Raw genomic sequence first — 57,671 nt, forward strand, 5'->3', positions numbered from 1 at the left:
CCGCTACCTCTGCCAGTGGTCGCGTCTGGCGAAGACCGTCGGACGCCAAATGCAGGCGAAGCAGTCCGAAATGAAGTCGGGCGGCAAGTATGTAATTTTCGACAATTCCTCGCGCAAGGAACAGGGGCTGTTTGTCTACACGAACGCCGCCACGGGCATGCACTTGCATTTGCCGCTCATCGCCCCCGGAGAAAAGAACATTTCGTCGTCGCTTGCGTTCCCGCACATGCCGGGAGTTTTCGACTGGCCGGCTGACAGATACCTGCCCGTGCTCGTGCCCGAACTCACTTTCGGCGACAAAATTACGACGCCGTCGTACTACGGCAAGCGCTGCACGACGGGCTTGGGGCTGCGCAATTCGTTCTTCTTCCGCTACGAACAGCCGGAGCTGATTACCGCCGACGGCGAAATCGTAAAGGGCTTGGGTTCGTGCAAAGTTTCGTGGTCGTTTAGCGGCAACAAAATTACGGGCGATTTCATCTACACGGTGCACAACCAAATCACGCTCGACAAGTTCAGGCTCGTCGTGGCAATCGGCTCGCCGCACACGGAATACCACGTCCCGATGACCTACGCAATCGGCGAAAAAGGCTTGGGCGTCGGAATAGAAAAGGACGATTTTCAGGCGAATTGGCTCGACACGGAAGTCGTAAGCGAAGACCCGCAGTACCGCTCCTATTGGGGGAATATCCACTACTTGCAGGTTTACGCGCGCGACAGGGCAATGGTCATGCGTCCCGGAGTGCAGTACCGCATTACGCTGTCGCTCGACCCCGACATCGCGTTTGCCGAGTAGGACTTGTTTCAAAACAGAAAAAAGCGAAGCCGCAAACGGCTTCGCTTTTTTGTTTGTGGGCGGCGGGTTTTCGGCGTCCGCCGAGGCGCGGATTGCGCGTTTATTTTTTCATCATTTTCAGAACGTCTTTGAGAGACGAGTGCGATTGCGCCCCCGCTTTCGTGATTTTGAGCGCAGCGGCGGCGGACGCGAATTTTACGGCGGAGTCGATGTCGTCGAAAAGCTTGAAGCCCGCAAGCAGCGAACCCGTAAAGCAGTCGCCCGCGCCCACGGTGTCAATCGGGCGCACGGAATACGCCGCGTAGCGTCTTTCGCCGTCTGCGTTGAAGAGAGCGCAGCCGCGTTCGCCGAGCGTTATCAGCACGTTTTTGACGCCCTTTTTCAGCAGAGACTTCGCCGCTTTCTGCATGCTCGTGAAGCCGCGCTGAACCTGCAAAATCTCGATTTCGTTCGGAACGAGAAAATCGACGTTTTTGAGAATTTCGTCGTCGAGCAGCTTTGCGGGCGCGGGGGTAAGAACCGTCGTGCACCCCGCCGCCTTTGCGAGTTTCAGCCCCTCCGCGACGGTTTCGAGCGGATTTTCAAGCTGGAAAGCAATGTGCGAGAATTTCGAGAAGTCGATTTTCTTCATGTCCTCTGGCGTAAGCAGCGAGTTTGCGCCGGGGGCTACGGTGATGATATTCTGCCCCTCTTTTGCGACGGTAATCAGGGCAACCCCCGTGTGCGCTCCCTTGCAGATTTTCACGAGCGACACGTCCATGCCGCGCTCGACAAGGTATTCGAGGTACGAGCGTCCGATGTCGTCGTCGCCAAGCCCCGCGCAGAACGCGGTATTTTCGAAAAGCGTTTTTGCGGCGACCGCCTGATTCGCGCCCTTGCCGCCCTCGTGTTTCGAGAAAACCCCGCCGAGCACGGTCTCTCCCGTTCGGGGAATTTTCGCCGACTTAACGACCATATCGACATTTGCGCTTCCGACCACGAGTATTTTTCTATCGTCCTTCATAAAAATTTTTCTCCTATTGTTTCATTTTATCGGCTTACGACATCAGAGTCAAAGACGCTCAAAGTCAATAGCAAAAGAAAAAATTTTTGCGGACGCGCAAAAAAAACGGACGCCCCTCAGTGGAGGCGTCCGCCGAAAGCGTTTGCGCGGCGCGGGCTATCCGTCGATTTTTTCGGAGAGGAACGCCACGAGCTCCGATTCGCTCATGCGAACCTGTTTTGTGGAGTCGCGGTCTCTCAGCGTTACCGTACCGTCGCCCTCGATTGTCTGGAAGTCTACGGTGATTCCGAACGGCGTGCCGATTTCGTCCTGACGGCGGTAGCGGCGGCCGATTGCCCCCGACGCGTCGAAGAAGATGTTCCAGCGGCGGCGGAGCTTTTTGTAGAGGGCTTCCGCGTGCGCGTAGAGTTCGGGCTTGTTCTTGACCAGCGGGAAAACCGCCGCCTTGAACGGCGCGACGCGCGGGCTGAATTTAAGCAGAATGCGCTTTTCGGGCTGACCCTTGTCGTTGGGAACTTCGTCCTCTTCGTAGGCGGCGGACATTACCGCAAGGAATGTGCGGTCTACGCCGAGCGACGGCTCGATGACGTGCGGCAGGTACTTTTCCTTGCGGGCTTCGTCGAAGTATTCAAGGTTCTTGCCCGACGCGTTTTGGTGCTGGGTAAGGTCGAAGTTTCCGCGAACGGCAATGCCCTGCAATTCCTGCAAGCCGTGCGGGAAGTGGAAAGTGATGTCGGTGCACGCCTTCGCGTAGTGCGCAAGCTTTTCCTGCGGGTGGACGTCCTCCGCGAGAGCGTCGGCGGGAAGCCCGATGGATACGAACCACGCCTTGCATGCGTCAATCCACTGGCGGTGGAGCGTCTTCCAGTCGTCGTAGGGCGAGATGAAGTATTCTATTTCCATCTGCTCGAACTCCCTGCTGCGGAAGATGAAGTTGCGCGGCGTGATTTCGTTTCTGAAAGCCTTGCCGATTTGCGCGATGCCGAAGGGCACTTTTACGCGCGTGGTGTCGCAGATGTTTTTGAAGTCGGCAAAAATGCCCTGCGCGGTTTCGGGGCGGAGGTAGGCGATTGCCGTTTCGTCGCGCATTGCGCCGACGTATGTCTGGAACATGAGGTTGAAGTCGCGCGGCGGCGTGAGCGTGCCGGCGTTGCCCGTTGCGGGCGAGGGAATGAGGTCGTACTCAAATGGCTTTGCGTCCATGTAGTTTTTGAGGACGACTTCGCCGAGTTCGCCCTGGCGCGCGAGCTTGCGTTTGAGTTCCGCCGCCTTTTTCTCGGCGTCCTTTTGCATGTTCTCGTCTTCGAGGACGCTGACGTAGCCGATTGTCTCGCCGTCAACCTTGACTTCCGCGAAGAAAATCTGGTCGGCGCGGAAGCGGAGCTTCGACTCCTTGCAGTCAACCATCGGGTCGGAAAAGCCCGCGACGTGTCCCGACGCGCGCCAAACGTCGGGGTGCATGATTATAGACGCGTCGAGACCCACGATGTCGTCGCGCCCGTGTACAAAGTCGTTCCACCATGCGCGTTTAATGTTGTTTTTGAGTTCAACGCCGAGCGGACCGTAGTCGAAAAATCCGTTAAACCCGCCGTAGATTTCGGAGGAGCGGTAAATGAACCCCCTGCGCTTGCAGAGACCCTCGATTGTTGCCATATCGACCATGTTAGTTTCCTTTTCTGTATAAATAAAGAGTCGCCTTTTCGGACTTCCGAAATTCGGCTGAATATTCGACAATGAAACAGTATGTGTTTTTCGCAAGAAAATTTTAGCGTTTGGCAAAATATCCACCCGCGATTCCCTCCCATTTTTTCCCGACTTCGTCGAAACTTCCGCCCTCCCCTCCCGCGCCTTTTTACGCAAGTTTTTATTTGACGCAAGACGGCGCGACTATAATTTCGTCTTTTCTATGAGGAAAACATTATTCATTCTTTTATCTTCGATTTTAACACTGTCGGCATTCGCGCAGTCGCAAAAAGACGCGTTCGCCGGCTTCTATAAGGGCAAAATTACGCTCGCCGACGGCAGCGAACTCAAACGCGGATACCCCGTTTCGATGTATCCCGAAATCTACGCCGAAGTGTACAGAGGCCCGCAGGCAAAATACCGCGTCAAGATTCTCACGGGCATTCTCTCCCGCGCGGAAACGACTTCTTTTGCCGACGGGCTGACCGCCTCCGACGGAAAAATCGAATTCAAGACCTCCGAACCGCTCGCGCTCAAAGGCACGGCGACCCCGTCGGAAATCGTCGCAAGCGGCAAATACAACGGTCAGGACGTTAAAATCGACCTCAAACGCTTCGAATTTAAATCTCCCACACTCGGAGCAAAAGCCCCCAAGGGCGCAGTCGTGCTCTTCGACGGCACAGACCCCTCGAAGGAATGGGAACTCGTTTCCGCCCGCCAAACCCCCGTTAACTGGACTCTCAAAGACGGCGCAATGACCGTCAAAACCGACGCCAAAAAGCCCGACGGCAAAAAGCTCAACACCACAATCGAATCGAAACGCGCGTTCGGCAAGTGCAAGCTCCACATCGAATTCAACATTCCCCCGATGTACGACTGCCTCGGTCAGGCGCGCGCAAATTCGGGCGTGTTCTTCGGCCCGTACGAAATTCAGGTGCTCGACTCGTTCGGCGCGGAAGCCTCGTGGGACCACTGCGGCTCGGTCTACCGCCAGACGGCGTCGCAGTACAACGCCTCGCTCGAACCCGGCGCGTGGCAGACATACGACATCATCTACACCCCCGCAAAATTCGAAGGCGACAAGTGCGTGGCGTTCCCGACATTCACGGTCTACCACAACGGCAAACGCGTCCAGTACGAAACGCCCGTTCCGTACTCCACAAGCATGCCTCTTAAAAAGATTGCGGAATTCAAACACCCCAAAGAACCCGTCAAGCTCAGGCTCCAAGACCACACGAACCCCGTTTCGTTCAGAAACATCTGGGTTCAGGAGCTGTAATTTAGGCGGCATAGCGAAATGCGCGGCGGATTCCCCCGCGCATTTTTTTTGCCTTTTTGCTTAAACTCCGCCGGAAAAATCCGAATTTATGTCATTGACAATATTATTACGCGCGTAAAATTACACACAATATCGGACGAAAAAAACGCCCGACGGAAATTTCTGCAAAGGAATAAAAATGAAAAAAACACTCGTATCAATGCTCGCCGCCTGCGCAATCGTTCTCTGCGGCTGCGGCGCAAACGTAGACGAAAACAAAACGCCCCAACAAGCGAAAACCGAAGCCGCGTCGATGGACGCAACCTCACTGCAAAAGCAAATCGACGAATTGAAGGCGTTTATCGCCAAGAAGGAAGTCGAAGCAAAAGCGGTTGCCGAAAAGATCTCGAAAATCCCGCTCGCCAAACAAATGGGCAACGACGCAAAAGCGTTGAGGGAGGAAGCTTCGAAAATCGCCGACTCCGTCAAGAAAATCCAAGCCCAGCTCAGCGTGTACGCCGAAGAGCTGAAAGCAAAAGCCGCCGCTCAGACAAAATAAAGCTTTTACAAAAAACAAAAAAGACCGCTTCGGCGGTCTTTTTTTGCGGACTTTCAGCTACGCGGCAGCATGCGCACTGCACCCGCCGCTGCCCGCGGCGCGGCAAATTTCGGGAATCGCCGCCCTACCCTCGCCGCTTCAACACGGCAGCCGACAAGACACAAATTCCGAACGCAAACGCAAACGCCGCAGGCTCTGGAATGCTCGAAGCGTAGGAAAAATCGACAAGCAGCGGATTGTCCTTGTCCATCTCGAAATTCTGACCGATTGCGCTTATGAAAAACTCGCCGTTCGCAAAATCGACAAGCGAAATGCTGCCAAGCTCGAAAGTCTCGTCGAGAGTGGAAAGCGTCGCCCTGTAAAATCCGTCGGCACTCTTTTCGAGCGAAAACGAAAGCCCGAAACTCTGCTCGACAGGGGAAAGCACGGGGAAATCGCGCTCTATCGGAGAACCCGCGCCGGAAGAGGAAATCGAAACGGAAACATTGTCCGCATAGAACTCGACACTCCAACTCACCCATTCGCCGCCGTCCGCGCCGCGCAGCGTAGCTCCGAACGACGACCCGCCGTCGGCAAAAAGCGACGGCAATTCAAATTCCGCGGAAAATCCGCCGCCGAGCCGCCAGACCTTTCCCGAATCGAAATAGAGCGCGGAATGCGAAGTTTCGTCGCCGACAAAACGCGCAGTTCCGCCGTCGTACACAACCCCGTAAGAGGGATACGAAAACCGCCAATCGTTCTCGTCCAAAGCGGCGGCAAACGCATCGGCCGCAACAAAACAAAAGAGCGCCGTCAAAAATTTTTTCATAACAACACCCTAAAATATACCGCCCCGCCGTCAACTTTCAAAATTCCCCAAAATCGCGCCGCAATCCGAACACAAAAAAAACGCGCCCGCTGGCGCGTTTTTTTGTGTTCGGGAAGTGTCCTGCGGTTAGACGTTTGCCTTGTGCATGTCGCCTTCCGCAAGGAACGCTTCGTGGAATGCGTATGCGCGGGCGAGCGTCTGCGGAGTGTGTCCCATCGGATCGTCTTTGAGGAACTTACGCAGCAGGTCGCGGTAGCTGGGGTGTGCGCATTTCTCGATGATGATTTCCGCGCGTTCGTACGGAGTCTTGCAACGAAGGTCGGCGACGCCGTATTCGGTCACGATGATGTTCACGCTGTGTTCGTTGTGATCGCAATGCGAGACATTCGGAACGATTGCGCTTATCATGCCGCCCTTTGCTACCGACGGGCATGTGTAAATCGACGTGTATGCCGCGCGGGTGAAGTCGCCGCTGCCGCCGATGCCGTTCATGAGGTTTTTGCCCATGATGTGCGAACTGTTCACGTTGCCCGAAAGGTCTACTTCAATTGCCGTGTTAATCGAAATAATGCCTATGCGGCGCGCGACTTCGGGGCTGTTCGAAATTTCCTGCGGGCGCAGAACGAGTCTTTCGCGGAAGAATTTGGGGTTTGCGTAGATTTCCTGAATCTTTGCGGGAGTTACCGTAAGCGACGTCGCGCTTGCGTTCTTGATTCTGCCGTGTTCGATAAGCTCGATTACCGAGTCCTGCAAAACTTCCGAGTACATCGAGAATGCGGGAATGTCGGGGTTGTTGCCGAGTGCGCCGAGAACCGCGTTTGCGATGTTGCCGACGCCGCTTTGAATGGGCAGGAACGAGTCGGGAATTCTGCCTGCCTTCATTTCGCTTGCGAGGAAGTCGGCAACGTTTTGTCCGATTTTTTCGGTAATCGGATCGCTGGGTTTGAAGGGCTTTACTTCGTCGGCCTTGTTCGTGAGCACAATGCCCGCGATTTTGCTCGGGTCGATTTTAACGACCTTCGAGCCGATTCTGTCGCCCGCCGAGTAAATCGGAATTTCGCGGCGGTGCGGCGGATTCGCCGTTTCGTAGATGTCGTGAAAGCCGCAAAGCTCCTTCGAGTGGTACGAGTTCAGTTCGATGAGAACCTTTTCGGCGAGTTTCAAGCCCGTAGGGGCAATGCCGACCGACGTCGTAAGAAGGATTTGGCCGTCGTCGGAAACGTCCGCCGCTTCGACAATCGCCCAGTCGAACTTGCCCATGAAGCCGTAGTTCATGTACTGGGGAGTCATCGACAGGTGGAGGTCGGTATATTTAAGCTCGTTTTTGTTTGCCCCGCCCCTGAGGTCGGCATTCGACTGGTAGGGGGCGCGGTAGTTGATTGCGTGCGCGCGCGCGAGAACGCCGTCGCACGAGTCGCCCGTGGACGCGCCCGTGATTATATTGATTTTGAAAGGTCTGCCCGCCGCGTGTTCGGCTTCGGCGCGGCGCGCAATCGCGCCGGGGATTTCCTTCGTCGCGCCCGCGGGGGTGAAGCCGCTGAACGCAATTTGTTGACCGTTTTGGATAAGGCTCGCAGCCTCGTCCGCTGACATTATGGTATATTTCATTTTAATTTTGCGTTGAAGTGTTTTGCGGTTGTCGGGCAGACGCCCGAATAATAAAAAAGACGGCGCGGATTCCGCGCCATCTACCGATGAATTTTAGTGCGCAAGCGTCGCGATAAAGAAGCCCGCGACCATTGCCGTTCCGATGACGCCCGCTACGTTCGGACCCATTGCGTGCATGAGAAGGAAGTTCGACGGGTCGGCTTTCTGACCCTCAACCTGTGAGACTCTCGCCGCCATCGGCACGGCCGAAACGCCCGCCGAGCCGATAAGCGGATTGATTTTTTCCTTCAAGAACAAATTCATGAACTTTGCAATTACCACGCCCGCCGCCGTCGAGAAGCCAAACGCAACCACGCCCAGCGCGAGAATCGAAAGCGTATCCACGCGAATGAACCTGTCGCCAGTCATCGTTATGCCGACCGACGTTCCGAGGAACACCGTTACGATGTTGATTGTCTCGTTTTGCGCCGCCTTGCTGAGGCGTTCGCAGACGCCGCACTCGCGAATGAAGTTGCCGAGCATGAGCATGCCGATAAGCGCGGAAACGTCGGGCACAAGCAGAATGCAGAAAATCGTTACGACCAGCGCGAACACGAGCTTTTCCAAGCGCGACACTTTGCGCAGGCTTTTCATGCGGATTTTGCGTTCGGCCTCCGTCGTGAGCGCGCGCATAATCGGCGGCTGGATAATCGGCACAAGCGCCATGTAGCTGTACGCCGCGACCGCAATCGGGGCGAGAATGTGGGGCGCGAGTTTGTTCGAGATGAAAATCGAAGTCGGGCCGTCCGCGCCGCCGATAATGCCGATTGACGCCGCCTCGCGGGCGTTGAAGCCGCACAGGCAGATTGCGCCGATGAACGTGATGAACACGCCGAACTGCGCCGCGCCGCCGAGCAAAAGCATTTTCGGGTTTGCGATAAGCGGGCCGAAGTCAGTCAACGCGCCGACGCCGAGGAAAATGAGGGGCGGGAAGATTTCGAGCAGAACGCCCTTTTGAATGTAGTAGTACAGACCGCCAACGCGCGGGCTGTAAACGTCGGCGACGGTTTCGCCGTAGACGGCTTTCGAGCCTGCCGCGAGCGAAACTTCCGTTATCGTGCCCGATGTCGAAGCCCAGACAAAGAGGTCGCTCCCCTTTATTTCGACAAGTCTGCCTTTATAGGACACAGTAAACGACATTGCCGCTTCCGACGCCTCTTTTCCCGAAGACGCCTTGGCGGAGTCGGGGCGGATTATCGCGACCAAATCGGGAATTCCCTTTGCCTTTTCGAAAACGTCCGAGCGTCCCTCTGCGGAGGTCGCCTTTGCGAGAGCCGCGAAAAACGCGTCTACGTCCGACTTCGCCGTGGCGTCGCTTTTGATGACGTCCGACACCCTAACGGGCGTCTGGCGGACGACGCGCGGCACATAAACCGAGTCTCCCTTTTGTACGAAAACCGAACGCACCGTTCCCGCCGCGGGAGCGACGAGCGGTTCGGCGGGCTTGTTCAGCACGCCCTCTGTCGGCAGGTTGGCGAGCAATGCGCCGAACGCAATCGGGACAAGCAACAGCGGCTCGAACTGCTTGAATACCGCAAGGTAAAGCAAAACGAAAACCACAAGCCACATCACGACCATGCGCCAATCGACGTAGAAAAACCCCGTATCGAAGGCCAAATCTATTAAACTTTGTAGCATTTGATTATAAATTAAGGATTGTCGTTGCACAAAAACGGAATCGCGCAGGATTCCGCGAACGATAACAAATCCGCCGAAAATCGGCTCGCAAATTATGCGGCGCGCCGCCAAAACGGCGGCGCAACTTCGTTATGCGATTGCGACCAAAGGCTGGCCTTCCTGTACGCTCTGTCCTGCGGCGACGTAGATTTTGGAAACCGTACCCGCCCTGTCGGAATTGATGGGGGTGCTCATCTTCATGGCTTCGAGCGTTACGAGCAGGTCGCCCGCCTTTACCGTCTGGCCTTCCTTAACGTTGACTGCAACGACCGTCGCCGCGAGGGGGCATGCAACGTCGCCTGCGCCTGCCGCCGCGGGCGCGGGAGCAGCCGCTTTTGGAGCGGGAGCGGGCGCGGGAGCTACGGGAGCCGCCGCAACGGGTGCGGGAGTAGCGGGGGCTACCGCCGCAGGGGCAGCGGGTGCCGCGTTCGACGAGCCGAGAACTTCGACTTCTACTTCGTATACTTTGCCTTCAACTGTGATGCGTAATTTTTTCATAAATTATTTTTCTTATCCGTTTTTATTGTTATTTTGCCCTTATGGGGGTGAAAGATTTTGACGCAAAAAGCTGCGCCCTGCCCTGATGCGCGTATGACATGTCGGGCACGAGTTTTACCGAAACGACCCTGCATTCGTCGTCGAGAGCCGCCGTTGCCGCCGCCGAGAGAACCGCCACGAGTTCGGAGTTGTCGGCTTTAAGCTGGGGCATCATCGCCGCGACAGCCGCCGCTACAACAAACGCGTGTTCGGGATTTTCGATTTCAGAGACGTCGCGCACTTTCTGGACTTTCGGGGCTTCCGCCTTTTTTGCCGCGGATTTGTCGAAAGCCGAAAAGAAGCGTCCCGCGGTGGAAGTCAATATCGACAAAACCGCGAGAACAAACATCACGACGCCGAAACCGAGTGCCGAAAATATCAACATTTCCGACATCGTAGGTTTCAGACCAATTAATGCTGCAATAAACATATTCGTTTTGGGTTGTGCGGCGGCTTGCGCCGCCGCGCGTTATTACATCGGAATGTTGCCGTGTTTCTTTGGCAGGCGCGTTTCGCGTTTTCCGATTGTCGCCCTCAACGCCATTGCGATTGCCCCGCGGGTTTCGGCGGGTTCGATTACCGAGGTAATCATGCCCTTGCTCGCCGCCTGATAGGGGCTTTCAAACTTTTCGCTGTATTCGGCGCGGTATTTCGCCGCCAATTCCTCGCGCTTTGCGGGGTCTTCGATGGCTTTAAGCTCCTTGCCGTACAGAACGTTGACTGCGCCCTTTGCGCCCATGACCGCAATTTCGGCGGTCGGCCACGCAAGAACCATGTCCGCGCCCATGTCTACGCAGCACATTGCAAGATACGCGCCGCCGTAAGCCTTGCGCATAATGAGAGTGATTTTGGGGACTGTCGCCGAAGCGTACGCAAAGAGCATTTTCGCGCCGTGGCGGATAATGCCGCCGCGTTCCTGCGCCAAGCCCGGCATGAATCCGGGGACGTCCACGAGGTTTACAATCGGAACGTTGAAGACGTTGCAGGTGCGGATAAAGCGCGATGCCTTGTCGGAGGCGTCGATATCGAGGCAGCCCGCCTTGAAATTGGGCTGGTTTGCGATGATTCCGACGACTATCCCTTCGATTCTCGCGAAGCCCACGACGATGTTGCGGGCGAAATTCGCCTGAATTTCGAAGAAGTCTCCGCCGTCTACAATGCGGTTGATGACCGACTTGACGTCGTAGCCCTGAGCGGAAGTTTCGGGAACGATGTTGTTAAGCTCTGGGTCGTAGGTTTTTTCGAGCGGCACGGAGAAATCGTGCGGCGGTTCCTGCATGTTATTTGAGGGCAGGAACGAAAGGAGTTTTTCGGCGAGTTCGAGCGCGTGCTTGTCGTCTTCGGCGACAAGGTGGATATTGCCCGAAACCGAAGCGTGCGCGTTCGCCGTGGCGAACATGTCAACCGACGCCTCTTCGCCCGTCGCCGCCTTGATGACCTGCGGCCCGCAGATGAAGAGGTTGGAGTTCTGCTTCGTCATGATGATGAAGTCCATGAGGGCGGGGCTGTAAGCCGCGCCGCCCGCGCAGGGGCCGGCGATGATTGAAATCTGCGGAACCACGCCCGAAGCCGCCACGTTCTGGTAGAAAATCTGCCCGTAGCCGGAGAGCGATTCGACGCCCTCCTGAATGCGCGCGCCGCCGCTGTCGTTGACGCCCACAACGGGCATGCCGTTCTTGGCGGCGAATTTGAGAAGGTCTACGATTTTCTTTGCGTGGTTTGCGCCGAGCGAGCCGCCGAACACCGTGAAGTCTTGGCTGAACGCCGCCACGGGGCGACCCTTTACCAGACCGACGCCCGTAATGACGCCGTCGGTGGGCAGTTCCTTTTTTTCCATTCCGAAATTGTGGCAGCTGTGTTGCACGAACATGCCGAATTCCTGAAACGAACCCGCGTCGAAGAGCGATTCTATTCTTTGTCGGGCGGTGAGCAGCCCCTTTGCGTTGCGAGCCTCCAATTTAGCCTTGCCGCCCGCATTGATCGCGGCGTCGCGGCGTTTGATGAGGTCGTCCATCAATTTTTTTGCGATTGCCATAAATTAGACGTAATAAGTTGAAGCCGTTATTCGCCGTCCTGACAAAATTCCGTGAGGACGCCCTTTGTGAACTTGGGGTGGAGGAACGCGATTTTCTTGGAATGCGCGCCGATTTTCGGCTCTTCGTTGATAAGCCCCACGCCCGCGGCTTTCGCTTTTGCGAGGTCGTCGAGAATGGAGTCGCTATTGAAGGCGACATGGTGTACGCCGCCGTGGGGATTTTTTTCGAGAAATTTTGCTATCGGGCTGTCGGGCGAAGTGGGTTCGAGCAGTTCGATATGGACGCCGCCCACGCTGAAAAACGCAGTCTTAACTTTTTGTTCCGCAACTTCTTCCACTCCTTCGCACTTAAATCCGAGTGCATTTTCATAGTATGGAACGGCATCGTCAATCGATTTCACGGCGATACCGATATGGTCTATTTTTTTCAACATGCTAAGCCTTTCGTTTTTTAACTGTAGCCAAAAGTTATGTTCGGCGGCGTTAATGTCAATAAATTTTGAAAAATAAATCGGCGGACGGGGTGGCAAATAAACAAAAAAGCCCCGATGGGGAATCGGGGCTTGCAATCGATAAACGGCTTATTTTAGCGGAACGGTTTTCGAGAACACTACCTCCGCCGCGCCGATTATACCAGACGGTATCGCCCCCTGTTTCCACGACCTGTCGATTCCCCTTGCGGGAACGGGCTTTTTGCCTTTTTCCGGAAAGTGGTAGCCCATCGAGTTAGACCACGTTATGCGTTGGTCTGCGGGCAGAGTCGCGTCGTACAAACAGCGGTTCACCCAAGTGTTGCCGACTTCCACTTCTATTTTGTTGCTACCTGACTTTGCAAACTTTGTGATGTCGAGCACAAACGGCCTTTTCCAGAGCGTGCCAGCAAACTTTCCGTTCACTTTTACCCGCCCTATTTCCATGACGTTTCCGAAACGCAGATACGCGCGTTCGTCCTTGCCGAGCTTGGGAAGATTTACACTCAGTTTATATACGCCCTTGCCAGAATAGTTCGCAATGCGCGGGTCGGAGTTTTCAGTCCACGAGGCGAACTTTTCGAACTCCGCGCTCTTCGGCGCGCCGTAGTTCTCTTCGAACTCCACCGTAAACGGCGTTTTTATATTTACGCTCTTGCGCACTTTTTCGGCCTTTGCCGAAACCTTTGCGCCGTCCGAAAGCGTTGCGGCAACTTCGCCCGCGTTGAAAAATTCCGCCACGACGCCGTTTTCTTCCGAAATCAGGCGCGTTTGGACGTCGGCTACGTCAAAGCTTTCCCGCGTTTTCGGGAATGTCTGCCTGTCGTCGATTTTGGATTCGACAACCGTCACATTCGTCGCTTTGCCGTCGAAGACCACAAACACCGAGTCGTTGCGGCGGAGGTCGAGGCGGAGCGTCGTATAGCCGTCAGACTCCCTGCGTTCGACAATTTCGGTGCGCGTCGCCGTTTCGGGATTCCAGAGTTCCGCCCTGCCCGTCGCGTCGAAGGAAATTTCGAAAGACTTGTCGTTTTTGGCGCAGTTGACGACATAGAACCACTTTGCGCCGTTTGCGTGTTCGCGCGCGATTACCGCAAGCTGGTAGACGTCCGTTTTGTAGGCGGGGCGCAGCTTCATGTCGGCGACAACGGCGGCGGTTTTGTAGCCGACGTACACTTTGCCCCTGCCGATTTTCACAATCCCCTTTTTGCCGTCGCCGAAGAGTTCGCGGGCGAGCTTCCGCCACTGCGCGTCGGCTTTCGCGCCGCCGATTAGCGTGCGGGAAATCGGCAGTTTTTCGGCGGAAACCGTCGCGCCGGCGGAGACGAGTTTTTTGAGCGCAAGCAGGGTTTCGACGCGCAAAACGGCGTCCGGGGCGATGTCGAGCAGTTTGTATTCTATGCGCCCGGGGGAAACGAGCTTGCCGTCTTTTACGCGCAGAAAGTTTCGGACGCAGTCGCCGTTGATTTTGTTGCAGTAAAAGCCTTTGGGAAGTTGGGGAAAGCCCGCCATCACGGGCGGCTCGTCTGTCATGAGCCGCAAAATATCGACCCGCGCCCTGCCCTGCTGCATTAGGTATTGCGAGCGCGAGATGTAGTCGAAGAAATCGCGAGCGAGCGAAAACCACGGCATTTTGCGGTTTATGCAGCTGCCCCACGGCTCCATCTGCCACCCCGGTACGCGCTCGTCGGGCTGGTGGGCGAAGTCGTGGAAGACGAGCACGTTCATGCCCGCAAGCAAAATGCTGTCGGCAACGCCTTTGAGGACAAGCGGAGAGTCCGACCAGTTGCCCTGCGCCTGCGAGAGCGCCTCGCAGGTCGCCATAGACTTGCCGAAAAACTGCGTCGCCGACGCGACCTCGCGGGTCGGAATGTACTTTGGGGCTGCTATTTCCTTTAAATCGCGGCAACTCTGCCAGATTTCGTCCTGCGGAATGTCGGCATGCTTGAAAAGCGAAAGCTGGTCGCGCAGCGACGCAACCTCCACGACAGGCTCGCACTCGTAGGTCATGCCCATTGCGCGGAGGCGTTTGCCGATTTTCCCGTAGAAATTTTCGTTCACAGTGTGCGCGGTGAACGCGCGGAGGTCGGCGGCGAACTTCTCTGTCGCCTCCTTGCTGCCGACGACTTCCCCGAGCATTGCGGGCAGCCACGGCATGATGTCGTAGCCCGCGAATTTGCGGAACATGGCGGGCATGTCGGCAGTCCAGTTTTGCGGGCCGCATTCCCAGGAGTCGGTCTCGACGTATTTGAAGACGCTTCCGGCGCTGCCGCCGGCGGCTTCGACCATTTTGGAAACGTAGCTGTCGATGTGGAAATCGGTCGCGGCGGGGTCGAGCTTGTCCGATTCAAGCCCGATTCCTTCGGGCGTCGCGGGGTGGTTGTACTCGCCGTTGATTGTGTAGCCCACGCGGACTACCTCCCACTCGTCTTCGGGAACGAGCCACTCTACGGTGTTGTCCGCGCCGATTTTCCCCTTGATGAAAACTATTTTCTTGGGGTCTATCACCGCTTTTGCTGGAATTTCCGCGGCGGCGTATGAAATGTGCAGAGAGCGTCCCCGCGCGGTTTTGATTCCGAAAGAGGCAATATACGGCGAGTTTCGGGCGACAGTCCCCGACGGAATAAGCTCGACGGAATCCACTACAACGCCCGTCGAGTTGTCCTTTGCGGCGCGTTTGCCGATTCGCCAGAACTTTGCCGTGGTAGACGGAAACGAGACAAAAGACTCGTTGGAATCTTTGTTAAGCTCGGCGATTTCGCGGAAATTTTTGCCGTCGTCGGAAACCGCCAAGAACAGATTTTTGGGCATCGACCACGACCACCTCGAATTGAAATATATCGACGACGCCTCGAAGGGTTTGTCGAATTCGAAATCCGCCCCGTACCACTTGTAGTCGGCGCGGGACGGGCGGAACTGGAACGCAAAGCGCGTTTTTGCGTCTTTTGAGAACGCCTCCGCGTAGTTGCGCGCAAACGGGGCGGTTTCGGCGTTTGCGGGCTTCAAGTTTTTGAAATGCCTTTGCATTGCCGATTCCGTCGGGCGGAACGCGGGGTACGCTACAACTGCGATGTCCCTGTAAAACGGCTTTGCCGCCTTGTCGAAAGGGTTCGGAACTGCGTACGGGCGCGGCAGTTTTATCTTCTGGACGCCGCCGTTGCCCTTTGCGCGGACAGTCGAAGACGTCAGTTTTTTCATCGCAATTTCGGGCGTAATCCACGGGCCCGCCGCCTCGGACCAGCCGTCGCAGTTGTGGATTCCGATTTCCATTCCGTACTTTTTCGCGGTCTCGACAGTGTAGGCGAAATTTTCGAACCACTCCTTAGAGTTGAACTTCAAACTGCCGACGGGCGTATTCACTTGGGGCGTTCCGCTGATGTTGAAAATAATCGCCGCCCCGTAGTTGTTTTCCGACATCGACTTCAAGTCGCGGTCTATGCCCTCGCGCGAGACGTTTCCGTTTATCCAGTGCCACCACGTCTGCACGCGCGCCTTGCCTTTCGGCGAAACGAAGCCCTCGAATACCGGCGCGCTTTCGGGCGCGTCCGGATTGTAGTTTGTGTATTTGTAGAACTCGGAATCGCTCCCCGCGCCCAAGCATGCGTTTGCGGCAAACAACGCCGCAAACGACTTTGCCGTTATAGATTTAAATTTCCCCATGTGCCGAAGTTTTCTATTTTAGCGGAACGGTTTTCGAGAACACTACCTCCGCCGCGCCGATTATACCAGACGGTATCGCCCCCTGTTTCCACGACATATCCCTGCCCTGGTTGGGCTGCGCCTTTTTGCCTTTTTCCGGAAAGTGGTAGCCCATCGAGTTAGACCACGTTATGCGTTGGTCTGCGGGCAGAGTCGCGTCGTACAAACAGCGGTTCACCCAGGTGTTGCCGACTTCCACTTCTATTTTGTTGCTACCAGACTTTGCAAACTTTGTGATGTCGAGCACAAACGGCCTTTTCCAGAGCGTGCCAGCAAACTTTCCGTTCACTTTTACACGCCCTATTTCCATGACGTTTCCGAAACGCAGATACGCGCGTTCGTCCTTGCCGAGCTTGGGAAGATTTACACTCAGTTTGTAGACGCCCTTGCCCGAATAGTTCGCAATGCGCGGGTCGGAGTTTTCAGTCCACGAGGCGAACTTTTCGAACTCCGCGCTCTTCGGCGCGCCGTACTTCTCTTCGAACTCCACGGTAAACGGCGTTTTTATATTTACGCTCTTGCGCACTTTTTCGGCCTTTGCCGAAACCTTTGCGCCGTCCGAAAGCGTTGCCGCAACTTCGCCCGCGTTGAAAAATTCCGCCGAAAGCCCGTCGCCCGCGCGTACGAGGCGCGGCTGGTTTTGGACGATTTCGCCGGACGGTTTTTCGTTCGGAAAAGTCTTTTTGCCGTCGAGCGAAATTTCAGTTGCGAAAACTTTTTTCGGCGAGGGCGTGAAGACAACAAACAGCGAATCGTTGCGGCGCATTTCAAGCTTTACGCGCGTGTAGCCGTCGCTTTCGCGCTTTTCCAGAATTTCGGTGCGCGCCGCCGTTTCGGGATTCCAGATTTCGGCTTTGCCCGTCGCGTCGAAGGAAATTTCGAAAGTTCTGTCGTTTTCGCTGCGGTTGACGACATAGAACCACTTTTTGCCGTCGACGTGCACGCGCGGCATAATGGAGAGCCTGTCCACCGAAGTAATGTACGACTGGCGGATTTTAAGAATCTGCGCCATTTCCCATGCGCTGTAACCGAAATACACTTTTCCCTTGCCGATTTTCACAATTCCCTTTTTGCCGTCGCCGAAAAGCTCGCGCGAAAGTTCGCTCCACTGCGACAGCGCCTTTTTGCCGCCGCTGAGCGTCATAAACTCGGGTCTCTTTTCTGCGTTTACGATTGCGCCCTCGGAAACGAGTTTTTTCAGGGCGGCAAGCGTTTCCAATCGCAAAGCCGCATCGGACGAAATATCGAGGAAATCGTACTCTATGCGCCCCGGGGAAACGAGTTTGCCGTCTTTTACGCGCAGGTAATTGCGCACGCATTCGCCGTTGATTCTGTCCGAAAAAATTCCGGAGGGAAGTTTGGGGTGCGCGGCGGCAATCGGCGGAACCTCCTTCATAAGGCGCAAAACGCGCACGCACGCCTTGCCCTGTTGGAGCATGTATTGCGAGCGCGAAATGTAGTCGAAGAAGTCGCGCGCAAGCGAAAACCACGGCATTTTGCGGTTTATGCAGCTGCCCCACGGCTCCATCTGCCAGCCGGGGACGCGCTCGTCGGGCTGGTGGGCGAAGTCGTGGAAGACGAGCACGTTCATGCCGCTTGTCAGAATCGTGTCTATTGCGCCTTTGAGCGAAAGCGGAGAATCCGACCAGTTGCCCTGCTGTTGGGTGAGCGCCTCGCACGTCGCCATCGACTTGCCGAAGAAGCTCGTTGCGGAGGCGACCATTCTGCCCATATCCCACGTGGGGACAGCCGGCTTGCCGACTTCCCGGTAGCCCTGCCAGATTTCGTCCTGCGGAATGTCGGTTTTCATGTACAGGGAAATTTGGTCTTTGAGAGAAGCTTCGTTTGTGGGTTCGCTTTCGTATTTAAGCCCGCGCGCGCGAATGCGTTCGCCGAGCCTGCCGTAGAAATTTTTCATCACAAGGTGCGATGTCGTTTTGCGCAAGTCGGCGGCGAACTTTTCGGTCGCGTCGGCGCTTTCCACAATCTCCCCGAGCATTGCGGGCAGCCACGGCATGATGTCGTAGCCGTTAAGTTTTTTGAACTCTTCGGGCATTTTCTGCGTCCAGTTCATCGGTCCGCATTCCCAAGAATCGGTCTCTATATATTTGAAGACACTGCCGGCGTTGTCGCCCGCGGCGTCAATCATTTTGGAAATGTAGGAATCGAAATGGAAGTCGGTGGCCTCCGCGCTGAGCTTGTCGGACTCCAAGCCCACGCCCGCGGGGCTTGCGGGGTGGTTTGTGTGCCCGTTCGTTGTGAAGCCCACTCGGATTACCTCCCACTCGCCTTCGGGAACGCGCCACTGCATTGTGCCGTCCGCCGAAATTTTCTCCTTTACGAAGATTATTTTCTTGGGGTCGATGACCGCCTTTGCGGGAACGGGTTCGACACCGCGCGGGAGCAAACCGATATTGCTGCGGTCGGCGGCGACTTTAACCATAAACAGGGGAATGAACGAAGCGTTCCTCGGAACTGTCCCGCTCGGGACAAGCTCGATTTCGCCGATGTTCATTCTTATCTGGGCATAGTGTGTGGGCGAAGGACTTGTCCGCTTTTCCACGCGCCAATATTTGGCCGTTGTTGAGGGAATCTTGATATAGACCTCGTTGGAATGTTTCTCGAATTTGAGTTCGGCAATTTCGCGGAAGTTTTTGCCGTCGTCGGAGACAAGCAGAAACACGTTCTTGGGATAGAACCAAGACCATTTCAAATTGACGAAAACCGACGACGCCTCGAAGGGCTTTTCGAACTCGAAATCGATTCCGTAGCTCTGGTAGTCGCCTTTTGTTGCGCCGAATGTAAGCGCGGACTTCAAGTCGCCGTCGAGCATGGCGTCGGGCTTGCCGACGAGAAATTTTGTGATTCCGTTGGCGGGCTTGACGCTTTTGAGCGCGGATTTCATCGCAACTTCGGCGGGACGGAACGCGGGATACGCGACAACCGCAATGTCTTCGTAATAGTCTTTCGAGCCTTTCTTCGTGTGGTCTTTGCCCATCCACGGCTTCGGGAATTTTATGCTCTGCACCTGTCCGTCGCCCTTTGCGCGCACTTTGGAGCTTGTCAGACGCTTCATCGAAAGTTCGGGGGTAATCCACGGGCCGCCCGCCTCCGACCAGCCGTCGCAGTTGTGGATTCCGATTTCCATTCCGTACTTCTTCGCGGTCTCGACTGTGTAGGCAAAATTTTCGAACCACTCTTTTGAATTGAATTTCACCGCGCCTTCGGGAGCGCGTATTGCGTCCGAACCGCTGATGTTGAAGATTATCGCCGCCCCGTAGTTGTTTTCCGACATCGACTTCAAGTCGCGGTCAATGCCCTCGCGCGAGACGTTCGAGTTTATCCAGTGCCACCACGTCTGCACGCGCGCCTTGCCTTTCGGCGAAACGAAGCCCTCGAATATCGGCGCGCTTTCGGGCGCGTCCGGATTGTAGTTTGTGTATTTGTAGAACTCGGAATCGCTCCCCGCGCCCAAGCATGCGTTTGCGGCAAACAACGCCGCAATTCCCGTAATTGTAGCTTTCATCATAATGAACAAACAATAAACCAACTTCACCCACACTTTCAACAATATTTTTGTCCGACACCTGCGCATTTGCGCTTGAAAACGCCGCGCCGCAAAAATAAAGTGCTTTTGAATTTAACACATATGCCTATGAAAAAACTACCGACCAAACTCGTCGCCGCCGCATGCGCGGTTATGTTCTCCGCAAGCGCGTTCGCCGCGCAGACAATCTACATTCACGCGCACAGGGGCGAACCGCACCTCGCGCCGCAAAACACGCCCGAAAGCATATCCCTTGCGTTCGAGCTCGGCGCGCGCATGATTGAAACCGACTTCCACCTCACGAAAGACGGGACGATTGTGTGCATGCACATGCGCAAGGAACTGAGGGACATCTGGGGAATAGACAAAGAGCCGAAAGATTTGACAATCGGGGAAATCCGCGCAAGCAAGCTCGCCCACCCCGAAAAATTCGACAAACGCTACGCAAACTGCAAAATTCCGACAATCGACGACATCTTCGCCATCATTCCCAAGGACAAGTCGTTCGAGCTTGAAATCAAGACATACGGCGATGGATTTGCCGACAAGGTCGAAGCAGCCCGCAAGAAGGCGGGGCTTGGCTACAAAAACATTCTAATAACAAGCTTTGCGCCCGCGGTCATCAAGGACTTCAAGGAAAAATATCCGCAATACGAAACGCTCCTGATTGTCTCATGCCCCAAAAAGGGCAAACTTCCCGCAAAGGAGATTATAAAAAAGGCGAAATACGCGAAAGCGTCGCAGGTTGCAATCGGCAACTACAAGAAGCTCGACAGGGCGTACATAAAGGAAATTCAGGACGCGGGATTCAAGGTCGGCCTTTGGCAGGTCGAAAACCTCAACGACCTCGCCATTGCCGCAAAGCTCGGCGCAGACCGCGTGTGCTCAAACTACTGCGCCAAGCTCCGCGCCGACTACAAGCGCATAAAAGAGCTGAACATGGAATAAACCCCGACGCGAAAAAAAATCGCAAAACGAAAACGCGGAAAATTTTTCCGCGCTTTTTTTGCGGGTGTGGGCGTTCGAAACAAGCCCGAAAAAATCGGCACGCGCAAACGCGCTTTCCAAAATTCAAGACGCAAAACAAAAAACAGCCGCGACGCCGCAGCCCCCCCGAACGCATGCGCGGGAAAGCGGACAAGCCGCTATTTTGCGGCTTTTGCTATCTCGCGGACTGTCGCGAGCTTCGATTCGAAGTCGGAATTTTCGGGGAAGGCGATTTTCTGGAAGCCCGTGTTTTCGTGGTAGAATCTGAAAAATTCGCCGTTGTAGTTCGCCGCGTAGGCGACCTGACAGCCGCCGCCCAACGCCGACAAAAACTCGCGCTCCAACGCAAAAGTCTCGAACGCCGACTTGTCGAAAAGCTCCGAAAAAAACGGCAAATCGCCGCGCCTGCATTCCAGCGCGACAATCCCCTGCCCCACTGCGGGCACGCATACGTCGATTTTCAGCGGCGAAAACGACACCCCAGAGTAGGATTCTATCCCCAGACGCTTCAAGCCCGCCTCCGACAGCACCGACGCGTCGGCGTCGCCGCCCGCAATTTTGCCGAGCCGCGTTTCCACGTTTCCGCGAAGCTCAGTCCAAACCGCGTGCGGAAAAAGCCGCTTCAACTGCGACCTCCTGCGCGGGCTTCCCGTGGCGATTAGCGACGGCACAGACACGCCGTTGCGCAGCACCATTACGTCGCGGCAGGCGTCGCGCGGCAGACAGCCCGCAAGGGCGAGCTGTTCGGGCATTTCGGTTGGCAAATCCTTCGCGCTGTGAACCGCCAAATCGGCGTCGCCCGCAATGAGAGCCTCCTCGATTTCCTTTGTAAAAAGCCCCTTGCCGCCGTATTTTTCAAGCGACCAGTCCTGACGCTTGTCGCCCGATGTCCTGATTTCGAGCGTCTCGATATCGGCGTCCCCGCCGAGCTTTCCGCGCAGAAACTCCGCCGTCATTCGCGCCTGAACGAGCGCGAGCGGGCTTCCCCTTGTCGCCATTCTGATTTTCCGCATAAATTTATTTCCGTTTTCCGTTCGGAGCGTCGAAAAGCGCGGAATACGCCGCTTTTGCCCCCTTCGCGTTCTGCTTCGCCGCCCACGGCATGAGCGAACGCAGACGCTGCCCGACCTTTTCAATCGGGTGCTTTTCTCCGTCCGCAAGGAGCTTGTTGTATTTTTTCAGCCCGCCCGCGTATTCCGCCGCCCACTCCTTCGCGAATTTTCCGCTCTGGATTTCCTTCAAGACGCGCTCCATTTCGCGCTTGGACCTGTCGCCGACAACCCTTTGCCCGCGCGTGATTCCGCCGTATTTCGCGGTGTCCGAAACCGTCGAAAGCATGCCAGATACCCCGCTTTGGCAAATGGAATCCACAATGAATTTCAGCTCGTGGCAGCATTCAAAATACGCCATTTCGGGCTTGTAGCCCGCCTTTACGAGCGTCTCGAACGCCGACTGCACAAGCGACACCAAGCCGCCGCACAAAACAGCCTGCTCGCCGAAAAGGTCGGTTTCCGTCTCCTCTTTGAACGTCGTTTCAATCACGCCCGCACGGGTCGCGCCAATGCCGTGCGCCCACGCAAGCGCGGTCGCCTTGGCGTCCCTGCCGCCGCGCTCTACGGCAATCAACGCGGGTACGCCCCTGCCCTCCAAATAAAGCGAACGCACCGTGTGCCCCTGACCTTTCGGCGCAACCAAAACCGCGTTCACGCCGTCGGGAATCTTCACAAGCCCCGAATGCACCGTAAGCCCGTGCAAAAAGACAAGCGTCTTGCCCTTCGAAAGATTCGGCAAAATGTCGCGCCCGAAAATTTCGGGCTGCTCCATGTCGGGAAGTGCGATAAGCGCGACGTCCGCAAGCTTGACAGCTGCGGCGGGCGAAACCACATCGAAGCCGCACTTTTCGGCGGCGGCAACCGCCCCGCTCTTCGGATAAAGCCCCACAATCACGCGGTGCCCGCCGTCCCTGAGGTTCATGGCGTGCGCGCGCCCCTGCGAACCGAAGCCGATAACCGCCAATATCTTGTTTTTTAAGAACTTTCCGTTTACGTCCTTTTCCTTGAAAATCTTTGTCATGGCAAGCTATGTTAAAGTTTGACAAATTCCAAAACAAAGCAATCCACCCACGACGGGTGAATTGCCGCAAAAACGGAATGCCGAAGAACCTGTCAGTCTTCCGCAACGACGCCGCGTTCGAGGGCGACACTTCCCGTTCGCGCCATGTCGATAATGCCGAACGGCTTAATCATGCCCATGAAACCCTTGATTTTATTGGCGTTGCCCGTGCATTCGATAATCAGCGAAGTCGCGTCAACGTCGATAACCTTGGCGCGGAAGAGGTCGGCAACCTGAACGATTTCGGGACGGGTCTTGGAATCGGCCTTGACCTTTACGAGGACAAGCTCGCGCGCAACAAACGCGTCGACGTGGGAAAAATCCTTCACATCGATAACGTTTACAAATTTGTCGAGCTGCTTGACACATTGCTCGACACTGTTGCGCCCCTCTTTTACGGTCACCGTAATGCGCGAGTATTTGCCGCCTACGAGCGGCCCGACGTTCAGAGTTTCGATATTAAAACCTCTGCCGCTGAACATTCCGGCGACGCGCGCAAGCACGCCGAATTTATTTTCAACAAGAGCCGATATAGTATGATTCATAGACAGCAGATAAAATAGCGCGGAAAAATATTTGCAAGACTAAAACCGCCCCTACCCGCCCCAGAATGCCTGCACGAAACGATGTTAAGACACACCCCAGAAAAAAAAATGACAGTAGCCTAAAAAAATGCTTGCCATGAAAAAGCGAATCGGCAATATGGGACAAATAAAAAATTGAGGGCGATTAGCTCAGTTGGTTAGAGCGTCTGTCTTACACACAGAATGTCGCAGGTTCGAGTCCTACATCGCCCACCATTTGAAAAGCCGCAAGTTCAACAACTTGCGGCTTTTTGTTTTTCGCAAGTCGGGTCAACACCAAAGAGAGTGGATGTTAATGAAAGACGCCGCATAGCCCCCCCCTTTTTTTACCCTCCTTTTTTTACTCATTGCACAATCTTTGACGTTGAGCGGAAAATCTGCGATTACAATGAGGCGCATATGAAGCGGCTTGCAATCAAAGCCGACGATAAAAACGCCGCTTGCGCCGTCGAAAATTCGCGACGCGGTTGGGAGAATCCGCCGAAAGCTTGCGACTTTTTTATTGTTTTAATTTGCAAAAAACCGTGCGGGCGTTTCGAACGGACAGACATAAAAAAAACCGCGGTCTTTCGACTGCGGTTTTTTGTAAATTAATAGCGTGTCGGGTTGCCGATCCCGCCCATTCCGGGCAAGCCGCCCTCCCATGACGCGGGTTTTCCCCACGGAAGGTCGCCGCCGTCCGTCGCCCGCGACGGCAGGCTCTTCTTATGTTCCGTGGATTCGCAACCGACGATAAACACTGAGCACAAAGCCATTACCGCCAAAAGCAATATTTTCTTCATACGAAGTGTCTATCGAAACGGTTATGCGTTGTCGGCGGCGGGTTTTTCCGCTTCCGCTTTCGGCGTTTCCGCCGTCAATTCCAAGAGGTCGCCCTCTTCTATTGTTTCGGGAATGCCGACTTTCGGGTTAATCAGTCCGAGAGCCACGTTGTCGCGCACTTCGTTAATCACGATTTCGGAAACAAGCACGCCGTCGCGTTTAAGCTGTATTTTCTGGTACTGTTTCACGCCGTCGGCCTCGCCCTTGTTTATTACGACAATCGCGTCTTCGGGCATGGATTTCAGGACTGTCGCGATATCGCCCTTGGGGGTATAGGGAATTTTTACGACTTTCTTGACAACCTTTTTGCCGCTTGCGTCAATCTCGACGACATCGACGACTTCCGAGGCTTCGAGTGTCTTGATTTTCTTTTCGGCGTCTTCGAGAGCTTTCGATTTTGTGGCAAGCTGCGATTCTAGCGACGAAACCTTTTCCTTCAAGACGTCTGATTCGTCGTTCTTGGCGAGCAATGTCTTTGTGGAAACGATTTCGCGTTTGAGGGTTTCGATAAGCGAATCCTTCTGCGCAATCTGTTTTCTTGCCGCCGCCGCGTTTGCGTTGAGCGAGCGGATTTCCGCGTTCTTTTTGACGATTTCCGCGTTCGCCTGAACGCTCTTTGCGCGTTCGGATTCGAGTTCGGAATTCGCCTCCTGATTGCGTTGTTCCACGGTGCGCAAACGCCCCTTCAAGCCTTCGATAGACTCTTTGTTGTCGGCGATGGTTTTCAAAAGTCCGGGGACTTTCGGAGCTTTTTCGGAAAGGGTCGCTCCGGGGACGCCCTTCATGTGGTTTTCCGCCGAGCTGATTTTGCCGCGAACGTCAATCCACGCGTAAACGCAGAACGCCGCCGCCAAAAGCGCGACGATTTTGAGAGATAGGGATACTGCTTTCATTTGTTATTTCGATATTATAAATTTCCGGTCGAATCCGCTCCCCGACGCGACTTTCACGCCCGTCAACGGGTTGGATATCAAGTGAACGAGAACTTTAAATACCAATTCCGTTTCGTTTTCAAGCTTTATTTCAGCGGCAATTTCTTCCACAGACTTTTCCTGCGATTCCGAAAGCGCGGCGAGAATCTTAGCCTTGATTTCGAGGATATGTCCCGCCGCCTTTTTGCCCGCTTCGACGCCGGGTTGGTGGTATGCGTTGATGTTCACCAGCGACGCATAGAAGCCTACCGCCCTGTCGTAGAGCGCGATAAGCATGCCTACCGTCTGCGGCGAGCAGTCTTTAACCGTGAGCGTAATGCTGTCTCTGCCCTTTGCCGAAAGCGCTTCGCGCGTGCCGAGCAGGAACGCCTGCAAGTAGTCTCCCGCGGTTTCGCCCGCGGCGACTTCGGGGCTTGCGCCCTTGCGGTCGGAGAGCACTTCGATAAACGTTGCAAAAAAGTTGTTTACGCCGTCGCGCAGCTGCTGGACGTATGCGTGCTGGTCGGTAGAGCCTTTGTTGCCGTAGACCGAAATGCCCTGTTCTACTTTGTTGCCGTCGAGGTCAAGCTCTTTGCCGAGCGATTCCATGATGAGCTGTTGGAGGTATCTCGAAAGGAGGAGGAGTCTGTCTTTATAGGGCAGAATCACCATGTCTTTCAGACCCTTGCCGCCCGTGCATTTGTACCACATGAGCGCGAGCAACGCGGCGGGGTTTTTGGCGATTTTCGTTGCGCGGGTAGCCTTGTCCATCGCCGCCGCACCTGCGAGCATTTTGTCAATCTTGATGCCCTGCAATGCCGCGGGGAGCAGACCGACCGCCGCGAATTCGCTCGTTCTTCCGCCGACCCAGTCCCACATCGGGAAGAATTCGAGGAAGCCCTTTTCCTTTGCGAAATTGTAGAGTTTGCTGTTGTGCCCCGTTGTTACGACTGCGTGTTTTGCGAAGTCAAGCCCCGCCGCCTCCCAGCGGGCGATTGCTTCCATCATGCCGTTGCGGGGCTCGGGAGTGCCGCCCGATTTCGACGTCACGACTGCGAGCGTTTTGCCGAGCTTGCCGCGGAGTTTGTCGAACACGACATCGTAGCCGTCGGGGTCTGTATTGTCGAGGAAGAAGACCTGCATTTTGTCGGTGCGGGGCGAGCAAAGTGCTTCGCTTACGAACTGCGGGCCGAGAGCCGAGCCGCCGATGCCGATGCAGAGAACGTATTTGAACTTGCCGTCCGCGCCGCAGATTTCGCCCTTGTGGATTTTCTTTGCGAAGTCCTTGATTTTTTCGACGGTGCCCTTGATTTCGTTTTTGATTTCTTCGGTCGGGGCGAGGTCGGGCGTGCGGAGCCAGTAGTGCCCGACCATTCTGTTTTCGTCGGGGTTGGCGATTGCGCCCTTTTCGAGAGCCTGCATGGCCGCGAACGCGTCCTTCATTTTGCCGCTCATGGAGCTTAAATAAGCGTCGTCGAAATCGACTCTGCTGACGTCAATGCCGAAACCGAGGTTGTTCAAACCGAGGTAGTATTTCTTATAACGTTCCCAAGACATAGTTGTATTGAATTAAAATTGAAAACAAGATTATACGCGCTTGCGCTCTTGGCAATTAAATTTTGCGCAAGCGGCATAAAAAAGGCGCGCGGGTTGCGCGCCGAAGCGGAGCTTGCCGGCTATTTTTCCGCTTTTTTGAAGACTGCAACTACTATCGCCCCGTTTTTGAGCGAAACCGCGAGCGATTTCCCGCCGTTTTCGGGCGTCGCCGTCCAGCCGCCGATTCCGTCCGCATCGGCAAATTCGTAGCCGTCGGCGGGCGTGAAGACCGCCTTTGCCGAATTCAGATGCGACTGCGTTGCCACAACCGCCATTTTGCCGCCCTCGGTGTCGGTGTATGTGTAATAATCTATTTGCGGGTTCGAGCATTTTGCCATGTCGACATCGCGGAAGACGCCGTTCAATATGAGCGGGCGGAACTTGTCGCGCAGGGCGTTGATTTTTATCAGGTACTCCTTGTATTCGGGGACTGCGTCGATTGTCGCGCGGCAGCGGTAGACCGCGACGTCGCTTCTCCACGAGCGCATGAGCGAAAGGTTGTTGCGGCGCACGATGTCGCGGTTGTCGAGGATTCCCAAATTGCATGTTTTGAATTCGGGGAACGCATACTGGTACATTGGCACGAAGGGCGTAAGCGGCTTGCCGAACTTGTCTTTGCCTATTCCGTACATCGCCTCGAAGCAGTTGTGGACGTAGTCTACGCTCTTGGCGACGGGGTCGTTGACCCATTCGATGCCGATGGGCATGTCGGGCTTTTTGCTTCTGATGTATTCGCAGACTTTCGAGAACATTTCGCCCTTGCAGCCCATGATTTCCATGAACGGGACGGGGTGTCCGTGCGACTTGTCGCAGCACGGCATGCTCTCGTGTCCGATTTGGTCGTAGTAGATGCCGTCCGCGCCGAGGGCTATTGCCCTGTCGGCAAATGATTTCAGCACTTCGAACCACTCCTTTGTGTAGGGGCAGCCCGTTGCGAACATTTTGTTGCCGAACACGCGCAGAGCCGTACCGTCGCCTCCGAACGGGTAGTATTGAACGTAGGGCATGCCGTCGGCGCGTTTTATTGAAATGCGCTTGCCGACCGTCTTGTAAAACTCCGTGCCCGTGTCGATGAGCTGTCCGTTGAAGTACAGGTGGACTTTGCCGCCCATTTCCTGAACCTTGCGGATTTGCCGTTTAAGCTCGGCGTCGCCGCCCTGAGTGTCGTCCTCCGAATAGTGGGGGTTGCCCGCGTCCATGCCCTCTTTCCACCAGCCGTAGAGCCTGATTGTGTCCATGCCCGACTCTTTTGCCGAGCGGTAGATTTCGGGAATTTTCGAATACGGAAAAAGCACCTTGCCGTACTGGTGGCGCAGAATCACGCGCTGCCAGCCGTTCGAGGCGAGGAACGCCTTGCTTGCGGGAGTGTGCTTGTACCAAGTGTCTGCCCATTTGCGGTATTTTTTCGCCGAAACGCGCCAGTCGCCCGAATGCGGCGAAACCACATATTCGGGCAGCACGCGCGACTCCCCCGCGGCGAGCATGGGGTATTTCACCATGCCCAAGTCGATTTTATCGTAGTCGAAATTCGCCCCCGCGCCCTCTTTTTTATTGTAGCGGCCAAAGTGGAGGGTCTTGCCGAATTTGGGGTCGTAGTTTGCGACGTAAAGCGAGTTTTGCGGCTCGCCCACCACAAAGAAATTCATCGCAAGCTTCCCTGGGTAAAGCGCGTAGCGTTCGATTGCCTTTTCGTCGCCCGACATGTACGAAGTGTATCCCGCGCGAACCCATTTTTTGATGTCGGGAAAAAACTCTCCGCCGCAATGCGTCCAGCAGTACGAGCTGTCGGGAAGCAGATTTACGGAGCGGATTAACGGGAACTGGAATTCGCGCAGAACCTTGTCTTTCGAGGCGTTTTTGATTTCGGGGACAAACCTGATTTCGTCGCCCGAAAGCGTGCACGTGATTTTTACAGGGAATTCGCCGCCGAATGTCAGCACGACCGACTCTCCCACTTTCTCAGCCTTTGCGGGAACGTCTTTCGGCTCTACAAGCTCTTCCATCGAAAGCCCGTCCCGGTAGATTATGCGCCAGAGTCCGCCGCCGCCCGCGTACTCCCTGCCCGTTTCGAGGTTTTTCAGCGAAACGAGACCGCCGTTTTCGTCCACCGCGAACAAGACCTTGTCGTTCCTCAATTCGACCGTGCCCGCCGACGCAAGCAGGTTGCATGTCAAAATTCCCATAATTGCGTATATGTATTTCATGGTTTTCCTCTTTTTTTTAAAGTGAATTATAAACACCCCGTACCCCGTGTCAAATTCCGACTTCCGCGCGCGTTGAATGCCCGCGCTAGTTTGGTTCACTATTTTGACTTTTTCGAATTTTCCGAATCGGCTTGAAAAAAACGCGCCGACCGATTCAATGAAATCCATGAAAAGATTTTTCCCGACTCTGCTTGCCGCCGCCCTTTCCGCCTCCCCGCTTTTTGCCCGCATAGGCGAGACAAAAAACGACATGCAAAGCCGCATGCTCACAAAAACGGGCGGCGCGTATGCGTACACGTCGAAGGAGGAACGCCTGCGCGAGACGCTCGAACTTCCGTACAAGCACGTCTTTCTGCTCATGCCAAAAGACGCGCAAAACTTCTTTTTCTTCAAACGCGCCGACGCCGCAACGTCCACCGCAAGCGACGTCGTCCAACAGCACGACCTCTACGGCTGGGAGCTGCACGTCTGCTTCGACGGCGCAAACTCCGCGCTCGAAACCTACCGCCGCCACGGCGAACCGCTGTCCGTTGAGGAGCTTGCCGCGCTCTTCGACGCGCAGACCGCGGGCAAAGACGGCGTCTTCTGGCGAAGGTCGGACTTCACCGAAACGCTCAAATCGTGGCGCGTCGCAAGCCCCGAAAAAACGCCCGACGGCAAGCCGAAAAGCGTAGCCGACATTCTCCCCCAAAGCGCGTCGCGACCGATATTCGTCGAAATTCCGCAGGACGTGAAAAACTCCGCCGACTATGGACAGTCCATTCAGGCGCAAATAATGGAGTTCGAACAGCGCAACGCCTACGACGCTTACAGAAAATACGTCGCAAAACAGTCGGCGATAAGCGCGTCAAAGACCGCCCCAAGCTCGGCGGGCAAGGGCAAGAAGAACGCCGCGCCGGCGGGAAATTCAAGCGTGCGCAAGGTAAACCCGTTCGACGGCGGCACGCAAAAATACGTCGAAATAGACTCCGAATCGGGCGGCGAAACCCTCCGCACCGCCTACCTGTTGCGCGACGTTTTCTACGGCGGCTCGCTTCCGCAAACGCCCACAAAAGAGGTTCGCATTCAGATGAAAATTCCCCTGCGCCCCGACACCGCTTTCGGCTACGACTTCGAAACCTCCGACGGCAAGCTCCGCGCAAAGCTTTTCAAAAAGGGCGTGCTGTTCGTTTCGGCCAAGTTCGACTCGGAGCTTAGGAAATATATGGAGTCGCTCTACGAAAGGCAGTCCGCCGAACGCGCCGAAAGCGCGAGGGAGTCCACCCTTAAATTCTGACGCTTTCCGCCGACGCCCGCGCAAACATACCCGCGCTATTTCAGACGCTGAGGCTCTCCACGCATCCGCAAAACGCACTCTGAGGGAAACGCAAAACCGCGGCATCGACACTCCGCAGGCGTTTCGGGCGGCGGGCGTTTGCGCCGATTTAAGTCGGCGTAATTTTTTGCGATACGGTGTGATATGAACAGAGAAAAAAGCATCGAATTGTTGAATAAGGCCGTCGCCGAAGAACTGCTCTCCACCGAGCAATACCTGTATTTCCACTTCCACTGCGCAGACAAGGGCTTCATGCCGCTTGCCGACATTTTCATGCGCATTTCAATCGTCGAGATGAAGCACATCGACGCCCTCGCGGAGCGCATTCTGTTCCTGAAAGGCGACGTCGATATGGTGCCGTCGGGCACGGTGAAAAAAATCCGCGATGTTTCCGAAATGCTCAAATTCTCGTGCAAGCTCGAAGAGGGAAGCATTGCCGACTACAACAAATGGGCGAACGAGGCAAGCCAGCTCGCCGACAGCGCGACGAAAACGCTTTTCGAAAGGCTCATTTCCGCCGAGGAGGAACACCTCGACATTTTCGACACCGAGCTTGGCAACCTCGAAACTTTCGGCGACGGATACCTTTCCTTGCAGGCAATCAGCCACTCGAAAGAGGCGGCAAAGGGCAGTGTAAACAAATAGCGCGTCGGACGCATGGCGGCGCAACGCGCGGTTTCCCCGCTCAAAAATCTTCCGAGCGCAAAAAAATCGGGCTTTGAAATAAAGCCCGATTTTTTGCGTCCGCGCCGCCCTACTCGTTTATCTGCGGCTTGTATTCGGGAACGTACTCCAAAATAAAGCGTTTCAAATCGTTGCTGCTGCGCTTGTCGGCTGTCGCCAAAATTTCGTCGATTACCCCCTGCATTCTTTCGAACGACGGCGGCTCGGACACGAAGCCGAATATGCGCGGGTGCTCGGTTTTGACGAGCGTCTCGTTTTTGTGCTGCAACTCTTCGTAGAGCTTTTCCCCCGAACGCAGGCCTATGAATTCTATTTTTATGTCGACGTCGGGCTCGTAGCCGCTCAGGCGTATCATTTGCCGCGCCAAGTCTACCACTTTAACGGGTTCGCCCATGTCGAGCACGAAAATCTCGCCGCCGACCGCCTGCGCGCCGCATTGGAGCACAAGCCCCACGGCTTCGGGAATCGTCATGAAATATCTTGTTACTTCGGGGTGGGTTACGGTGACAGGGCCGCCCTCGGCAATCTGGCGTTTGAACGTGGGAATCACGCTGCCCGACGAGCCGAGCACGTTGCCGAAGCGCACCGCCACAAACTGCGTCTTATTGCCCGCCGAATTTTGAACCGCCTGAACCGCCTTTTCGGCGAGGCGTTTTGTTGCGCCCATCACGTTTGTGGGGTTGATTGCCTTGTCTGTCGAAATCAGCAGGAATTTTTCAACCCCGTATTTGCTTGCAATCCGCGCGATGTTCCAAGTGCCGAAAGTGTTGTTTTTCAGCGCCTCGCCCGGTTGCGACTCCATCATCGGAACGTGTTTGTGGGCGGCGGCGTGGAAAATAAGCTCCGGCTTGTAGAACGAAATTATGCGCTCCATGCGCTTTTCGTCGGCGACGCTTCCGACAAGCGGCTTGATGTTTATACCGTAGCCGCCGCGCAGAATTTTCTGCTCTACCTGAAAGAGCTGGACTTCGCAGTGGTCGAGCATAATCAGAAGCGACGGCGATTTCGACGCAATCTGCTTGCAAAGCTCGCTTCCGATACTGCCGCCCGCGCCCGTCACCATGACGACCCTGTTTTTTATCATGCCGTCAATCGCGTGCGAATCGAGGGTTATTTGCTCGCGCCCCAAGATGTCCTCGATTGCGACTTCGCGGTAGTTCGAAATTTTTGCGTAGCCCGACGCAAGTTCGAAGTACGACGGCACAATGCTCGTTTCCACTCCCGCCTTCGAAAAATCCGCGGTGATTTCGGCGATTTTCCCTTTCGGGAGGTTCGAGATTGCGATTATCGCGCGGTCGAGCTTGTAGTGCTTCGCGAGGGTATCGAAGTTGGTCTTCAACGCAGCCACTTCCAAGCCCAGAATCTGGCAGCCTATTTTCTGCTTGTCGTCGTCCAAAAACACGACGGGGTTTATGCCCATGCGTTTGCGCGAAAGAAGGTCGGAGGCAAGCGACGTGCCCAAGTCTCCCGCGCCGATTATAGCCACGCGCTCGTGCTTTACCGCGTGCACTCTGTCGCGCATATAGCGCTCCCTGCACATGCGCAGGAAGAGCCTGAACGACGTGCAGAGAACCACCGACAGCACGAAGTCCGCAAGAATCACGCCGCGCGGGAAAATTATGCCGCTAAACGCCAGCCAATTCAGAAAAAACAGCACGGTTGAGGCAATCAGCATCGACCAGAATATGCGCACCACGTCGGGCATATGGAAGAAGCTCAGCAGTCCCCTGAACTGTCCGAAAACCGCGAGACAGCAGATTTTAAGCGGAAGCACCAGCAGGTACAAATCGAGAATGTTATACCTGCCGATTGAGGCGAAATTGAAGTCGAAGCGCAGCAGGAACGACACGAGCAGCGACACGAACGTAATCGCCGAATACACCAGCGACACCAGCGCGGTTCTCACGCTCACGCAACCCGAAACGAAGCCCGCAAATTTTTTTATAAATTTTTTCATATACCACAACGGCGGACGCCATGCGTCGCGCGTTTTGCGCGTCCGCAATGCCGCATTTTTGCGCCCGATTCCAACGCCAATCGCGCTTTTTTGCAAGTTAATTATTAAGCGTTCGCGCCCTCGGCTTCGGCGATTTTTGCGGCGGCGGACTCCCACTCGGCGTAGAGGGAGTCTATCTTTGCCTTCAACGCGTTGTAGCTTTCGGTTATCGACGAACACTGCGCGCCCTTTTTGAAGAAGTCGGGCGACGACATTTCAAGCTCTATCTGCGCCAAGTCGGACTCCGCCGACGAAATCGCCGCCTCTATTTTAGCCGCCTCCTTTTTGAGTTTGGATACGGCTTCGCGGCGTTTCGCCGCCTCGACGCGCCGTTCTTTTGCGTCGGAAATTTTCGCGTTTTTTTTAGCCGACTGCCGCAAAACTATTTTGCCCTCGTTTTTTATCCGCTCTACGTAGTCGCTCAAATTGCCGACAAACGAGCGCAGACCGTTCGGAGAAAGCTCCAGCACCCTGTCGACCACGGGGTCGAGGAACGCCCTGTCGTGGCTGACTATAAGGTATGTTCCGCGGTAGGAGGCAAGCGCCTTTTGCAGGACGGCTTTCGAGTTCATGTCGAGGTGGTTGGTAGGCTCGTCGAGAATCAGAAAGTTGAAGTCTTTCAAAAGCATTTTCGCCAGAGCCAAGCGGTTTTTCTCGCCGCCCGACAGAATTCCGACGCCTTTGAGGACGTCGTTTCCAGAAAACAGAAACGCGCCCAAAAGGCTTCTGACCTCGCCCTTGCGCTCCATGGGGGCGGCGTTCATAGCCTCGGTCAAAACGTCGTTTGTCGGGTCAAGCTCGTCCGACTGGTGCTGGGCGAAGTACGACATCTCTACATTCAGCCCAAGCTCTACTTTGCCCGCGTCGGCCGCAAGCCCGCCCGCGATTATCTTGACGAGCGTGCTCTTGCCCGCTCCGTTTACGCCCACAAGAGCGACGCGCTCGCCGCGCTCTATTTTAAACGAAATGTTGTCGAGCACCCTGTGTTCGCCGAAAGACTTGCACACGCCCTCGACGTCGAGCACAACCTGCCCGCAACGCTTTGGCTCCGGAAAGGCGAAACTTATCTGCGAGTTGTCCTCCTCCTCCGCCTCTATGCGCTCCACTTTGTCGAGAGCCTTTATGCGGCTTTGCACCTGCGCCGCCTTGGAGCTTTTGTACCTGAACCGCTCGATGAACCGCTCGGTCTTTTCTATCGACTTGCGCTGGTTTTCGGCGGCGCGCGCAATTTGGTTTCGGCGCGCCTCCGACTCTTTCAGGTAGAATTCGTAGTTGCCCGCGTAGATGTCTATCCTGCCCTTGACGACGTGGAATGTGCGGTTTGTGAGCGCGTCGAGAAAAGCCCTGTCGTGGCTGACGATTATAACCGAACCCGAATAGCCGCGCAGATAGTCTTCAAGCCACGCGATTGATTCGATGTCGAGGTGGTTGGTGGGTTCGTCGAGCATGAGCAGGGTCGGCTCCTGCAAAAGGAGCTTCGCGAGGGCGATGCGCATCTGCCAGCCGCCCGAAAACTCGCAGCACGGGCGCGGCATGTCGGACATTTTGAAGCCCAAGCCCTGCAAAACCGTCTCCACGCGCGAGCGCACTTTCGACTCCTCCGCGTCTTCGAGCTTGTGGGCAATCTCGCCCATTTCCTCCACGGCGTCGGCGTATTCGCGCGAAGACGCGGCGGCAGCGGCGATTATCGAGTCTACCTCCGCCATTCTCGCGCGAAGCTCCACGACCTTCCCGAACGCCGACTCAACCTCGTCGAAAAGCGGGCGGCTGCCCACCACTATCGCGTCCTGCGGAAGATAGCCGACCGTCGCGTACTTGGGCTTTGCGATTTCGCCCGCGTCGGGGTGCTCCAAGCCGCAGAGGATTTTCAGGAGCGTGCTCTTGCCCGCTCCGTTCGAGCCTACAAGCCCGATTCTGTCGCCCTTGTTTATGACCGCGTTTGCGCCGCCGAAAATCGTCCGCGCCCCGAATGCAAGCTCTATGTTCCGTAGTTCAATCATCGCATAAAAAACGCGCCCGCCGCAAACGCGGCGGGACGCCGAAACAAAATGCGGAATTTACAGCGACTCCGTCGAAAGGAAACGCCTGTCGACAGCCTGCGCCCCCACAATCACGCTTGTGCCGAATATCTCGTTGACCGACGCCCCGCGCGAAATTTCCGCAACGGGCTTTGTCAGCCCCGTAAGCACACGGCCGTAGCAGTTGACGGTGGAAACAACCTGCAACATGCTCGAGGCAATGTTGCCCGAATTGAGGTCGGGGAAAATCAGCACGTTCGCGCGGCCGGCAACGGAACTGTGGATCCCCTTCAAGTCGGCGACTTCGCGTTTGAGGGCGGCGTCTACTTGAAGCTCGCCGTCGATGTCTATTGCGATGTCGCAAGTCTTCGCCTTCTCGTGCGCGAGCGACGTCGCCGATTTTACCTTCAAAACCGAATGCTGTGTTGACGATGGCGTTTTCGAAGTATACGCAAGCATTGCAACGCGCGGAGTTTCGAGGGTGAGGTGGTTCACGAGAATCGCGGTCGTTATCGCGATGTCGCAGAGCTGCGGCTCTGTGGGTTCCGGAATTACGCCGCAATCGGCAAGGAAAAGGTCGCCGTTAATGCCAAGTTCGGGGTTTTCGGTGGAAACCACCATCAGCGAACTCGCCGTGCCGAAACCCTTTTGGAGCGGGATTATCTGCAAGACTGGGCGCAACACGCCAGAGGTCGCGACGGTCGCGCCCGCAACCATGGCGTCGGCGCGTCCGGTCGCAAGCATGAGGGTTGCAAAATAGTTGGGTTGAAGCGCCATCGCATTGATTTCCTGCGAATCGAAACTGCGGAACTTCGGCAAGCCGTGGAGGAGCTTCATGAGCGCAACGGAGTCGTCCGCCGAAACGGGGTCGATAATCTTGATGCCGTCCAAACGGATGTCCAAAGACTTGGCGATGTCTTCAATCTTCTGCTTTTCGCCGATGATAATCGGCACGCCCAACTTGCGCGTTGCAAACTGGCGCGCAGCCTGAATTACGCGCGGGTCGGTGCCGTCGGGATAGACAATTCTCTTGGGGTGGTTCTGCAACCGTGCGGAAAGTTTTTTTACCAGTGCCATATCTCTATAATTTACTTGTTTCCCCCCATTACATCATTTTCACACAGTATAGTCAAGCCCCAAGCAGGCTGCAGCCTGCACGGCGTCGGAGCTTCGGGCGCAAGGTGCGCCTCCCTGCGGAGCTTCGCTCCTTTCTGTTATTATGCGCGGCAAGTTACTTGCCGCTTTTCTCGGTTAGCCCGTATTGGCTTCGCCAATTACTGGCGTTGGGATATGCGATTATTTTTTAAGAAACTAATTTAAATAGACGCGCTTTGCGCGGATAAAAAAAGTAAAAGCGAAAATCCGCAAACGCAGATTCTCCGCCTACCGACCCACCCCGCTTTTATCCCAAAACAACCTAAAAATCTTTGTGCGTTAGCACTGTAATTTTAGGGGCGTTAGAGTGCCGTTCAGGCGGTGGCTTTCCCGCGATTGCGGGGTGCGTGGCGTACGCGGCTATCCGCAAACATTAGTCGGCTCGCTAAACGCCCTACCCAACTTTTATCCCAAAGCCCCCTAAAAACTTCGTGCGTTAGCACTCTAATTTTAGGGGCGTCAAAATGCCCCTATAAGAGTGGCTTTGCGAGTGGCTCAGGGTGCGTGGCGTACTGACGTACGCGAGCAGTCTGAGACACTCGTGAAACGCTCTTAGAGGGGTATTTTCACGCCCCGTACAGTTCGTAGGTTGAGGGGTCTATGCTTTCCAAGAAGCGGCTTGCCTGTCGCATTTCGAAATTGCCTCCCACCGCGCTTACCCTCGGGTACGAAATTATCAGCAAATCCATCGCCCGCGTCGATGCCACATAAAACAGCCTGCGCTCCTCCTCGACGTCGCCGTCGTCTATGCTGCGCTGGGTCGGGAAAAGCCCCTCCGCCGCGCCGATTACGAACACCACCGGAAACTCCAAGCCCTTTGCCTGATGGACTGTCATCAGCCTTACGCGCCCGCCGACTTCGGACTCGCGCCCCTCGGCGTCGCTGATTTCGAGAGCCACGCTTGCGAGAAAATCGTCGAAGTCGTCGAATTTCGAGGCGTACTCGAAGAGCGCGTCGAAGTCCGCCGCGCGTTCCTCCCAGTCTTCGTAAAGGGTCTTCATGGCGTCGCGATACCAGCCGCCGCACGCGCATTTGATGATTGCCTTGGGCGAAAAATCCGCCTCCGTCGTATTTTCGGCGGCTGGGTCGGCGGGGGCTCCGCGTTCGGACGCGTGCGCCATGTCGGCGAAAAAGTCGGTCTGGACTGGGATTTTTTCCGCGGAGTCCGCCTCGGCGTGTTTTTCGGAACGCTTTGCGAGTTCCACAAGCCCGCCGAGTTTTTCGATGTCGGCGGCGGCGGCTTCGAACATCTGCTTTGCCGCGGCGGGGACTTTTGCGAGCACCTTTTTGTCGGAGAGAACGCGCCACTCCGGAAGCGATTTCGACGCGGCGACTTCGCGGATTTTTTCGAAAATCTTGAACGCGGTTTTGTCGCCGATTTTCGGCATGAAGCGGCAGAAGCGCAGGAACGAAACGTTGTCCTTGGGGTTTGCGACGAATTTTATCTGCGAAACGATGTCCTTGACGTGCGCCTGTTCGAAAAATTTTACGCCGCTTGTCATCACGAACGGAATTTTTGCGTATTGGAGCTGCAACTGCAAGTCCATCGCCTGAAAGTGCGAGCGGTAGAGAACGGCGATGTCGTCGTACCCGTAGCGTCCGCCCGACTCTATCTCGGCGATTGCCCGCGCCACGTTCCGCCCCTGCGACGCGCCGTCCATTGCGGGCATTACGCGCGGCTTGAAGTTGCCGTCGCGGGCGGGAACGAGCGTTTTTTTGAACTCCTCGTCGTCAAGCTCCATGCCGTCGAGTATTTTGTTTGCAAAGTTCAGAATCTGCGGCGAGCTGCGGTAGTTGCGCTCTATCTTGTAGATGTAGGCGGCGGGATAGCGTTCGCGGAAGCGGAGAATGTTGTCGATTTCCGCGCCGCGCCAAGAGTAGATGCACTGGGCGTCGTCGCCGACCGCGCTTATGTTCCCGCGAGAGGCAAGCAGGTCGAGAATGTCGGACTGCAACTTGTTCGTATCCTGAAATTCATCGACGAGAATGTTCCCGAACCTGTCGGAATATTTTTTCAGAATGTCGGGGTTTTCGGAAAGCAGTTTGAGCCAGAGTTCGAGAAGGTCGTCGAAGTCGCAGTTGTTTGCGGCGCGTTTTTCCGCCTCGTAGGCGCGGGCTATTTCGGCGATTTGCGACGCCGGCGTTTCAATCCAGTCGAACCTGTACGCCATGGCGGTCTGGATTGTGGAGCGCGTGTTTCGCGCGTAGCTTATGATTTCGCGCAAAAGTTTTGAGCGCGGGTTGTCCTTGTTCGAAAAGAAATGCGGGTACGACTCCTCTACCGCCTTTTTTATCACTTTGTCCGAATCCTCGGTGTCCAAAATCCCGAAGTTGGGTTCAAGCCCGAGAGCGCCGCCTTCGATGCGCAAAAACCTGTTGCCTATCGAGTGGAACGTGCCGCCCCAGAACGAACGCGCGGGATAGCCCGCCAGCGACTCTATCCGCGCGAGCATTTGGTTTGCCGCCTTGTTCGTGAACGTGAGCAGAAGAATGTCGCGCGGGCGGAATCCGCATTCGGAAATTAGCCACGCCACGCGGTATGTTAGCGTGCGCGTCTTCCCCGACCCCGCCCCCGCGAGCACGAGCGCGGGACGGTCGGGCGGCGAAGTCACGGCGGCGTACTGGTCGGAATTGAGTTCGGCGTTGAAGTCGATTTTTTCCACGTTTGTTTTCCGAAAAAAAATTTCGCGCCGAGCGCAAAACCTGCGGCGGCGCGGTCGAAGATTCGTAGCTTCCCGAAGTTTAAAGTTTCGCCAAATAGCGGAGCGCGGCGAAGTAGCCCTCGCGCCCCAAGCCGCAAATTTGGGCTTCGCAGACGGGCGCGGTCAGCGATGTGTGCCTGAACTCCTCGCGCTTGTGGACGTTCGAAATGTGCACCTCGACAAACTTCATGCCCGACCCCGCCATGCTGTCGCGAAGCGCGACGCTCGTATGCGTAAACGCCGCGGGATTGATGATTGCAAGCTTTACGCCGGCGTCGGCAAGCTCCGCGATTTTGTCGATAATCGCGCCCTCGTGGTTCGACTGGAACGGGATTATTTCCACGCCGAGCTTTTCGGCTTCGGCCGCGAGCGATTCCGTCAGGTCCGCCAAAGTTTCGCTGCCGTAGATTTGCGGCTCGCGCCTGCCGAGCCTGTCCAAGTTTGCGCCGTTGATTACCGCTATTTTTTTCATGCCCGCATTTTGACGGTTTCGCGTCCGAAAAACAAGGTGAAAATTACAGCGGGTTCTGCATTTCGATAAAACTGCATTTCAGCCCGAACTTTTCCGCCACAAGCTCGCCGAGAGCCGCCGCGCCGAAACGCTCGGTTGCATAGTGCCCGCAGGGGTAGAGGTTGAGGCGCATTTCCTGAGCCATTGTAAAATGCCGCTGGCGAAGCTCTCCGCAAACGAGGGTGTCGATTCCGATTTCGCGCAGATGCGGAACGGCGTCGCCGCAACTGCCCGAACAAATCGCGATTCTTTCGGGGTTCGCCGAGCCGAACGCGATTTCCTTGTAGGTGTTCGGAAAAAGCCCAGCAAGCTTCGAAGCAAGCTCGGCGCGTCCGCCCTTCGGGGCTTCCGCAACCACGCCGATTTTCGCGCCCTCGCATTCGAAGCACCTGTCAACAATCTTCAAGCCCAGAGCGCGGGCAATCAGCACGTTGTTGCCTACGGTGTCGTGCGCGTCGAGCGGCAGGTGGACCGAGTATACAGCGATGTCGCCGTCGATAAGCGTTTTGACTTTCTCGTAGACGCCGCCCACGACGGGTTCGGGCGGATTCCAGAACAGCCCGTGGTGGACAATAAGCAGGTTCGCGCCGAGGTGCGCGGCTATGCCGATTTCCGCGCCGCCCGCGTCGACGGCGGCGGCGATGCGCGTTATGTTGCCGCTGTTTTCGAATTGAAGCCCGTTGTGCGCGGGGGGAAAATCGCGCATTTTTGAGACGCCGCAGAATTCGTCGAGAAATTCCACGACTTCCGAAAGTTTTACATTTTTAACCATTGCATTCCCTTTCTTTTTGCGCAAATCCGCGCCCGTAATTGTTGAAAACCGTTGCGGCAAAACTCCGCGGAAAATCCGCCCAGACGTCCGCCGGCAATCTCACCCGACACTACGGCGCGCGCCCCGAAACGGCTCGGAAGTTTTTACGACACCCGCGCGGGCTTGCGCAAGAAAAATATTAAAACGGGTGTCCGCGCTATCCGATTTTATCCAGAGCGGATTCGCGCTCGAAGAGCGTCGGGTGCGAGTAGTAGAACGCGCTGTACGCGGGGTGCGGGGTAAGGTTGCCGAGATTCTTTTTGTGGAGTTTGCGCAGCGCCGACTTCAAATTCTCCGCGCCGCAAAGCTTTGCCGAAAACGCGTCGGCCTCGTACTCGTTCGCGCGCGAAAACGCGTTCAGCAGCGGCGTGAGCCAGAACGTGAACAGCCCCGCGAACATCGAAAACATCAGCAGCACCGGCCCGAAGCCCGTCGCCTCGCAGAATCCGAAGCCGAGGTAGAACCACTCGCTTTCCGAAAGCCAGCCCATGACAAAAAACGTCGCAAACGTCATCGCAAAATTCATCGCCATCATTTTCAGAATGTGCCCGCGCTTGTAGTGCCCTATTTCGTGCGCCAAGACCGCCTCGATTTCGGGAACGGTGAGCTGCTCCACGAGCGTGTCGAAAAGCACTATTCTGCGGAAGCGTCCGAAGCCCGTGAAAAACGCGTTCGAATGCGAGCTGCGCTTGCTGCCGTCCATGACCTGAATCGCGCTCGTGTGGAAGCCGCCGCGGTCGGCAACGCCGAGCAGCGCGGTTTTCAGTTCGCCGTCGGGCAGGTCTTCGAGCTTGTTGAAAAGCGGCATCACGAAGCGCGGGTAGACCACAATCATCACAACCTGAAACGCCGCAACCGCGAAGAAGCCCCAGAGCCACCATGTGCTTTTGAATGCCTCGGAAAACCACAGAATCAGCGTAAGAATCGGCGCGCCGAGGACAAGCCCCACGAGCAGGCTTTTGATTTTGTCGGCAATCCAAAGCCGCAGCGTGCTTTTGTTGAAACCGTATTCCTGCTCTATGACAAACTGGGAGTACAGCTCGAACGGAATGTCGGGAATCGACAGCACGACCGACATCAGAATCAGCGTGATTGCCTGCCCCCAGACGCTCGCGCCGAACGCGTCTATGCCGATGTCGAAGAGCGTCGGGATAATCCACAGCGAAAGCAGCAGGGCGAGGAAAATCGAGTTGCAGGTGTTTTCGAAAATTCCGAAGCGCGTTTTGTCTATCGTGTACGCCGCCGCCTTTTTGTAGGTGTCGGAGTCCATGAACGACGCGAACGCCTGCGGCACCGCACCCGCGTGTTCGCGGACGCTGCGCATGTTCAGAATGTCGAGCCGCACCACCGCGGCGTATTTCACCGCGAGCAGCGCAAGCAGCACGATTACGGGAATTGTCATGCCCTACTTTATCAGTTTTTTGAGGATTTCCAAAACCATCGCGGGGTTCGCCTTGCCCTTCGACGCCTTCATGACTGGCCCGACAAGCGCGTTTATCGCCTTTTCGTTGCCCGCCTTGAACTGGTCGATTGCCTTTTGGTTGCCCGCCATGGCGTCGAGGCAGAATTTTTCAAGCTCGTCGGAATTGCTGTTTTGTTTGAGTCCGCACTTTTCGACGATTGCGTCGGCGGATTCGCCCGAAGCGCACATTTCCACGAACACTTCCTTCGCCATCTGCTTCGAGATTACGCCGCTGTCCACAATCTTGACAAGCGACGCCAAATTTTCGGGCGAAAGCTTGCATTTCGCCAGTTTCTCTGCGGTCGAGACGTGGACTGCCGCGGCTTCGGGTTCTCCGAATTCGTCGGACTGTTTTGCCGATTCCTCGCTTGCGGAAAGCTCGCGGAGAAGGTCGTTGACGAGCATGTTGGCGATTGCCTTCGGATTTTTCGGGTAGGCGGCGACCGCCTTTTCGAAATAGCCGCAGAGCGCGGGGTCGGGACACATGACGGAGGTCGCCGAGTACGGGAGGGCGAAGTCTTTCATATACCTGCGCTGGCGGTCGAAGGGACGTTCGGGCAGTTTTGCGCGGATTGAGTCGAGCAGTTCCGCCGAAATTTTGCACGGCATAAGGTCGGGATCGGGGAAGTAGCGGTAGTCGTGCGCGTCCTCCTTCGAGCGCATCGACTGCGTGATTCCGAGCTGCGCGTCGTAGCGGCGCGTTTCCTGCACAATCGGAATGCCCTTTGTTATGCAGTCTATCTGGCGGCGGATTTCGTAGTCTATGCAGTTGCGGACGTGCGAGGTCGAGTTGATGTTTTTCATCTCGACTTTCACCCCGAATTTTTCGCTTCCGACGGGGCGAATCGACACGTTGACGTCGCAGCGCATCTGCCCCTTTTCCATGTCGCAGTCGGAAATACCCGCGGCGGAAATCGTGTTGCGCAGCGACGTGAGGTACGCGAAAACTTCGTCCGACGAGTGCATGTCGGGCTCGGAAACGATTTCCATGAGCGGCGTGCCCGCGCGGTTGTAGTCTACAAGCGAGTCGTGCGCGAAGTGCGTAAGTTTGCCGACGTCCTCCTCCAAGTGGATTCGCGTAAGCTTCACGAGCCTGTGCTCGCCCATTTCGGCGCGGTTCGCCGCGGGAAGCTCTATCTCGACATTGCCGCCGAGGCAGAGGGGCTGGTCGTACTGCGAGAGCTGGTAGTTCTTGGGGCTGTCCGGGTAGAAATAATTTTTTCTATCCCATTTTGTGATTTCGGGAATTTCGCAGCCGAGCATAAGCCCAAGCTCTATCGTCTTGCGGATAGCCTCGAAATTGAGCACGGGGAGCACCCCCGGTAGCGCCCACACGACCGCGTCGGTAAGCGTGTTCGGCGGCTCGGCGAACCTGTGCGCCACCGACGTGAACATCTTGCTGCGCGTCTTGATTTGGACGTGCGTTTCCAGACCGATTACTGCTTCGTATTGAACTTCGGACATTGTCTTTTAAAGTTGCGGATTGCGTTTGTTCCAGTCGCACGCCGACTCGTATGCGTAGGCGTAGGAGAGGAGGTTCGATTCGTCGAATGCCCTGCCTATCATTTGCAGCCCCACGGGCATGCCGTCCGACGCGAAGCCGCACGGCACCGAAATCCCGGGGAGGCCGGCAAGATTGACGTTGATTGTAAAAATGTCGCTCAGGTACATCGAGAGCGGGTCGGACGCCTTTTCGCCTACCTTGAACGCGGTGGTCGGCGACGTCGGCGCGAGTATTGCGTCGACGCTCTCGAACGCATGCTCGAAGTCGTTTCTGATGAGCGTGCGGACTTTCTGCGCGCGCAGGTAGTAGGCGTCGTAGTAGCCCGAACTGAGAACGTAGCTGCCCAGAATGATTCTGCGTTTGACCTCCTCGCCGAAGCCCTCCGCGCGGCTCTTGAAGTAGACGTCAACGACGTCCTTTGCCTTGTCGCTCCTGTGGGTGTAGCGTATGCCGTCGTAGCGGGCGAGGTTCGACGACGCCTCGGCGGTCGCTATTATATAATAGACGGGGATTGCCAAGTCGGTATGCGGAAGCGATACTTCCACGATTTCCGCGCCGAGTTCGCCGCACTTTTTAACCGCGGCCTCCACTATCGAGCGCACCTCCGGGTCGATACCCTCCGCCGAAAAATACTCTTTCGGAACGCCGAGCTTTTTGCCTTTCAGAGACTCCGCCGAAAGGATTGCGGGGTAGTTTTCGACATCGACTTTCACGCTCGTGGAGTCGAGCCTGTCGTAGCCAGCGATGTATTTGAGCACCGTCGCCGCGTCTTTCACCGACCGAGCGAACGGACCAATCTGGTCGAGCGACGACGCGAACGCAGCAAGCCCGAACCTGCTCACAAGCCCGTAGGTGGGCTTCATTCCGACGACGCCGCAGAGCGACGCGGGCTGGCGTATCGAACCGCCCGTGTCTGAGCCAAGCGAAACCGCGCACTCGCCCGCCGACACCGCCGCCGCCGAGCCGCCGCTACTTCCGCCGGGAATTCTCGTCAAATCCCACGGGTTGCGCGTCTTTTGCAGCGCGCTGTTTTCGCACGACGAACCCATCGCGAATTCGTCCATGTTCAGGCGTCCCCAGAAAAGCGCGCCCGCGTCTTCGAGCTTTTTCATCGCCGTGCCCGTGTAGGGGCTGACGTAGTTTTCGAGCATTTTGCTCGCGCAGGTGAGCTTCTGCCCGCGCACCGCAAGCAGGTCTTTAAGTCCTACGGGTATGCCGTCAAGCTCCGAAAGCTTTGCGCCCTTTGCGCGGCGTTCGTCCGCCTTCGCCGCGTTCGCCAAAAGTACGTCCTCGTTCGACGAAATAAACGCCCCGACCTTCCCGTCTACCGCGTTCTTTCTGTCGATAAACGCCTGCGCAAGCTCCACCGCCGAGATTTCGCGGCTGTCGAGCATTGCGTCAAGCTCTCCGATGTTTTTATAGAAAATTTCGCCCATGCTAAATGCCTCCCGATTCTACGCGTCGTCCACAACTTTGGGAACTACTATCTGGTTGTCGCGCTTGGCGGGTGCGTTCATGAGCGCGTCCTCCACGCTCATAGCCTCGCCCTCTACGTCGTCGCGCCACACGTTGTATATCGCGTGCGCGTGCGCGCTCGGCTCGACGTTCGATACGTCGATTTCCGAAAGCTTCTTGAAATATCCCAGTATCTGACCCAACTGCTTCGAATACATCTCCTTCTCGGCCTCCGTCAATTCTATACGCGCAAGCCGCGCCACATATTCGATGTCTATTTCTCCTGTATTTGCCATATCTCTATAATCTCACAAATCTATCGAACGGAGACAAGAAAAATTGACACACGCCACGAGGAAAATTCAGAAGCAGAAATCTAAAAAACTTCGTGCGTAAGCACTCTAATTTTAGGCGCGTTAGAGTGCCAGTATAAGGGCGGCTTTACGCGCGGCACAGGGCGCGTAGCATACTTGGCGTATGTAAGCGGTCTGGGACGCGCGCGAAACGCCCTACTACACTTTTATCAAAGAACAACCTAAAAATCTTCGCGCCGTGCGCTCTAATTTTAGGGGCGTCAAAGTGCCAGTATAAGGGCGGCTTTACGCGCGACACAGGGCGCGTAGCATACTTGGCGTATGTAAGCGGTCTGGGACGCGCGCGAAACGCCCTTAGACTGGTGCTTTCACGCGCCGTGCGAAACGCCCTACCCAACTTTTATCCCAGCGCAACTTAAAATCTTCCGCGCCGTGCGCTGACTTTTTAGGCGCGTCAAAGTGCCGTTCAGGCGGTGGCTTTCACGCGATTGCGGGGTGCGTGGCGTACTGGCGTACGCGAGCAGTCCGCAAGCGCGGGGAAACGCCGCATCAACGGTGCTTTGACGCGCCGTGTAATTTTAGGGGCGTCAAAATGCCCCTATAAGAGTGGCTTTGCGAGTGGCTCAGGGTGCGTGGCGTACTAAACGTACGCGAGCAGTCTGAGACACTCGCGAAACGCTCTTAGAGGGGCGTTTTCACGCCCCTACCGTAGAAGATGGAAGATTCTCCGGGGGAATAATAGTCGGATATTTCCGCTTCTTTCACAAAGCCCAGTTTTTCGTAGAATTTTCTTGTCGGCAAATACTGTTCCCTGCCCGACGTCTGCAACAGCAGCTTTGTTGCGCCGCGCTCAGCAACGTCGGCCAAGATTGCCTCGACAAGCCGCCGCCCTATTCCGTGCCCGCGAACCGTATTGTCAACCGCAATCCAGTCGAGATAGTAGAGCGATTCGCAGCATGCCTCGCGCTCGTACGACGCAAACCCGACCACCCTGCCGTCAAGCTCCGCGAATATGAAAATTTCGCCGCTTCCGTCGATTGCCCCGCGCAGCTCCTCTTCGGCGCAGTCGTACTCGTCGAAAACCCTGTCGAAAAAACCGCTCGATTTCATGATTTCGCGCACGCGCGGAATGTCGGCAAGCGTCGGCGTCCGCCTGATTGCAAGCTCACTTTTCATTTTTTTCGTTCCTTTTCGAGTCCTCGACGAGGTTTTTCGTTTTGTTCACCCTGTCCATGAAGCCGCGCATGATTGTTTCGTAGAGCGACATTCCCGCGATTTTGTCCTCGATGCCCGCATCGATGTTCGGGTTGTCGTTGATTTCAATCAGAAGCACCCTGCCGTCGTCGGTCTCCTTCACGTCTACGCCGTAAAGCCCGTTGCCGACGAGGTTTGCGGTTTTCAAGGCGACGTCCAGCACGCGCTTGGGAACGTCGTCTATGTGGAGCGTTTCGAATCCGCCCTCGGCGTTGTTTTTGTCTTTGTTGACAATCTGCCAGTGCTTTTTTGCCATGAAATATTTGCACGCAAAAATCGGCTTGCGGTCGAAGATTCCGACGCGCCAGTCGAATTTTGTCGGCACAAATTCCTGCGCGATGAGCAGGTCGGAGCGGCGCAAAAGCTTTTCGAGAACCTTTTTCAATTCGCGCGAATCGTCCACTTTGTAGACGCCCTGCGAGAACTGGCTGTCGGGCTGTTTTATGACGATGGGGAAGGGAATTTCGGATTCGATTTTTTCGAAATTGTCCTTGTGGACGATGAACGTTTTTGGCGTCGGAATCCGCCGAATCGCCGCCTGTTCCGCCTGAAAAACCTTGTTTGCGCAGCGGATAATCGAGTTGCAGTCGTCCACAACCACAATGCCCTCAGCCTCTGCGGCGCGGGCGAAAGTGTAGGTGTAGTTGTTGACGTTTGTGGTGGCGCGGATAAAGATTGCGTCGAACTCGTTGAGCCTGTCGAAGTCGTCCTTTGTGATGAACTCGCAGGAGAAGCCGACGCTTCCGGCGGCGTGCGCGAACTTCGAGAGGGCGCGGGGATTCGACGCGTGAAGCTCCTCGTTTTCGTCAATCAGAATGCCGATTGAGTAGCGGCTCTTCGACGGCGACTCCGACGCCCTGTGGCGGCGCGTTATGTATTCTTCGGCGACCGACGAAACGAAGTCGCGCTCGTCGCCGTGAATGTCGTGCGAGGAAATCGGTTTGACGCCGCAGAGTTTCCACTTTTTCTTGCCGCGCTTGAAATCGGCGCGGAACATCGGAGCGCGGAAGAGGTTGAAGAGCCTGCGGGCGAGCCGCGCGTACGCGGGGTTCACGCTGCACCCGAAGTAGACGTCGAGCTTGAACTTGCCGTCGCCGCAGTTTGCGAGCGCGCGGTTTGCGACGTCGGAAACGTCGTCGGACATGTGTTTTATCATTTCCTGCGAGCGGAAATCCATAATCGTCTTCACGGACGGTTCGGGATTGTGCATGCGCGCGCGGGCAAGCAGCGACACATAGTAGCCCATATCCTGATATTTGAACGCGTTGCAGAGGTTGAAAACCCTGAACGCGCCGAGCCGCGCAAATTCGGGGTCGGTGATGTATCGGCGGGGCGAGACAACGCGCACGCCCGCAATCTGCAACGACCATTTTTCTGGATTGCCCGCTACGAATATAATCTCCATGACAAAATTTTTGCCGCAATTATTCAGCGCATGCCCGCCGCAAGTCAACACTTATCGGCGGGCGCGGGAGGCGGCGGCTATTCAAGGTTTTTCAGGAAAACGTCGAGCAGAACGGAGTCGTCCGCCTTGATGTAGACGGGAATCGGCGAGACGGGAACGACGACGTCGCCGTTCGAGTCCGACGCGAGCGCGTTTCCGAAAACGTCGAACACGCCCACGCCTTCGGGAAGCTTTCCGAGGTTGAGCGGCTTTCTGTCCATCGGGTCTACGAGCTTTGTCTTCAAATTCGAGCGGTCGAGGTTCAGGTTTTCGAGGTGGCAGCCGAGCCAGAAGAGAGCCGCAACCGCCTTTTTCGATTTTTTGCCCGCGAATTTGTAGGCAAGCATGCCGTCGCGAAGCTCGCGCGAGCCTGCGTATTTTGTTTTGTACAGCATTTTCGCGAAGACCGCCGAAACCAGAAACCTTTCGTTTGCCGAAATTTCGGGAGCTTCAACCGAAGCGTAGGGAATGTACCTGCCGCGCGCGAAATTCGCCGTTTTGCAATTCGAGCCGTTCTTCGAGCCGAGCGTCGCCCCGGGCAGGAGAATCGAGGCGCGGACGCCCGACGACGCGTCTACCAGATAGCGGCGGATAAGGTAGCCCGCGTGGAATACGGGGCCGTTTGCGTGGTCGCCGCCGCCCTTGCACATCGGGTTTATATAATATAGCTCGGTGTGCCACAGCGGAACGTTGACGCCGTTTTCGACCAGATTTTTCTTGAACTGCGAGATGACCTCCGTGCCGCTTTTCGGGGTGTCCTCGAACAGCGCGGAATACGAGTGGAACGAGGCGACGTCGCAGAATTTCCCCGCGCCCATTTTAAGCATCGTGGCGAAAAAACCGTTGATGTTGCCGCCGTAGTCGCCTGTGGTGGAAAAGCCCACAACCTGATTGCGGGCGTCGACGCCCTTCAAAACGTCGTGCGCCGACTCCAAATACGGATAGTATGTTGCGAAGTCGCGCCAAATGATGTTCGGCTCGTTCATGACTTCGTAGTATTTTATTTTGCCCTTGTAGCGTTCGGCGACTGCGGAAACCATGCGCTTCCAGTCTTCGAGCGGCGGCTTTATCGCCTTGCGCCCCTGATTCTCGAAGCCCTGCAAGGTGCGCACAACCTCCGACTTCGCGTAGAGCCAGTCCGCCTGCCTGTGCCCGCGCAGCCCCATTTCGGGCGGATAAACAAAGAACATGCCGCCGAGCACGGGCACAACCTGCAATTTGTTTTTTGCGGCAAGGCGCACGGTTTCGTCGGCGACGGTCCACTCGTAGACGCCCTCTTTCGGCTCAATCACGCGCCAGTTGAAGGGGTTGCCGCCGTCCCACATGCGCAGGTAGACAATGCCCGAATCGGCAAGATACGCAATTTCCTCGGCGGTCGGGCAGCCCGACTCCCCGTTTGTGAACACGCCGCAGTAGCCCAAGTCTACGGGCAGGTCTCCCGCCGCAACCCTCATGCGGGGCGACACTGCAAACGGAACGCAGCCCGATTTCTCGCCGTCCACGGAAAAATTCAAAACATACAATCCGTTTTTGTCGGGCGCATTGAAGACAAATTCTTTGGAAAAATCCCCCGAGGGAAGCTCGATTTCCGCCGAACCTTTCGCGAGCACTTCCTCGGAATATTTCGGCGATACAAACCAGTCGAGCTTCGCCGTTTTTGCCGCGCCGAAATTCCGCCCCGCAATGGCGGCGGAAACTTCCGCATTTTTGTCGAATATGGCGGCGTTCGAAACACACTCGGCGGAAAATCTTTTCGTAATTTTTTTTAGGAACGAGGAATCAGCCGAAAGCTTCGTTTCGTCAATTAAAACCGAAAATTTAGGAGTTTCAACAGCCCCCGACTGCGGCACAAGGCGGAAGCCGGCAAAGGACAGCCGCGCGGCGGCTTTCGAGACCTTCTCAAAACGGAGCGGCAGCCACTCGTCAAGAACCCGAAATCTTTTCATGTCGAGCTTGTACGAATACTTTTTCCACTCCGTGCCGACGTCGAACTTCGCCAGCTGGTGGCGGTAGACGGTGTTGCCGTTTGCAAGCGCAAGCAGGCGGATTTGCAGCGGGTGCGACGCCTTAGCCGAAAACGAAATTTCGTAGACGCCATCGCGCGAAACGCGGACTTCCGAAAGGTTCAGCCCGCCGAGGCACGACTCTCCCGCGGAATATGAAAGCGAGTTTGCGGAGTCGGAAAATTTTTCGATTTTCACGCCGAGCGTCTCGGGCGCGGAATCGCTGAACCCGAAATCGAGCAAGCCGTTTTTGAGGTCGGCGTTTTTAATCAGATTCTGCGACGCGAACGCCGCCAAGCCCGCAAGCATATATACGATAAACAGTGTGCATTTTTTCATGTGTATCCTCTTTTTATTTGAGCACACAATAGCCCGACAAAGCCCGTATTGCAAGAATATTCGCCCTGCCGCAAGCGCGGGGAAACTTCCGCGGAGACGGGGCATGCGGAATTTGCACATTCGAAAAATCGTCTTGAACAATACGCGAATTTCCGTTTTTTGATTTTTTCAACGCAACACAAACACTATCTATATATGGGAAAAACAATGCCATTATTAGCCGCGCTCCTCGCGGCGTCGGGACTTTTTGCCGAAACCGCGGAAATCCGCACGCATTCGCAAAACGGCGCGGTCGAATCGAAAACCGTCAAACTCGAAAAAATCGGGGCGGACAAATTCCGACTTGCAATCCCGAAGTCGGACATCGGCAAAGACGCAAAATTCATAGACATAGTCGCCGAATTCGCAAAGGCGGACAAGGGCGACGACGGCTACTGGATTATGCCGCGCGGCACTTACGGCAACTTCGACAAGGACAGCGGCGTCTACCGCCGCGGACGCCAGCTCATGCCGATTTTCGGAATGAAACGCGGCGAAAAAATGTTCTGGGGACACATGAAAACATACCGCTTCGACTACGAAGTAGTGGTCGAAGTCAAAAAGGGCAAATACGAAATATTCCCGCGAATCACCCTCGACACCGTCCGCAAATTCTTCGAGCCGTACGACGACGTCGTGGTCGAGTTCAACATGCTATCGGGCAAAGACGCCGACTACAACGGAATGGCGAAAGCCTACCAAAAATACCAGCTCGACCGCGGCGCGGTTCGCACAATCAAAGACCGCGCGAAAGACTTCCCGGAGCTTGAATACCTGTGCGAATCAATAGTAATCAGAATCCAGACCCACTGCGCAAAACCGATTTCAGAAAAACGCATAGACTTCACAAAAGAGACCGAACTTCCCGTCATCGCGCACATGCCCTTCGGCGTGTCGGAGGAGTTCGTTAAGGCGATTAAGGATTCGGGAGTGGACAAGGCGACAATCGTCTCGGCGGGCTGGAACTACGGCGGCTACGACGGCAGAACGCCCTCGCACTTCCCCGTGGAAATCACGGTCGGCGGCGAGGACGGGCTGAAAAGGCTATGCCAAAAAGTGCGCGAAATGGGCTACCAGTTCACGCTGCACGCGACAAACACCGACGGCTACACGGTATCCCCGATGTGGAATCCCGACTGGGTCGGCAAACGCGCCGACGGCTCTTTCGACGTCGGCGGACTCTGGGCGGGCGGCAACTGCTACAATGTCTGCCAAAACTGCTCGTGGCACAAGTGGGTTCCCGCAGAGCTTAAAAAAATGCGCGACCTCGGCGCAAAAGGCCCGCATTACATCGACGTGTATTCGGCAACCTACCCCAACCGCTGCGCCGACCCCAAGCACCCCGCAACCCCCGAACAAATGGCGGAATACCAAAATAAAATCCTCGCCGAAAGCAAACGGCTTTTCGGCGGCGCGGCAAGCGAGTCGGGCTACGACCACGTTGCGGGAAACCTCGACTACATCAACTATATCGAGCGCGACATAAAACTGCTATGGGAGGGCAAGCAAAACAGACTCGTCGCTGGCGTGTATCCGCTTTGGGAACTTGTCTACCACGGAATCATTCTCTACAATTCCGACCGCGCAACGCAAAACCACACGCGCGGCAAATGCACATACAGGATAGAAAAAAGCGGCGACCCGCGCTGGATGGAGGGCGACGGAATCGTAGACCCGAAAGTTTCGCTTAAAATCGTCGAATTCGGCGGACGCCCGATTTTCTATACATACAAGTTCGCCGACGTGCCGCGAATCAAACGCGCGTGGGACGAATTCAAACCCGTGCGCCACCTGCAAAAGGAAATGATGGTGCGCCACGACACCGTGGCCGACAACGTTTTCATCACGGAATTCGGCGACGGCAGCAAAATAGTAAGCAACTATAACGAAAAGCCGTTCGTCTACAAGGGCGCGGAAATCAAGCCCGTAAACTACATACTAATCCCGCCGACAAAATAGCGCGGCAAATACAAGCAAACGTACACACTGATGGCGGCAGTTTCGCCGCCCTTTTCTTGCGCCCCCCATTCCGCGCGGACTGTTTTTTGGACGTTCCCGATTCAGGGAAATAATGCTCGCTATTGGTATGTATGCATTATATTGCGGAATGAAGAAGATTACCGCTTTATTTATGGCGGCGACCGGCATTGCCTGCGCCCAAACATACAACTACGACGCGGCAAACGAAACTCTCGTTATAAAAGGAAAAGGCAACTCCGTTGCCGACCTGAACATTACAAGCTCGGTAGGCTCGCTTGAAATCGGCGCGGCTACGGGCGACATCTCGGCGACGGACGTTTCCAACGGGCTTAACGTAGGCGACGTCGGCAACGTCGGCAACGTGAACGTAAGCGGCACAAACGTAAACGTGCTCGACGGCAAAACCGTAAGCGGCAACATCGTTTCGACGACCGACTTTACGCTCACCAACGGCGGTTCGGCGCGGGCAGAGGCTACAACATCACCGAACAGTGGCGCGTCTATGCCGACTACGCCACGGAGATTTCGGGCGAAATCTACCACAACGTGAACGCGGGCATACAGTTCAGCTTCTAAAAAAACGCAGTGAGCAAAAATCCCAAATTGCGCAAGCTTTTCGGGATTTTTTGCGCAATAAATTTACAATTTGTTTGACAGCTAAATCCGCCCCCGTAAAATAAAGTCATGAACATTTATAAAAAGTTATTGATAGGATTGGTGTGCCCGCTTTTTGCGCTTTCGGCAAATGCGGAGGAAAAGAAGGAATGCTACGACGCCGACATCGTCGTTTACGGCGGAACGTCGGGAGCGGTTGTCTCGGCGATAAGGGCGGCGCAGTCGGGCAAGAAAGTGTTTCTTGTCTCGCCCGACACCAACCTCGGCGCGATGTCGAGTTCGGGTCTGGGAATGACGGACTCCGGCAACACGGCGGCAATCGGCGGGCTTTCGCTCGAATTCTACAAGCGCGTCTACGCAGAATACCAAAAGGATTCCAACTGGTACGCCGAAAAACGCTCCGAATTCAAGGGGTACGGACAGGGCACAAAGGCAATCAGAGACCACGACAAAACCATGTGGATTTTCGAGCCGCGCATAGCGCTTACAGTGTTTAAAAACTGGCTCGCAGAACACCCCGAAATCGCCGTGCACCGCGGCGAATATCTCGACCGCGAAAACGGAGTCGAAAAGGTCGGCAAAAAGATAAAGTCAATCACTACGCTCAGCGGCAAAAAGTACCGCGCAAAAATGTTCATCGACGCTACGTTCGAGGGCGACCTCATGGCGGCGGCGGGCTGCAAATACACCGTAGGCCGCGAAAGCAACGCCCAGTACGGCGAAGACTTCAACGGATACCGCGGCACGCTCCGCCAAAACGGGCACTACTTCACCGCAAAAGTCGACCCCTATAAAATCAAGGGCGACAAAAAAAGCGGACTGCTCAAATACGTTTCGGGAGAAAAACCGCCCAAAGACGGCTCGGCCGACAGGCGCGTTCAGGCGTACAACTACCGCCTCTGCTTTACCGACTACGCCCCCAACAGGGTCGATTTGCCCGTGCCCGAAAACTACAACGCCGCCGACTACGAGCTGTGCGGACGCTGGTTCGAGGCAGACCCCGAAGCCTTCCCGCTCATCATTTCGAAAATGCCCAACGGCAAGACCGACATTAACAACAAAATGGCGTTCTCGACCGACTTCATCGGCGAAAACTACAACTATCCCGAAGCGTCCTACGAGGAACGCGCGAAAATCGCAAAGGCGCACAAAGACTACACACTCGGACTCTTCCACTTCTGGAAGACCGACCCGCGCACGCCCAAAAAATTCAGGCAGGCAATCGAAAAACTCGGACTCCCCAAGGACGAATTTGCCGACACGGGCAACTGGCCGTTCTACATGTACATTCGCGAGGCCCGCCGCATGGTCGGCGAATATGTCCTCACCCAGCACGACTGCCAGAACACCAAGATTTCGCCCGAACCTATCGGCATGGGCTCGTACACGCTCGACTCGCACAACACTTCGCGCTTCGTAGACGAAGACGGCTTTGTGCAAAACGAGGGCGACGTGCAGAGATCAATCCGCGCGTCGGGACCTTACCAGATTTCCTACGGCGTGATTGTCCCGCGCAAGGAAGACTGCCAAAACCTGTTCGTGACATGCGCGGTTTCGGCTTCGCACATCGCGTACGGCTCGCTTAGAATGGAACCCGTATTCATGGTGCTGGGGCATTCCGCCGCCGCCGCCGCCGAACAGTGCATAAACAGGGACATCGCAGTTCAGGACGCCGACATGGACGACCTTCGCGACACCCTCGTCAAGGAAAAGCAGGTTTTGTGGCTGCCCAAAAAACGCTAAAAAGCGTCGGCAAATAACGGCTTGCGACCGCCCGAAATTTCGGGCGGTTTTTTTGCGGACACGCACGCCAAGCCCTGCGCCGCGCCGCCGAACCGCGCCCTACTCCGACAGCGCGGCGGCGGAGTCGGATTCCAGCGCGGACATGTCGATGTCGTCTTTCAGCGCGGTGCCGCTTATTCCGCGCGCGCGCGACTCCTCCATCAGCAGGGAAAGCTTCCGCGCCGCCAAGTCTATCGGCATGCCCGACGGGCGGATATTCGAAATGCAGTTTCTGTCGGACTCCACGCTAGCCCACTTCGAGCGGTATGTGAAATACGCGCTCAGGCTGTCGGGCGAGCCGAGACCGGGGCGTTCGCCGACAAGGATAATCGTGTGCCTCGCGCCGAGGATTTCGTTGATGTCGTCCTGAATTTTCACGCGGGCGTAGGGAACGATGAACACGGGGTACGCCGACCAGTTCTCCTTGGGCAGGTATTTGAACAGCGCGATTGCGGTGTCGGAGGCATGGGCGTTTGCGGCGGTCGCCGAAAGCCCGTCGGAGACGACGACCGCGAGGTCGCGGCGTCCCCATTTCGGGGCGAGTTCGGCGAGCGCGGCGCGGGACTCTTCGCAAAGCCTCCGCCCGGCGTCGGGGTTCATAAGATACGTCCGCTTGTCGGAAACCGTCGTGTGCAAAACGACGCTTTCGAAGCCCGCCTTTTCGAGCTTTTCGGCGATTTTTTCGGGAAAGAACTGCGCGTGAACAGCGTCGCGCGCGCGGGCGTGCGCAAGGCGGAAATCGAGAAGCGACGGCGTGCGCTGGCTGCCGCCCGCGCGTCCTATGCCGATTCGCGCGGAAGTGTATTTTTGAAGCCCGACCCACGGATCTGCGCCGCCAATTGCGTTGGGAAGCGAATTCGCGCGGAGGGGAACTTCGGAAATGTCAGTCGATGGCGTGTTCATAGTCGTTTAGAAATTTGTTGCTTCCGCCGACTTGCAAAACTTTGTTGTCGCGGAAAATTTTCATCTTTTCGAGCCACGCCTCGAATTCGGGCGCGGGGCGCAAGCCCAGCAGCTGGCGGGCGTAGAGAATGTCGTGGAACGACGTCGTCTGGTAGCCCAGCATGACGTCGTCGCAACCGGGAATACCCATGGCGTAGTTCAGCCCCGCGGCGGCGAGGAGCGTAAGGAGCGTGTCCATGTCGTCCTGATCCGCCTCGGCGTGGTTCGTGTAGCAGATGTCGCAGCCCATGGGGAGCCCGAGAAGCTTGCCGCAAAAATGGTCTTCAAGACCGGCGCGGATAATCTGCTTGCCGTCGTAGAGATATTCGGGCCCGATAAAGCCGACGACGGTGTTTACAAGAAGCGGGCGGAACTCGCGGGCGACGGCGTAGGCGCGGGCCTCGCACGTCTGCATGTCAACGTCCCAGTTTCCCTCGGCGGAGAGAGCCGACCCCTGCCCCGTCTCGAAGTACATCACGTTGTCGCCGACAGTGCCCCTGCGGAGGGAGAGAGCGGCCTCGTGCGCCTCGCGGATAAGCGAGAGGTTTATGCCGAAATTTTTGTTGGCGATTTCCGTGCCCGCAATCGACTGGAAAACCAAATCTACGGGCGCGCCGCGCTCCATGGCGGCTATCGCGTTGGTTATGTGCGAAAGCACGCAAGACTGCGTGGGGATTTCGTAGCGGTGCACAAGCTCGTCGATGAGTTTGAGGATTTCGGTCATCGCGGGGACGCTGTCGGTGGCGGGGTTTATGCCGATTACCGCGTCGCCGCTGCCGTACAGAAGCCCGTCGAGAATGCCCGAGGCTATCGCTTTGAGGTCGTCCGACGGATCGTTGGGTTGCAGGCGCGAGGAAAACCTGCCTTTAAGCCCGAGCGTGTCCCTGAACTTCGAAACCACCCTGCGCTTCGACGCAACGAGTATCAAATCCTGATTGCCCATGATTTTCGACACCGCCGCGACCATCTCTGGCGTAAGCCCCCATGTGAGCTTTTCGAGCGTTTCTCCGTCGGTCTCGTAGCGCAGAAGCCAGTCGCGGAACTCGCCGACGGTAAGCGACGAAACCGGCTCGAACGCCTTTTTGTCGTGGCGGTCGAGAATCAGCCGCGTTATCTCGTCCTCGTCGTAGGGAACCAGAGGCTCTTCGAGAAACAGGGAAAGGGGAACGTCGGCAAGGCACATCTGCGCCGCCACGCGCTCCTCGTAGTCGGCGGCGGCAATCCCCGCAAGAACGTCGCCCGACCTCGCGGGCGACGCCTTTGCCGTCAACTCTTTCAACGAGCGGAAATTGTGCGTCTTTCCGCCCGTGCATATACTCCAAGTTTTCTTCATGGCAAGCTCTACATCTTGGTGTTGAACAGCGACGGCAGCCACAGCGCGATTTGCGGGAATATCATAATCAGAACCAGCGCAAGCAGCATGAGACCGACGAACGGAATAATCGACGCGTAAATGTCGCGGATTGTTATGCTCTTCGGGGACATCGCGCGCATAAGGAACAGATTGTATCCGAACGGCGGCGTGATGTACGCTATTTGGCAGGTGATTGTGTAGAGAATCCCGAACCATATCGGGTTGAAGCCGAGCTTCATCACAAGCGGTATGTACAGCGGGGCTACGATTACGAGCATCGCGGTGTCGTCGAGGAAAATGCCGAGTATCACGAAAGACAGTTGCATGAGCAGCAGCACTTGCCACGGCGAAAGCCCCCAGTCGTTGAGGAACAAGCCTTCGAGGGCGCGAACCGCTCCGAGTCCGTCGAAGACCGCCGCAAACGCGAGAGCCGCCATCATGACCCACATGAACATCGCCGAGTTGTCGAGGGTTTCGCGCAGAATCTTCTTGAAGATTTTCCACGTCAGCCTGCGGCGGCACAACGCCACCACGAACGCCGCAAACGCGCCGAACGCCGAGCTTTCGACAAGGCTCGTAAGCCCGAAGAAGAACGATCCGATGACCGAAAATATCAGAAGAAGCGGGATAATGCCCGCGCTCAAAACCCTGAGCTTTTCCTTCATCGAGAAGTTGCGCTCCTCCTTCGGGAGAATCGGGCCCATCTTCGGGTTAAGCCTGCACCTGATGAGAATGTAGGCGAGGAAAAGCGCTGTCATCAACAGCCCAGGTCCCACACCCGCCAGCCACAGTTGGCTTACGGGTTGGCGGGCAATCATGCCGTAGAGGACAAGCACAATGCTCGGCGGAATCAGAATGCCGAGCGAGCTGCCCGCCTGAATGAGTCCGCTAATCATGCGCTTGTCGTAGTTGCGCTTCAAAAGTTCGGGCAGCGCGACGCTGCAACCGATTGCCATGCCCGCGACGCTCAAACCGTTCATGCACGAAATCAGAACCATCACAAGCAGAGTTCCCACGGCAAGCCCGCCCCTGAGCGAGCCCATCCAGACGTGGAACA

The 57,671-nt window shown here is 56.0% G+C and carries 43 protein-coding genes and 1 tRNA gene (2 of these 44 cut by a window edge); 10 read left to right on the forward strand and 34 right to left on the reverse strand.

The genetic code is table 11. From position 1 onward, the window contains the following. On the forward strand, positions 1 to 796 hold the end of the coding sequence (locus P3B99_001890; protein WYJ07879.1) for a hypothetical protein. Its footprint begins 938 nt before the window's first position; the window shows 796 of its 1,734 coding nt (coding positions 939-1,734); its start codon lies beyond the left edge, outside the window; its stop codon occupies positions 794 to 796. 100 nt (positions 797 to 896) lie between these two features. On the opposite strand, the gene P3B99_001895 is transcribed toward P3B99_001890, so the two are convergent. Together P3B99_001895 and P3B99_001900 are read right to left on the reverse strand one after the other, a co-directional pair. Then, positions 897 to 1,799, reverse strand: a complete 903-nt coding sequence (locus P3B99_001895) for a ribokinase (GenBank protein WYJ07880.1) — start codon at positions 1,797 to 1,799, stop codon at positions 897 to 899. Between the two features lie 156 nt (positions 1,800 to 1,955). Further along, positions 1,956 to 3,461, reverse strand: coding sequence for a glycine--tRNA ligase (locus P3B99_001900; GenBank protein ID WYJ07881.1), 1,506 nt, complete (start codon positions 3,459 to 3,461; stop codon positions 1,956 to 1,958). A gap of 244 nt (positions 3,462 to 3,705) precedes the next feature. Here P3B99_001900 and P3B99_001905 point away from each other — a divergent pair, with 244 nt between their 5' ends. Both P3B99_001905 and P3B99_001910 read left to right on the forward strand, forming a co-directional pair. Beyond that, a complete protein-coding gene (locus tag P3B99_001905; GenBank protein ID WYJ07882.1) occupies positions 3,706 to 4,761 on the forward strand; it encodes a DUF1080 domain-containing protein in 1,056 nt (351 codons plus the stop codon). Between the two features lie 178 nt (positions 4,762 to 4,939). Continuing rightward, positions 4,940 to 5,299, forward strand: a complete 360-nt coding sequence (locus tag P3B99_001910; protein ID WYJ07883.1) for a hypothetical protein — start codon at positions 4,940 to 4,942, stop codon at positions 5,297 to 5,299. Positions 5,300 to 5,423: 124 nt separating this feature from the next. On the opposite strand, the gene P3B99_001915 is transcribed toward P3B99_001910, so the two are convergent. The 9 genes from P3B99_001915 to P3B99_001955 form a co-directional block, all read right to left on the reverse strand. Further along, a complete protein-coding gene (locus P3B99_001915) occupies positions 5,424 to 6,047 on the reverse strand; it encodes a hypothetical protein (protein WYJ07884.1) in 624 nt (207 codons plus the stop codon). Between the two features lie 186 nt (positions 6,048 to 6,233). Beyond that, positions 6,234 to 7,715, reverse strand: a complete 1,482-nt coding sequence (locus P3B99_001920; GenBank protein WYJ07885.1) for a succinate CoA transferase — start codon at positions 7,713 to 7,715, stop codon at positions 6,234 to 6,236. A 93-nt stretch (positions 7,716 to 7,808) separates the two neighbouring features. Continuing rightward, a complete protein-coding gene (locus P3B99_001925; protein ID WYJ07886.1) occupies positions 7,809 to 9,392 on the reverse strand; it encodes a sodium ion-translocating decarboxylase subunit beta in 1,584 nt (527 codons plus the stop codon). Positions 9,393 to 9,521: 129 nt separating this feature from the next. After that, entirely contained in the window at positions 9,522 to 9,929 is a 408-nt protein-coding gene (locus tag P3B99_001930; protein WYJ07887.1) for a biotin/lipoyl-containing protein, read from the reverse strand. A 28-nt stretch (positions 9,930 to 9,957) separates the two neighbouring features. Then, positions 9,958 to 10,353 (reverse strand): OadG family protein, encoded by a 396-nt coding sequence (locus tag P3B99_001935; GenBank protein ID WYJ07888.1) that lies wholly within the window; start codon positions 10,351 to 10,353, stop codon positions 9,958 to 9,960. 87 nt (positions 10,354 to 10,440) lie between these two features. Next, positions 10,441 to 12,003 (reverse strand): acyl-CoA carboxylase subunit beta, encoded by a 1,563-nt coding sequence (locus P3B99_001940; protein ID WYJ07889.1) that lies wholly within the window; start codon positions 12,001 to 12,003, stop codon positions 10,441 to 10,443. Between the two features lie 26 nt (positions 12,004 to 12,029). After that, positions 12,030 to 12,437 carry a methylmalonyl-CoA epimerase gene (gene mce, locus P3B99_001945; protein ID WYJ07890.1) on the reverse strand — a complete coding sequence of 136 codons (408 nt, stop codon included), beginning with the start codon at positions 12,435 to 12,437 and terminating at the stop codon, positions 12,030 to 12,032. Positions 12,438 to 12,584: 147 nt separating this feature from the next. Then, positions 12,585 to 16,133, reverse strand: coding sequence for a glycosyl hydrolase (locus P3B99_001950; protein WYJ07891.1), 3,549 nt, complete (start codon positions 16,131 to 16,133; stop codon positions 12,585 to 12,587). Positions 16,134 to 16,146: 13 nt separating this feature from the next. Next, positions 16,147 to 19,701 (reverse strand): glycosyl hydrolase, encoded by a 3,555-nt coding sequence (locus P3B99_001955; GenBank protein ID WYJ07892.1) that lies wholly within the window; start codon positions 19,699 to 19,701, stop codon positions 16,147 to 16,149. 126 nt (positions 19,702 to 19,827) lie between these two features. Here P3B99_001955 and P3B99_001960 point away from each other — a divergent pair, with 126 nt between their 5' ends. Further along, entirely contained in the window at positions 19,828 to 20,667 is an 840-nt protein-coding gene (locus P3B99_001960) for a glycerophosphodiester phosphodiesterase family protein (protein ID WYJ07893.1), read from the forward strand. A gap of 197 nt (positions 20,668 to 20,864) precedes the next feature. Here the strand turns inward: P3B99_001960 and hemC are convergent, their stop codons facing one another. The 3 genes from hemC to ilvN all read right to left on the reverse strand — a co-directional run bounded on the left by hemC (position 20,865) and on the right by ilvN (position 23,363). Further along, complete coding sequence (gene hemC / locus P3B99_001965; protein WYJ07894.1) at positions 20,865 to 21,719, reverse strand: hydroxymethylbilane synthase; 855 nt, start codon at positions 21,717 to 21,719, stop codon at positions 20,865 to 20,867. A 4-nt stretch (positions 21,720 to 21,723) separates the two neighbouring features. Next, positions 21,724 to 22,779 (reverse strand): ketol-acid reductoisomerase, encoded by a 1,056-nt coding sequence (gene ilvC, locus P3B99_001970; protein ID WYJ07895.1) that lies wholly within the window; start codon positions 22,777 to 22,779, stop codon positions 21,724 to 21,726. Between the two features lie 92 nt (positions 22,780 to 22,871). After that, on the reverse strand, positions 22,872 to 23,363 hold the full coding sequence (gene ilvN, locus P3B99_001975; protein ID WYJ07896.1) for an acetolactate synthase small subunit: 492 nt from the start codon (positions 23,361 to 23,363) through the stop codon (positions 22,872 to 22,874). A 178-nt stretch (positions 23,364 to 23,541) separates the two neighbouring features. Between ilvN and P3B99_001980 the strand changes: the two genes are divergently transcribed. Then, positions 23,542 to 23,618 (forward strand) — tRNA-Val (locus P3B99_001980). A gap of 374 nt (positions 23,619 to 23,992) precedes the next feature. Here P3B99_001980 and P3B99_001985 read toward each other — a convergent pair. From P3B99_001985 to P3B99_002000, 4 genes are all read right to left on the reverse strand, one after another. Further along, positions 23,993 to 24,184 carry a hypothetical protein gene (locus P3B99_001985; GenBank protein WYJ07897.1) on the reverse strand — a complete coding sequence of 64 codons (192 nt, stop codon included), beginning with the start codon at positions 24,182 to 24,184 and terminating at the stop codon, positions 23,993 to 23,995. A gap of 21 nt (positions 24,185 to 24,205) precedes the next feature. After that, on the reverse strand, positions 24,206 to 25,117 hold the full coding sequence (locus P3B99_001990; protein WYJ07898.1) for a hypothetical protein: 912 nt from the start codon (positions 25,115 to 25,117) through the stop codon (positions 24,206 to 24,208). A 3-nt stretch (positions 25,118 to 25,120) separates the two neighbouring features. Further along, the gene (locus tag P3B99_001995; protein ID WYJ07899.1) at positions 25,121 to 26,692 is read right to left on the reverse strand and encodes a glucose-6-phosphate isomerase; all 1,572 of its coding nucleotides are present in this window, start codon (positions 26,690 to 26,692) and stop codon (positions 25,121 to 25,123) included. A gap of 119 nt (positions 26,693 to 26,811) precedes the next feature. Continuing rightward, positions 26,812 to 28,935: a DUF6259 domain-containing protein gene (locus P3B99_002000; GenBank protein ID WYJ07900.1), complete on the reverse strand. Its 2,124-nt coding sequence runs from the start codon at positions 28,933 to 28,935 to the stop codon at positions 26,812 to 26,814. Positions 28,936 to 29,101: 166 nt separating this feature from the next. On the opposite strand from P3B99_002000, the gene P3B99_002005 reads away from it, so the two are divergent. Together P3B99_002005 and P3B99_002010 are read left to right on the forward strand one after the other, a co-directional pair. Beyond that, a complete protein-coding gene (locus P3B99_002005; protein ID WYJ07901.1) occupies positions 29,102 to 30,211 on the forward strand; it encodes a hypothetical protein in 1,110 nt (369 codons plus the stop codon). 183 nt (positions 30,212 to 30,394) lie between these two features. Further along, the gene (locus P3B99_002010) at positions 30,395 to 30,895 is read left to right on the forward strand and encodes a ferritin-like domain-containing protein (GenBank protein ID WYJ07902.1); all 501 of its coding nucleotides are present in this window, start codon (positions 30,395 to 30,397) and stop codon (positions 30,893 to 30,895) included. 109 nt (positions 30,896 to 31,004) lie between these two features. Here the strand turns inward: P3B99_002010 and P3B99_002015 are convergent, their stop codons facing one another. From P3B99_002015 to P3B99_002075, 13 genes are all read right to left on the reverse strand, one after another. Continuing rightward, on the reverse strand, positions 31,005 to 32,891 hold the full coding sequence (locus P3B99_002015; protein ID WYJ07903.1) for a nucleoside-diphosphate sugar epimerase/dehydratase: 1,887 nt from the start codon (positions 32,889 to 32,891) through the stop codon (positions 31,005 to 31,007). Between the two features lie 104 nt (positions 32,892 to 32,995). Beyond that, a complete protein-coding gene (locus P3B99_002020; GenBank protein WYJ07904.1) occupies positions 32,996 to 34,930 on the reverse strand; it encodes an ABC-F family ATP-binding cassette domain-containing protein in 1,935 nt (644 codons plus the stop codon). A gap of 57 nt (positions 34,931 to 34,987) precedes the next feature. After that, a complete protein-coding gene (locus tag P3B99_002025; protein WYJ07905.1) occupies positions 34,988 to 36,025 on the reverse strand; it encodes a phosphate acyltransferase in 1,038 nt (345 codons plus the stop codon). 644 nt (positions 36,026 to 36,669) lie between these two features. After that, positions 36,670 to 38,766: an ATP-dependent helicase gene (locus P3B99_002030; GenBank protein WYJ07906.1), complete on the reverse strand. Its 2,097-nt coding sequence runs from the start codon at positions 38,764 to 38,766 to the stop codon at positions 36,670 to 36,672. A gap of 79 nt (positions 38,767 to 38,845) precedes the next feature. Continuing rightward, complete coding sequence (gene aroQ, locus P3B99_002035; GenBank protein WYJ07907.1) at positions 38,846 to 39,277, reverse strand: type II 3-dehydroquinate dehydratase; 432 nt, start codon at positions 39,275 to 39,277, stop codon at positions 38,846 to 38,848. Positions 39,278 to 39,320: 43 nt separating this feature from the next. Beyond that, positions 39,321 to 40,088 (reverse strand): Nif3-like dinuclear metal center hexameric protein, encoded by a 768-nt coding sequence (locus P3B99_002040; protein ID WYJ07908.1) that lies wholly within the window; start codon positions 40,086 to 40,088, stop codon positions 39,321 to 39,323. Positions 40,089 to 40,284: 196 nt separating this feature from the next. Then, on the reverse strand, positions 40,285 to 41,529 hold the full coding sequence (locus P3B99_002045; GenBank protein ID WYJ07909.1) for a M48 family metallopeptidase: 1,245 nt from the start codon (positions 41,527 to 41,529) through the stop codon (positions 40,285 to 40,287). A 3-nt stretch (positions 41,530 to 41,532) separates the two neighbouring features. After that, entirely contained in the window at positions 41,533 to 43,053 is a 1,521-nt protein-coding gene (gene gatB, locus P3B99_002050; protein WYJ07910.1) for an Asp-tRNA(Asn)/Glu-tRNA(Gln) amidotransferase subunit GatB, read from the reverse strand. Between the two features lie 6 nt (positions 43,054 to 43,059). Beyond that, positions 43,060 to 44,529, reverse strand: a complete 1,470-nt coding sequence (gatA, locus tag P3B99_002055; GenBank protein ID WYJ07911.1) for an Asp-tRNA(Asn)/Glu-tRNA(Gln) amidotransferase subunit GatA — start codon at positions 44,527 to 44,529, stop codon at positions 43,060 to 43,062. Between the two features lie 18 nt (positions 44,530 to 44,547). Then, the gene (gatC, locus tag P3B99_002060; protein WYJ07912.1) at positions 44,548 to 44,844 is read right to left on the reverse strand and encodes an Asp-tRNA(Asn)/Glu-tRNA(Gln) amidotransferase subunit GatC; all 297 of its coding nucleotides are present in this window, start codon (positions 44,842 to 44,844) and stop codon (positions 44,548 to 44,550) included. Between the two features lie 699 nt (positions 44,845 to 45,543). Further along, positions 45,544 to 46,038 (reverse strand): GNAT family N-acetyltransferase, encoded by a 495-nt coding sequence (locus tag P3B99_002065; protein ID WYJ07913.1) that lies wholly within the window; start codon positions 46,036 to 46,038, stop codon positions 45,544 to 45,546. Continuing rightward, positions 46,028 to 47,521, reverse strand: coding sequence for a RimK family protein (locus P3B99_002070; protein WYJ07914.1), 1,494 nt, complete (start codon positions 47,519 to 47,521; stop codon positions 46,028 to 46,030). Before P3B99_002070 ends, P3B99_002065 begins: the two co-directional genes overlap by 11 nt. Before the next feature lie 77 nt (positions 47,522 to 47,598). Continuing rightward, on the reverse strand, positions 47,599 to 49,902 hold the full coding sequence (locus P3B99_002075; protein WYJ07915.1) for a carbohydrate binding domain-containing protein: 2,304 nt from the start codon (positions 49,900 to 49,902) through the stop codon (positions 47,599 to 47,601). Positions 49,903 to 50,097: 195 nt separating this feature from the next. On the opposite strand from P3B99_002075, the gene P3B99_002080 reads away from it, so the two are divergent. The 3 genes from P3B99_002080 to P3B99_002090 all read left to right on the forward strand — a co-directional run bounded on the left by P3B99_002080 (position 50,098) and on the right by P3B99_002090 (position 54,279). Then, a complete protein-coding gene (locus P3B99_002080) occupies positions 50,098 to 51,900 on the forward strand; it encodes a DUF5696 domain-containing protein (protein ID WYJ07916.1) in 1,803 nt (600 codons plus the stop codon). 148 nt (positions 51,901 to 52,048) lie between these two features. Continuing rightward, on the forward strand, positions 52,049 to 52,471 hold the full coding sequence (locus P3B99_002085; GenBank protein WYJ07917.1) for a hypothetical protein: 423 nt from the start codon (positions 52,049 to 52,051) through the stop codon (positions 52,469 to 52,471). Positions 52,472 to 52,605: 134 nt separating this feature from the next. After that, entirely contained in the window at positions 52,606 to 54,279 is a 1,674-nt protein-coding gene (locus P3B99_002090; GenBank protein WYJ07918.1) for an FAD-dependent oxidoreductase, read from the forward strand. A 99-nt stretch (positions 54,280 to 54,378) separates the two neighbouring features. Here P3B99_002090 and eutC read toward each other — a convergent pair whose 3' ends face one another. The 3 genes in view from eutC to P3B99_002105 are tightly spaced (at most 8 nt apart) and all read right to left on the reverse strand, a layout consistent with a single transcriptional unit that may run on beyond the window. Next, positions 54,379 to 55,221: an ethanolamine ammonia-lyase subunit EutC gene (eutC, locus tag P3B99_002095; GenBank protein ID WYJ07919.1), complete on the reverse strand. Its 843-nt coding sequence runs from the start codon at positions 55,219 to 55,221 to the stop codon at positions 54,379 to 54,381. After that, a complete protein-coding gene (locus P3B99_002100) occupies positions 55,202 to 56,593 on the reverse strand; it encodes an ethanolamine ammonia-lyase subunit EutB (GenBank protein ID WYJ07920.1) in 1,392 nt (463 codons plus the stop codon). The genes eutC and P3B99_002100 overlap by 20 nt, the downstream gene beginning before the upstream one ends. 8 nt (positions 56,594 to 56,601) lie before the next feature. Then, positions 56,602 to 57,671: the 3' portion of a TRAP transporter large permease subunit gene (locus tag P3B99_002105; protein WYJ07921.1), read on the reverse strand. It continues 262 nt past the right edge of the window; the window shows 1,070 of its 1,332 coding nt (coding positions 263-1,332); its start codon lies beyond the right edge, outside the window — the gene reads right to left on this strand; it ends in the stop codon at positions 56,602 to 56,604.

This window comes from Opitutia bacterium KCR 482 (assembly GCA_029269845.2).
GTDB lineage: Bacteria > Verrucomicrobiota > Verrucomicrobiia > Opitutales > Intestinicryptomonadaceae > Merdousia.

Coding starts and splice junctions, on each gene's coding strand:
- P3B99_001895 (WYJ07880.1), bottom strand. CDS start 1,799: ATGAAGGACGATAGAAAAATACTCGTGGTCGGAAGCGCAAATGTCGAT.
- P3B99_001900 (WYJ07881.1), bottom strand. CDS start 3,461: ATGGTCGATATGGCAACAATCGAGGGTCTCTGCAAGCGCAGGGGGTTC.
- P3B99_001905 (WYJ07882.1), top strand. CDS start 3,706: ATGAGGAAAACATTATTCATTCTTTTATCTTCGATTTTAACACTGTCG.
- P3B99_001910 (WYJ07883.1), top strand. CDS start 4,940: ATGAAAAAAACACTCGTATCAATGCTCGCCGCCTGCGCAATCGTTCTC.
- P3B99_001920 (WYJ07885.1), bottom strand. CDS start 7,715: ATGAAATATACCATAATGTCAGCGGACGAGGCTGCGAGCCTTATCCAA.
- P3B99_001925 (WYJ07886.1), bottom strand. CDS start 9,392: ATGCTACAAAGTTTAATAGATTTGGCCTTCGATACGGGGTTTTTCTAC.
- P3B99_001930 (WYJ07887.1), bottom strand. CDS start 9,929: ATGAAAAAATTACGCATCACAGTTGAAGGCAAAGTATACGAAGTAGAA.
- P3B99_001935 (WYJ07888.1), bottom strand. CDS start 10,353: ATGTTGATATTTTCGGCACTCGGTTTCGGCGTCGTGATGTTTGTTCTC.
- P3B99_001940 (WYJ07889.1), bottom strand. CDS start 12,003: ATGGCAATCGCAAAAAAATTGATGGACGACCTCATCAAACGCCGCGAC.
- mce (WYJ07890.1), bottom strand. CDS start 12,437: ATGTTGAAAAAAATAGACCATATCGGTATCGCCGTGAAATCGATTGAC.
- P3B99_001950 (WYJ07891.1), bottom strand. CDS start 16,133: ATGGGGAAATTTAAATCTATAACGGCAAAGTCGTTTGCGGCGTTGTTT.
- P3B99_001955 (WYJ07892.1), bottom strand. CDS start 19,701: ATGATGAAAGCTACAATTACGGGAATTGCGGCGTTGTTTGCCGCAAAC.
- P3B99_001960 (WYJ07893.1), top strand. CDS start 19,828: ATGAAAAAACTACCGACCAAACTCGTCGCCGCCGCATGCGCGGTTATG.
- hemC (WYJ07894.1), bottom strand. CDS start 21,719: ATGCGGAAAATCAGAATGGCGACAAGGGGAAGCCCGCTCGCGCTCGTT.
- ilvC (WYJ07895.1), bottom strand. CDS start 22,779: ATGACAAAGATTTTCAAGGAAAAGGACGTAAACGGAAAGTTCTTAAAA.
- ilvN (WYJ07896.1), bottom strand. CDS start 23,363: ATGAATCATACTATATCGGCTCTTGTTGAAAATAAATTCGGCGTGCTT.
- P3B99_001985 (WYJ07897.1), bottom strand. CDS start 24,184: ATGAAGAAAATATTGCTTTTGGCGGTAATGGCTTTGTGCTCAGTGTTT.
- P3B99_001990 (WYJ07898.1), bottom strand. CDS start 25,117: ATGAAAGCAGTATCCCTATCTCTCAAAATCGTCGCGCTTTTGGCGGCG.
- P3B99_001995 (WYJ07899.1), bottom strand. CDS start 26,692: ATGTCTTGGGAACGTTATAAGAAATACTACCTCGGTTTGAACAACCTC.
- P3B99_002000 (WYJ07900.1), bottom strand. CDS start 28,935: ATGAAATACATATACGCAATTATGGGAATTTTGACATGCAACCTGCTT.
- P3B99_002005 (WYJ07901.1), top strand. CDS start 29,102: ATGAAAAGATTTTTCCCGACTCTGCTTGCCGCCGCCCTTTCCGCCTCC.
- P3B99_002010 (WYJ07902.1), top strand. CDS start 30,395: ATGAACAGAGAAAAAAGCATCGAATTGTTGAATAAGGCCGTCGCCGAA.
- P3B99_002015 (WYJ07903.1), bottom strand. CDS start 32,891: ATGAAAAAATTTATAAAAAAATTTGCGGGCTTCGTTTCGGGTTGCGTG.
- P3B99_002020 (WYJ07904.1), bottom strand. CDS start 34,930: ATGATTGAACTACGGAACATAGAGCTTGCATTCGGGGCGCGGACGATT.
- P3B99_002025 (WYJ07905.1), bottom strand. CDS start 36,025: ATGGCACTGGTAAAAAAACTTTCCGCACGGTTGCAGAACCACCCCAAG.
- aroQ (WYJ07907.1), bottom strand. CDS start 39,277: ATGAAAAAAATAGCGGTAATCAACGGCGCAAACTTGGACAGGCTCGGC.
- P3B99_002040 (WYJ07908.1), bottom strand. CDS start 40,088: ATGGTTAAAAATGTAAAACTTTCGGAAGTCGTGGAATTTCTCGACGAA.
- P3B99_002045 (WYJ07909.1), bottom strand. CDS start 41,529: ATGACAATTCCCGTAATCGTGCTGCTTGCGCTGCTCGCGGTGAAATAC.
- gatB (WYJ07910.1), bottom strand. CDS start 43,053: ATGTCCGAAGTTCAATACGAAGCAGTAATCGGTCTGGAAACGCACGTC.
- gatA (WYJ07911.1), bottom strand. CDS start 44,529: ATGGGCGAAATTTTCTATAAAAACATCGGAGAGCTTGACGCAATGCTC.
- gatC (WYJ07912.1), bottom strand. CDS start 44,844: ATGGCAAATACAGGAGAAATAGACATCGAATATGTGGCGCGGCTTGCG.
- P3B99_002065 (WYJ07913.1), bottom strand. CDS start 46,038: ATGAAAAGTGAGCTTGCAATCAGGCGGACGCCGACGCTTGCCGACATT.
- P3B99_002070 (WYJ07914.1), bottom strand. CDS start 47,521: ATGGAGATTATATTCGTAGCGGGCAATCCAGAAAAATGGTCGTTGCAG.
- P3B99_002075 (WYJ07915.1), bottom strand. CDS start 49,902: ATGAAAAAATGCACACTGTTTATCGTATATATGCTTGCGGGCTTGGCG.
- P3B99_002080 (WYJ07916.1), top strand. CDS start 50,098: ATGGGAAAAACAATGCCATTATTAGCCGCGCTCCTCGCGGCGTCGGGA.
- P3B99_002085 (WYJ07917.1), top strand. CDS start 52,049: ATGAAGAAGATTACCGCTTTATTTATGGCGGCGACCGGCATTGCCTGC.
- P3B99_002090 (WYJ07918.1), top strand. CDS start 52,606: ATGAACATTTATAAAAAGTTATTGATAGGATTGGTGTGCCCGCTTTTT.
- eutC (WYJ07919.1), bottom strand. CDS start 55,221: ATGAACACGCCATCGACTGACATTTCCGAAGTTCCCCTCCGCGCGAAT.
- P3B99_002100 (WYJ07920.1), bottom strand. CDS start 56,593: ATGAAGAAAACTTGGAGTATATGCACGGGCGGAAAGACGCACAATTTC.